Below are 55352 nucleotides of genomic sequence, written 5' to 3'. Positions count from 1 at the left end.
GGCCAGGTGCCGGCCTCCGCCCGAGCCGGGCACCACTCGTTTCGTTTTGCTGTAGACCAGCCGGTAGCGGCTGCTGTCCAGGCAGTCCTGGATGTCGACGGTGGCGGGGACGGTGTCCAGGCTCACCGAGATGACGGTCGGATCGGAAACGAGCGTTCCGGTACGCACGGCACCGTGCTCCTTCGCGTCGCGAATTGCCAGTCGGACTCGGGTCAGCAATGGATCTGCCAGGAATTTGACCAGTTCCGGATGGCGAGGGTCGCTGCGCTGGCTCGCCGCCCGGGACGCCTTGAGATATCCGGAATAGGCGGCGAGCGCCGCCTCCCGGGCCGCCTTCTCGTCGGCCTCGGAATGGGCCGGGGGTTTCGTCCCCGCCGCGACGGGCCGCCCGCCGGCCTCGGGCTCCGTGCCGCAAGCGGTGACCGGGGCGACGGTCAGGGCCGCGACCAGGAAGATCCTCCATCGGCCGGGATGCCGTGTTCGCAACGCCGCGCCTCCTCGCTGGCGGCCCGGTGGGCGGCGCACCGACCGCCTCCGGGCACGCGGTGGTGCGCCCGGATCATCCCGTCCGGGCCTGTCGTGCCACCGCCGCATTTACCTGTGCTGATCATCAAAGTGCCGTGAGTCGATCTTCCCGGGTGATCTCGGTGCCTCACGCCGAGGGTTGTGTCGTGCTCACGGGGCGAGCATAGGCTGACGTCTGCCGATGCGACAGGGGCAATTGACGTGAATACGCTGGGTGATGAGGGGTGGTGATCGGAATTGGCCCGTCTCGACTCGCGCCCTCGCCGACCCGGGCGGTATGGTGACGCCCGTCACATCGCCGGTCGATTCACGCCGACTGGGCCCTTCGGCCCCGACGGCCGTCCGCTTCGAGGTGGTGGGTCCGAAGTGCCCCCGGGTCGGGGCGGCGCGGGAGCCCGTCGACCTCCCCGCCGGGGCGGCCGTCCGGCCACCGGCGGAGCGGTCGGATTCGGCACCATGCGCCACACGGCCGCCGCCCGGGCATCACTCACCGTGTCGCCCCGTTCTGGATTGAGTGCCGGGCGCACCGGTCGGTCCCGTCAGGTGGCGTCCCGAACCCGGGCGGCACACTCCCGCCCGGCTTCCGGTGCCCGCCTGGCGCTCACCCGGTCGGCGCACTCCTGCCCGGCGGTCCCCCGGAGCCGCGCGTGACCGCCGACCGCGTCCAGCCGTCGCCCGCCCCCGGCGCGCGGGGCCGGCGCCCTCCGCCCCGGCTTTCCGCCCTGCTGACCGTGACCCCGCCGATCCGCCTCGCCATCGCCCGCTACGCCGTACCGCCGGGAGAGCCGGACCGGGACGCCTGCGCGCGCTGCGGCAGCACCTTCGGGCTCGACCGGCCCTGGCCGGCGCTCGGTCCGGCGGCGCGCTGCCTCGGCTGTCGGGCCCGGGTCGGGGCTCCGCCCGGCACGGTGGAGCTGGCCGTTCTCGCGGCGCTCGCGGTGCTCGCGGCGGTGGGCGGGTCGCCCGCCGAGCGGTCGGCGCTCGTCTGGTGGCTCAGCCTGGCGGTGCCGCTGGTCTTCGTCGACGTCGCCGTCCACCGGCTGCCCGACCGGCTCACCTGGGCGGCGGCGGCCGGCGTACACGCGCTGCTCGCGATGGCGGCGCTGACCTCGGCCGGGCCGGGTCCGTGGCTGCGCGCGGCGGCGGCCGGCGCCGGCCTGGGGCTCTGCTTCGCCGCCACGACCCTGCTGCTCGGCCGGCGGGGGTTCGGCCTGGGCGACGCCAAGCTGGCGCTGAGCGCGGGCGCGCTGCTCGGCTGGTACGGCTGGCCGGTCCTGGTGCTCGGGCTGCTGCTCACCTTCGCGCTCTCCGCGTTGACCAGCGTGGCGCTGCTGCTGGCCCGCCGCGTCCGCTGGTCCAGCCACCTGCCCTTCGGCCCGTTCCTGGTGCTCGGAACGGTCGCCGCCCTCCTCCTCACCCGGTAGTCCGCCGCCCGCTGCGCCGCCCACCGCACCGCCCACCCCGCCGCAGCCGCCCACCCCGCCGCAGCCGCCTGCCGCGCCGTCGCCGTCCACCGCAGTCGCCCGCAGCTCCGTCCCGCCGCAGCCCTGCGGTGAGAAGGGTGCCCTTCTCTACCGCAGGCGTTAACGAGGTGCCCTTCCTTTCACCGGCCCCGGGTGGCGTCGGCGATCGGGCGCTCGGAGCGGCGGTCGCGGCGGCGCAGCAGTCCGGCGGCGGGCCGGGCCACCAGCGGGGCGACGACGCCGACGAACAGCGCGCCGAAGAGCAGGCCGGCGATCACGTCGTGCGGGTAGTGCACCCCGACGAAGACGCGGGAGAAGCCGGAGAGCACGGCCAGCGGGATCGCGTACCAGGCGAGGCGGGGTGCGAGCAGCAGGATCGCCGTCGCCAGCGCACCGGCGATCGTGGAGTGGTTGCTCGGGAAGGACCAGTCGCCGAGGGGCGGACACTCCTCGATGATCACGATCTCGGTCGGGACGCGGCACGGGCGGTCCTGGTCGATGACCGTCTTGATCAGTTCACTGCTGCCGTACGCGAGGACGACGGTGGCCGGCGCGATCAGGGCGAGGGCGAGGTTGCGCGGGCCGGCGCCCAGCTTCGGCAGAGCCGCCGCGATGAGGAGCAGCCCGAGCAGGATGATCGACCAGTCGGTGAAGTGCCCGACGAACCACTGCACCGCCTCGGGTGTGCCGTCCGCGAACTCCACGACGTCGTCGTACAAATCCTCGCTCAGCGACGGTATCCCTGACAAAGCGGCGTTGATCATGATTCACCCTACCAAATGTCCATTGCCCGTTTACCGAACCGCAGCCTAGGAAAATGACCGGGATCATCGCAGTGGACGAAGGTCGGGTCGGCCCTCGGACCTGGGTCGGACGAGTCGCGGCGGCGGAACGGCTGCCATGGTCGGGCGGGCACGGATCGGGGCCGGCCGGCCGGGGACGGGCGTGCCGTCGAACGGCCCCAGGAGGTTCACAGCCGAGTCTGCTTCGCTGGAGCATGACCGTTCGATCCCGGGAGGCCCCGTGCACAGCGACCCGACCGCCGACCCGCAGCAGGACGGGCCCGCAGCGGCCGACGACGGCTGGCGGATCAGGCGGATCGAGACGGACCTGGACCGCCTCGGCGAGACCGAGTCGATCTTCGCGCTGAGCAACGGCTGGGTCGGCTGGCGCGGCAACCTCGACGAGGGCGCGCCGTACGGGATGCCGGGCAGCTACCTCAACGGCTTCCACGAGCAGCGCGACCTGACCTACCCCGAGGACGGGTACGCGTTCCCCCAGCGCTCCGACACCGTGGTGAGCGCGCAGAACGCGGCGCTGGTCCGGCTCTGGGTCGACGGGCCGGCAACGGGCGAGGGCCCGGGCGACGCCCCCGCCGGGCCGGGCGACACCTCGGTCGTCGGCGCGGTCGTCGGCGAGCCGCTGGACGTGCGCACCGGCACCGTGCACCACCACGAGCGGGCGCTCGACCTCAGGGCCGGCGTGGTGGAGCGGCACACCGACTGGACCTCCCCCTCCGGGCACCGGGTGCGGATCAGCAGCACCCGGCTCGTCTCCCTGCCCCGCCGGCCGGTCGCCGCCGTCCGCTACCGCGTCGAGGCGGTGGACGCCCCGGTCGACGTGCGGATCGCCGCCGACCTGCTGGCCAACGAGCGGGTTCCCCAGAAGTCCGACGACCCCCGGGCCGCCTCGGTGATCCACGACCCGCTGACCGCCGAGACCGGCCGGGCCGGCGACCTCGACGGGGCGCTCGTGCACCGCACGGAGGACAGCGCGCAGCGGGTCGCCGTCGCGGTGGCCCACGACGTCGTCGCCCCGGACGGGTTCGCCACCGGGACCGACCGCACCGCCGACCGGTTCCGGCTGGTGGTGAGCGGCCGGCTGCGCCCCGGCGAGCGGCTGGAGCTGACCAAGTACGCCGCGTACGAGTGCGCGCCGACCGACGGCACCTCCCCGGAGGAGCTGGCCGACCTGGTCGCCGACGAGGCGGACGCCGCCCGCGCGGAGGGCTTCGCCGGGCTCCTCGCCGCCCAGCGGGCCGCCCTCGACGAGGCGTGGCGGACCGCCGACGTGGTCCTCGACGGCGACCCGGAACTCCAGCAGGCGGTCCGGTTCGCCGTCTTCCACCTGCTCCAGGCCGGCCGCTCGGACGCCGACCGGACCATCCCCGCCAAGGGGCTGACCGGCAACGGGTACGACGGGCACGTGCTCTGGGACACCGAGGGCTTCGTGCTGCCGGTGCTGACGTACCTGAGCCCGGAGGTGGCCCGCGCGGCGCTGCGCTGGCGGCACGCGCACCTGCCCGAGGCCCGGGAGCGGGCCGCCGAGCTGCGGCTGGCCGGGGCGACCTTCCCGTGGCGCACCATCGGCGGCCGGGAGTGCTCCGGCTACTGGCCCGCCGGCACCGCCGGGCTGCACGTCAACGCCGACATCGCCGACGCGGTGCTGCGGTACGTCGCGGCCACCGGCGACGAGGAGTTCCTCGCCGGCCCCGGCACCGACCTGCTGGTGGAGACCGCCCGGCTCTGGCACCGGTTCGGCCACTGGTCCGACACCGGAACGTTCCACCTGTACGGCGTCACCGGCCCCGACGAGTACGCCGCCCTCGTCGACGACAACCTCTTCACCAACCTGATGGCCCGGCGGAACCTGCGCGGCGCGGCCGACGCCGCCGAGCGGCACCCGGACGCCGCCGGGCGGCTCGGCGTCGACACCGCCGAGATCGCCGCCTGGCGGGCCGCCGCCGACGCCGTCTTCGTCCCGTACGACGGCAAGCGCGGCGTGCACCAGCAGGCGGCCGGGTTCACCGAGCAGCCGGAGTGGGACTTCGCGAACACCGGCGACGACGACTATCCCCTGCTGCTGCACTTCCCGTACCTGGAGCTGTACCGGCGGCAGGTGGTGAAGCAGGCCGACCTGGTGCTGGCCATGCTGCGCTGCCCGGGGGAGTTCACCGCCGAGGAGAAGGCCCGCAACTTCGCCTACTACGAGGCCCGTACGGTGCGCGACTCGTCGCTGAGCGCCCCCGTGCAGGCGGTGCTCGCCGCCGAGGTGGGCCACCTCGACCTGGCGTACGACCTGTTCGCCGAGACGGCGATGCAGGACCTCGCCGACCTGGGCGACAAGACCGCCGACGGGCTGCACCTCGCCGCGCTGGCCGGGGCGTGGCTGGTGGTCGCGCAGGGCTTCGGCGGGCTGCGCGACGACCGGGGCGTGCTCTCGTTCGACCCCCGGCTGCCCCGCAAGCTGCGCCGGGTGGTGTTCAGCCTGCTCTGGCGCGGTCACCGGCTGCGGGTCACCCTCACCGCCGACGGGGCCCGCTACGAGCTGCCCGACGCCGCCCCGGACGTCGCCGTCGAGCTGTGGCACCACGGCGAGCGGCTCCGGGTGACCGGCGACGGGCCGGTGAGCCGCCCGCTGCCCCCGGTGCCAGACCCGGGCCCGGAGCCCCCGTCCCCACCCGGCCGCCGCCCCGCCCGCCGGTAAGGAAGGGCACCTTGTTAACCCCTACGGTAGGGAAAGGGTCCCCTCCTAACGCCCCCAGCCGTGCCGGGCCGCGCCGGGCTGCGCGGAGGACGGGCCGCGTCGCGCGGGGAGGGCCGGGCGGCAGAAGGGGAGGCGGAACGGATCGGGGAGGTTCAGGGGGTGCGGGGGCGGGGGCCGGTCGGTTCGTGCACCATGCCGGACATCCGCTCGACGACAGTCTCCAGCGCCTCGAAGGCGTACGCCCAGTTGTGGCACTTGAAGCTGCGTAGCCCCGCGATCGGGGTCCGGCAGTCGACGCAGTGCACCCCGGGTATCGCGTCCGGCACCTCCGTGTTGACGTACCTGCGGTCGCCGAGGATCACCCGGGCGATCATCGCGGGCTCGTGCACGCCGTGCAGGGCCGACGAGACGATGTCCAGCCAGGTCATCCGTCGGCCGCACTTCGGGCAGTCCGGCTCGTCGCCGCTGACCCACAGTGGCGCCCCGATGCTGCGCGCCGGCATCCCGAGCAGCTTCTCGATGCGGCGCACGTCGTGCTCCGGGGTGACCCAGCGCTCCCGGCCGGGCAGCGAGGCCGGCGAGTCGTACACGGCGCGGAACAGGACCGGATCGACCTCGACGGTCTCCCGCTGACGGGTCATGGCGGCCTCCTCGACCTGGCGGCACCGACCCGGCGGCGCCCGAACCCCACCGTCGTCCCGGTCGGACGACGCACACAACCGGATCAACGACACGGCGGGGTCGGTGGGCGTTCGCGCCGGGCATTCGGGGCGCCGGCAGACCCCGGCCCGTGACGCCTGGCGTCGAAAGGGTGGGTCCGCGGGTGGCGGCGCGGCGGGTGGGGCCCGGTCCGTGGCCGGTCCCCACCCCGTCGGCTACGGCAGGTCGCGGGGGCAGGCGGTCCGGCTCCAGGTGGAGTACGAAGTGCGGATGCCGTACTGGAAGTCCTCCAGGCAGTTGCCGTAGACGTGCATTCCGACCTGCACGGTCCTCGTGGCGTCGGAGTAGTAGATGATCGTGATGCTCTCGTTGTCGTTGGGGTACGGGAGGGCCTGCGCCGGGCTGGCCACGACCGCCGTGGTGCCGGCCACGGTCAGCAGGGCGGCCACGACGGCGTTACGGACGCGCTTCTTCACCTGACACGCCTCTCGATCGAGTGGGCTGGATGCGCAGATGATAGTCGTACATCGATCTGTGGCCCAGGATTCGCGTGCGGCGGGAATCCCCCCGGGCCGGGCGGCTACGGCACCCAGATGCTGTTCGCCTGGAACCCGCCGAAGTTGGGAATGCCGCTCTTGCCCGCAAGCTGGTACGGGCCGCCGATGCAGTCGTCGTTGGCGAAGAGCGCGGCGGAGGAGGAGTTGGTGTTGAGCCCCGAGAGCACCCTGCCGCCGCCCCAGCCGTGGTCCACCAGGCTGACGCACGTCCCGTTCGGCACCAGCGAGGACACGGTGAAGCGCGCGCCGTTGTAGCCGGTCTGGTCGAACAGGCACACGGTGCCCGAGAACGGGCAGGGGCTCGTCGCCGCGTCGGCGCGCGTCGCCGCCACGCCCGGCGTGGCGGCCGAGACCACGGTCGCGGCGCTCAGCGCCGCCGCGGCGAGGGCGTACCTGACTCCTCGGTGCATCGACATGCTCATCCCCTCACTGGCTGACCGGCGGACCGGAACGGGCATGATATTAGCATCTATCGATTGATCCAGGTGGCGGGCTTGTCGCCACCCCTGGTCGCGCCGACCCGTGGACCCGGCAGACTGGGTGGCCGGTGCCGCGCGGCGCGGCGGCGGTGGGGTGGCCCTGTCGGTCCGGCCCGCCGCCGGGCCACGGCCCAGGCGCCACGGACGGGAGGGAGGAGCCGGTCACCGTGACCGAACCAGACGACGGGGCGCGGCTGGCCGCGGCCCTGTCCGGCCGGCTCTCCCGGCTGACCTTCGTCGACCTCACCACCGAGCAGGTCACCGCGCTGGTCGTCGACACCGTCGCCGACTGGGGCGCGGCACAGGGCTGGCGGGTCTACCGGCGGGCGGCCAGCGTCGTGCCGCTGCCGCCGCCGATGTCCGGCCGGCACTCCGTGGTGGACGTCGCCTGCGCCCGGCCCGCCGCGCCGCCCGTGGTGATCGAGGTCGACCACACCGACCGGCGGCGCACCGTCGAGAAGCTCCTCGCCGAGGCGGGCGCGGGGCGCGTGCCGCTCTGGGTCCGGTGGGGCGTGCGTGGCTTCGTCGCGCCGCCCGAGCCCGTACGGATGGTCACCCTCGCCGTCACCGCGCAGCGCGGCGAGGCGGGCGCGCGCCTGCACTCCCGCCGGCCCGCCCGCCAGCTCCCGCCGCCCGAGCATCGCGCCGGGCCGGTCGCCGCCGGCCCGCCGGACTCCCTCTTCGACCCTGCGGGCGAGGGCTGAGCCCGGCCGTACGGCCGACGGTCCGGGTCGATGCGTCGGGTCGGCGAGCCGGGCCGGTGAGACGAAGCCGACACGCGGACACGACATCTGGTGTTACTTGCCGGCAACGGCGGCATATATGGTGTCCGCGTAGCTGGTTCGGCCGCTCCGCGCGGAGCGGCCGAGGCAAGAGGGAACCCGGTGGAAGTCCGGGACTGCCCCGCAGCGGTTAGTGGGAACGACCGCCGTCAACGAGCACTGGGCCCCCGGGCCTGGGAAGCGACGGCCAGTAGGAGCGAGCACGGCGCCCACGAGTCCGAAGACCTGCCAGCGCGCCGCCCACACCCGTGGGCGGCGGTCCGAGGTCGCGAGGGACGACCGACGCCGGCAGCCGGATCTCGCCCGTCACCGGGCCCGTTGGCGTCCTCCTCGCGTCCGAGGGCTGTCGGAGACAGCGCGAGGAGAGGTCGATGACGGTCGTGCGGGAGAGGCCCGTGCCCGGCTCCGGTGGTCCGGAGCAGCGCCGGCAGGTGATGCGGGTCCGCAAGCGCAACGGCGACACCGAGCCGGTGGACGTCAACAAGATCGTCAGGGCGGTCGAGCGGTGCGTCGCCGGCCTGGACGAGGTCGATCCGCTGCGGGTCGCGACGAAGACGATCAGCGGCCTGTACGACGGGGCGAGCACGGCGGAGCTGGACAAGCTGTCGATCGCCACGGCCGCGGAGCTGATCGGCGAGGAGCCGCAGTACTCCAGGCTGGCGGCGCGGCTGCTGGCCGCGTACCTGGACCGGGAGGTGAGCGGGCAGGGCGTGGCGAGCTTCAGCCAGTCCATCCGGTACGCCCACGGGCTGGGCCTGATCGGCGACGACACCGCCGCGTTCGTGGCCCGTCACGCCGGTGAGCTGGACGACGCCGTGGACCCGGCCGGCGACCTGCGGTTCGAGTACTTCGGCCTGCGTACCGTCGCCGACCGGTACCTGCTGCGCCACCCCGAGTCGCGGCTCGTGGTCGAGACGCCGCAGCACTGGCTGCTGCGGGTGGCCTGCGGGCTGTCCGGGACGCCGGCCGAGGCCGTCGACTTCTACCGGCTGATGTCGTCGCTGGCGTACCTGCCCAGCTCGCCGACGCTGTTCAACTCCGGCACCCGGCACACGCAGATGTCGTCGTGCTTCCTGGTCGACTCGCCCCGCGACGAGCTGGACTCGATCTACGAGCGGTACCACCAGGTGGCGCGGCTGTCCAAGTTCTCCGGCGGCATCGGCATCTCCTGGTCGCGGGTGCGGGGCAGGGGAGCGCTGATCCGGGGCACGAACGGGCGGTCGAACGGGATCGTGCCGTTCCTCAAGACCCTCGACGCCGGCGTGGCGGCGGTGAACCAGGGCGGCCGGCGCAAGGGCGCGGCCTGCGTCTACCTGGAGCCGTGGCACCCGGACGTCGAGGAGTTCCTGGAGCTGCGGGACAACACCGGCGAGGAGTCCCGGCGCACGCACAACCTGAACCTGGCCAACTGGGTGCCGGACGAGTTCATGCGCCGGGTCGAGGCCGACGGCGACTGGTCGCTGATCGACCCGTCCGACGCGCCGGAGCTGCCCGACCTCTACGGCGAGGAGTTCGACGCCGCGTACCGGGTGGCGGAGAAGAAGGCCGTGCGGACCGTGAAGGCCCGCGACCTGTACGGGCGGATGATGCGCACCCTCGCGCAGACCGGCAACGGGTGGATGACGTTCAAGGACCGGGCCAACCGGCTGTCCAACCAGACCGGCGTCGCGGGGAACACGATCCACCTGTCCAACCTGTGCACCGAGATCCTGGAGGTGAACAGCGACACCGAGACCGCCGTGTGCAACCTGGGCTCGGTCAACCTCGGCGCGCACGTCACCGCCGAGGGGGTCGACTGGGAGCGGCTGCGGGCCACCGTCCGCACGGCCGTCGTGTTCCTCGACCGGGTGATCGACATCAACTACTACCCGGCCCCGCAGGCGGCGGCGTCGAACCCGCGCTGGCGGCCCGTCGGGCTGGGGCTGATGGGCCTCCAGGACGCGTTCTTCACCCTGCGCCTGCCATTCGACTCGGCGCAGGCCCGGGAGCTCTCCACCCGGGTGCAGGAGGAGATCCTGCTGACCGCGCTGGAGACCTCGGCCGGGCTCGCCGAGCGGTTCGGCCCGCATCCCGCGTACGCCGAGACCCGCGCCGCCCGGGGCGAGCTGCACCCGGACCTGTGGGGCGTCGAACCGGGGCAGGCGCAGCGGTGGGCCGCGCTGCGGTCGCGGATCGCCGCGCACGGCCTGCGCAACTCGCTGCTCGTCGCGATCGCCCCGACCGCGACGATCGCCTCGATCGCCGGCTGCTACGAGTGCGTCGAGCCGCAGGTGTCCAACCTGTTCAAGCGCGAGACCATGTCCGGCGAGTTCCTCCAGGTCAACACGTACCTGGTCGCCGAGCTGAAGGCGCGCGGGCTGTGGACGCCGGAGATTCGGGAGCGGATCAAGCGCGCCGAGGGGTCGGTGCGGGACATCGGCGAGCTGCCCGCAGACGTACGGGAGCTGTTCCGCACTGCCTGGGAGCTGCCGCAGCGGGCGCTGATCGACCTCGCCGCCGCCCGCGCCCCCTACATCGACCAGTCGCAGTCGCTGAACCTGTTCCTCAGCGCGCCGACCATCGGCAAGCTGTCGTCGATGTACCTCTACGCCTGGAAGGCCGGGCTGAAGACCACGTACTACCTGCGGTCGCGCCCCGCGACCCGCATCCAGCAGGCCACCGTCGCCGTCGAGCCGCTGGTCGCACCGCTTGTCGCGACCGGCGACGCCGAGGCGCTGGCCTGCTCCCTGGAGAACCCCGAGAGCTGCGAGGCATGCCAGTGACCACCGTTTCCCAACCCCGGCCCCTGCTGCTCGACCCCGGCATGGACCTGACGCTGCGGCCGATGCGCTACCCGCACTTCTTCGACCGCTTCAAGGACGCCATCAAGAACACGTGGACCGTCGAGGAGGTCGACCTGCACTCCGACCTCGCCGACCTGGCCCGGCTCTCGCCCGCCGAGCGGCACCTGGTGTCCCGGCTGGTCGCGTTCTTCGCCACCGGCGACACGATCGTCGCCAACAACCTGGTGCTCAACCTCTACCAGCACGTCAACTCGCCCGAGGGCCGGCTCTACCTCTCCCGGCAGCTCTTCGAGGAGGCCGTGCACGTCCAGTTCTACCTGAACCTGCTCGACACGTACGTGCCCGACGAGGACGAGCGGTTCGCGGCGTTCGCCGCCGTCGAGAACATCCCGTCGATCCGGCGCAAGGCGGAGTTCTGCTTCCGCTGGATCGACTCCCTCCACGAGCTGCGCGAGCTGCGGACCCGCGAGGACCGGCGGGCGTTCCTGCTCAACCTGATCTGCTTCGCCGCGTGCATCGAGGGACTGTTCTTCTACGGCGCCTTCGCCTACGTCTACTTCCTGCGCTCCCGGGGCCTGCTCAACGGGCTCGCCTCCGGCACCAATTGGGTGTTCCGGGACGAGTCCATGCACATGGCCTTCGCCTTCGACGTGGTCGACACCGTACGGCGCGAGGAACCGGAGCTGTTCGACGACGAGCTGGTCCGGCAGGTCCGCCGGATGCTGGCCGAGGCGGTCGAGTGCGAGGTCCAGTTCGCCGAGGACCTGCTCGGGCAGGGCGTCCCCGGGATGTCCCTGCCCGACATGCGGGAGTACCTGCAGAACGTGGCCGACCGTCGGCTCGCCCAGCTCGGCATCGCGCCGCTCTACGGCTCGACGAACCCCTTCGCCTTCATGGACCTTCAGGACGTGCAGGAGTTGTCGAACTTCTTCGAGCGGCGGGTGTCGGCGTACCAGGTGGGTGTCACCGGGAGCGTCACCTTCGACGACGACTTCTGACCGGCCGGTGGCCGGCGCGGGTGGTCGCACCCGCGCCGGCCCGGTCGGCTTAGGCGGACCCCCCGTTTTGCAGCTCCGCTTACCGAGATCACGTTGAACGCCCGAGAAACGCTGTCAGCGGGCTCGGTGGCAACGACCGGCCCTTGCTCCTCCCTGGAGGTGCACCGGTCTTCGTCTTTTCGGCCCTGGTGAATGCCATCGGCCTCGGATAGCGTCCAACGTCCTGGTCCTGGCTGCCTCACGATCGTGAGCCGAGTGGAGCCTGAAGGAAACGCATCGTGCCACGCTTGAAAACAGCCTTCACCACCCTGAGCGACCGTGATCTTCGTGATGTTCTCGTCGCCAGCCCGTCCCTCGCTTCGGCCGTCGCGCCGGTGGCACGGGTCCAGGTCACGGACCTGAGGCTGGGAAGGCCGCGTGCGCTGCGGTCACTCCGCTCGGCGGCGATGGCGGCCGATGGCAAACGCCTGAGGTCGTGGCTGCTTCCGCTCCTTGCGGACGTCGAAGGTCGGTGCCCGAAACATCTGCGGATAAATCAGGTGGGCTCCGAAGAAGATCTGAATGCGCTGGTCGACCATCTCCGTCGACATGAACCGTATGCGGCCACCCTGCTCTTCCTGGCTGCGATGGCCGATCAGAGTTCGCCGGGCGACACCTTCATCGAGGACCGTTGGGACGGCGTTGTGGCACGCCTGACCGACGAGATCGGCGTCGCCGCCGATCCCGTCGGAGCTGATTCCAGGCTTCCTGAGTGCGATCCCACGTCGTCCGGTCTCGACGGGGGCCTCCACGACCTCGTGGCGAGGGTGGCCGAGATCCGCACCGAGGGGATCGAGGTTGCCGAGGCTCTGCGAGCCGAGGCGGACAACATCGATTCCGTGCGACCGTCGGCGGACTCGCTCGCCGACCTCACGAGCTGGTTCGAGCGCGCCGACGAGATCGTCACGGTCGTCGGCGAACTGCTCGGGACGGAACCGGCGTCGTTGGCTGATGCGGCAGCGGCGCTGGAGGACCGGCAGAGGGCGATCCGTGAGGAGGAGGACCGCGCGCGCCGGGCCGAGGAGGAGCGCCGTAGGCGGGAGGAGGGCCGGCGCATCCTCGCGGAGGCCGCAGCCCGGTTACGCGAGCTCGGCCTCCACGACCAGGCCGAGAAGATCCTGCCGAAGCCGGAGGGCACCGAGACTCCGGTGCCCGGAGACGGCAGCGCGGCCGCCGTGCCTGGGCACGTGCCGGGCGGTGCTTCGGCCGCCCCGGTCGTTGGGGCCGATTCCGAGCGGCCGTCGACTCCGACGCTCCCCGCCGGACGTGACCGACAGCCTGCCCCGGGGCAGACCGACGGCGAGGGCACCGGGCAGCCCGGGGTCGAAGGCGCGACGGAGCCGCCGACGCAGTCGGCCGAAGTCGCGGTCGAGGTGCCGGAGCCGGCCGAAGTCACGGCCGTGGCGTGGGAGCCGGCCGAAGCCGTGGTCGAGGTGCCGGAGCGGACGCCGGTCGTGGTGGTCGTGCCGGAGCAGACGCCGGTCGTGGTGGAGGTGCCGGAGCCGGCCGAGGCCGTCGTGGAGGGGCCCGCACCGCTCGCGCCCGAACCCGTGAAGGTCGGTGCGACGGCGTCGCCCTGGAGCGAGGGCGAGCCGCCGCGGGTCGTCTCGCTGCTCCTCGACGGGGAGTACGGCCTGGCCTGGCTGCTTACCAGGGCGGCGGGCGAGTCGAAGGTGCGGCGACAGGCGATGCGCTTCTTCGCGGCCGCGATGAGCTGCGATCCCGCCGACCTGGCGGCAAAGCAGGCGGCCTTCGCCCCGGACGAGGAAGACCTGGGCTCCGTGAGCGCCGACGAGGCCCGCGTGCTGCTCGCGGCATGCCTGCGTTTCGGGCTGACCACCGGCTACTCCCCGCTGGGGCTTCAGCAACTGGTGGATCGGGCCAGCATCGAGTCTGCTCCCTGGCACGGCCTGGTGGCGGCAGCGGTGCAGGCGGTGCACCGCGCGCAGATCCGGCCGGCGGGTGAGGACGCCAGCTTTCCGCTGCTCGAGCAGTGGGACGGCCTCGCCGAGGCGGCGGAACAGTTGCGGCGGACGCTGCTGCTCCGCAACATCAAGCTCCCCCGGGCGTCGCGCATCCTCCACTACCTGGTGAAGGACGGCAACGAGCTCGGTTCCGCCCTCACCCACATCCAGCAGCTCGTGACCGCCGGCCCCCCGGTGAGCGGCAGTCCGGACGCGCGGGTCAGGGAACTCCAGCGGCTCGCCGCCCAGCTCCAGGACCGGTCGAAGCTGCGCACGCTGATCGACAAGGCCGACTCCCGGGTGAGCACCAGCGCCCAGCTCCGCAGCGAGATCGTGGCGAACGCGCGGACCCGCCTGGAGGAGTCGATCGACGAGGTCCGCGGGTTCATCGACCAGACCCTGGGGCTGTACGCGGCGATCCGGCAGACCGTGCAGACGGCGGACATCACCCAGATCGACGCGCTGCGGCGCGCCGCGGGCCAGTACCAGCAGCCGGCCGCGATCCGCACGGTCGGCACCGCCGCGCTGCACCAGTTGGCCTGCTGGCTCGCCGAGGAGCCGGCGCCGGTCGGCGTGCACACGGTCGAGGCATTCGAACAGCACGCCGCCCGGTTCGTGTTCGAGGTGGACCGGGACGAGAGGGGCCGCCCGGACGAGCGGCTGACGCTGGCCCAGTTGCAGGGCGTGCTCGAAGGACGGACCGTCGCCGAGGCGGTGCGCGGGCATCTCGGTCGGGGGAACGTCGCGATGGCCCTCCGACTGCTGGAGGGCGCGCCGGAATCGGAGCAGACCAACCTGCTCCGGGACGAGTGCCAGCAGGCCAGGCGCGACCTCACGCAGCAGCACGGCAAGAAGGTCGCCAAGGTCGAGGCCGCCATCGCCAAACTCCGTTCGGTGGGGCGGGACGAGCCCGCGCACCGGATCGAGGAGAAACTGGAGGAGCTGCACGAGACGTACGTCGACCGGTTCGACCTGACCCGGGAGCGGCTCGACGGGGTGCTCGAAGAGGCCCGGTCGAGTCTCGAGCAGCACCGCGAGGAGCTACGCGAGCGAATCGCCCGGCACTCCCCCTCGGACAGCGACAGCGCCCGGATCACCGCACTGCTGGACAACGGTGACGAGGTCACCGCCGAGGAGTTCCTCACCCTGCTGGACTCCGGTCAGCGCCTGCCCGAGGACGATGCCGAGCCGGCCGACGACGACTTCACGGCGTTCTTCCCCCGGGTCGTCGACTGGGCCACCACGGCAGCGGCCGAGGCCAGCGACCCGAAGGACGACGTGATCGCGCAACTGCGGCGCAGGCTGGGCACGGGCGACTCGATGTCCGCAATCATCAGGGACGGCATCGCCTCGTGGCGGACACTGCGCCAGCACCGGGTCGCGAGCATGCAGACCCCGCACCTGCGTCGCTCGATCGCCGACGTCCTGCGCATGCTGGGCCTCGTGCCGGCCGAGGGGAGTTACCTCAACATTCTCTCCGACGCGCCCCGTACCCGGTCGGCGCTCTTCCAGGTGCGCGCGAAGCCTGCCGGTCCCTCCTACGTGCCGCAGTTCGGCACGCAGGCCAACGGCCGTTACAACGTGGCGGTCATGTGGGAGCGGGCGACCCCCGGCCGGCTGCTGGGCCTGCTTCCGGACCGCCTCCGCACCGGTCCCAACATCATCCTGTACTTCGGCACCCTCCCGGCTCAGCAGCGCCTCCAGCTACGGAGCCTGAGCGGCCCCGGCCGGGACACGAGCGGCATGGTGCTGCTCGTCGACGAGGCGGTCATCGGCTGGCTGGCCTCCCGCGAGGAGCCCGACTTCCGCCTCACCCAGCGCATCACGCTGCCCTTCAGCTCGATCAACCCCTACACGCCGTTCGCCGGTGGTGACGTGCCGGACGAGGTCTTCGTCGGCCGGGACCGGGAGCGGGCCGAGCTGGAGTCGCCCACCGGCTCGATGTTCGTCTACGGCGGCCGGCAACTGGGCAAGTCGGCGCTGCTCCGCCGCGTCCAGAAGCTCTTCACCGAGGGCACGGGCCGGGCGTCCACCGGCCGCCGGGTGGCCCTCTACCTGGACCTGAAGTCCGAGGGCATCGGCGAGTCGCACGAGCCCAAGGAGCTCTGGTCCCTGCTCAACCGCCACCTCAAGGCGCTGGACGTGCTCCCGTCCGGGATGGCCGTCAACGCGGGCCCGCAGGTCGTCTCCGACGGCATCAAGCGGTGGCTGGGCAAGGACGAGGCCAACCGCCTGCTGTTGCTGCTGGACGAGGCCGACCTGTTCCTCACCGCCGACTCCGCTCCGAAGGAGTCGGAGTCCGGGGCCCGGTTCCAGACCCTCCAGGGGTTGAAGAACCTCATGGAGTCCTCGGGGCGTCGGTTCAAGCCGGTGTTCGCCGGTCTGCACCAGGTCCAGCGCTTCCACGACTCGGCCAACACGCCGGTGGCGCACGGGGGCACCGACATCCTCATCGGGCCGCTGCGGGCCGCCGAGGTGCGCAAGCTGGTCGCGGAGCCGCTCCGGGCGATCGGGTACGAGTTCGAACGCAGCGAGCTCGTCTGGCGCGTCGCCGCCTTCACCAACTACCAGGCCAGCCTGGTGCAGATCTTCTGCGAGGCACTGGTCAACCACCTCCGCGAACGCTCGCTCCCGTCCTCGGGCGGGCGGATCACGATCACCAGCCACGACGTCGACGCGGTCTACACCAACCGCGACGTGCGGAACCTCATCGGGCAGCGCTTCCGCTGGACGATCAACCTGGACAACCGGTACCGGGTCATCGCCATCGTGGTCGCCCTGCTCAGCAACGACGCGCCGGCCAGCGCCCGGTTCAACCCGGAGGACCTGCGGGTGTACTGCGAGGCGTACTGGCCGGAGGCGTTCTCCGGCGACGTCCTCACCCGCAAGGAGTTCATCCGCTACCTCGACGAGATGGTCGGGCTGGGTGTGCTGCGCCGCACCGGCGAGTCCTACGGCATGCGGTCGCCGAACGTGGTCGCCATGCTCGGCACGCCCAGCGCTCTCGAACACGAGCTGGGCGAGGCGAAGGGGCACTTCGAGCTGCCCTACGAGTACAACCCGACGATGAGCCGCGCCACGATGCCGGCCGCCAGCCGCCGGTCCGCCCCGCGACGGTCCCCGCTGACCGACGCCGACATCGCCGACCTGGTCGGCGAACGCAACCACAACAGCGGAAGCACCTCGCGCGTCCTGCGCGCCGGCAGCCGGTACTCGACGGCCGTGGTGACCGGCTCACCCGCGCTGGGCGTCGACCGGGTGGTGGAGGCCCTCACCACCGGCGCGGATTCCCGGGAGCGGCTCGAATTCGAGCACGCGACGCTGCCGGAGGTGCCTCGGCTGCTCTCCGGCACCGGCCGCGAGCGCCACCGGTTCCTCCTGGTGGAGTGCCCACCGGGACGACGTCAACAGTTCGAGGCCGAGTACGCGCGTGCGTTGCAGGCCGTCGGCGCGCTGCGCACCGCCCGCGCGATCGTGGTCGTCGACGCGACCGAGTACCTCGTGCCGGCGGAGGATCCCGAGGGCGCGGGCGAGGTGCTGCGGCTGACCCTGCGCCGCTGGTCGGTCGAGGGCCTGCGGGCCTGGCACGACTTCCCGTTCGACAACCCCCAGGAACGGGGTCGGCTGCACGAGTCGACCTCCGGCTGGCCGGCCCTCGTCGAGAACGCCGTCCTGCTGGTCTCGGAGGGGCGTTCGACCGAGGACGTGCTGGGCAGCCTCGCCGTCCCCTTCCCCGATCCGCAGCGGGCCGCGGCCTTCCTGTCCGACGTCGGCCTCGGCGAGCACCTCGACGACGTGAACCTGTGGGCACAGTACTGCGCCACCATCGACCCGCAGACCCACCGGATCGCCGTCGAGCCGGTCACCCACGACGACCTGGAAGCCATCTGGAACCACGACGCGCGGCACGTGGTCGACCGCATGGTCGCCCTGGACACCGTCGAACAGGACGCCACGGGCGGGGGCTGGGTCCTGGACCGGCTCGTGGCGGCCGCTCTGCTGCGCAACGCCGGGTGACCCGATGGACGAGGACATCTGGCGGCTGCCCGGACCGGCACGCCTGATCGCCGAAACCGTCCGGGAGGTGGGTCGCGGCCGCCATGCCGCCGTGGTCCTCCCCACGGTCCTCGGCGACGACCGGGACTTCGTGGCCGGCCTGACCGGCGCGCTGAGTTCCGCGCTGTGGGCGGCCAACGAGTACCCGCAGCAGGTCGCCACGGACGGGGAGGACGGCGGGCCGCTGGATTGGCTCGCCCAGGCGCTCAACGTCGGGGAGGGGCCGCTCAGCACGGCCCGCATCCTCGACGATCCCGAGGCGGCGGGACGGACGGCCGTCCTCGACTGCACCACGTTGCCGCCGGGGCACCGCCGGGAGGTCTCGGGCACCGTCACCCGCCTGGTGGCCGAGTCCCGACCACGCCGGGCGGAGAACCGGCCCCGGGTGCTGCTGGTCTGCACCCGCGACGCGCTGCCACAGCTCGGCGCCGACCACACGGATGTGACGTTCGAGCCGCTCTGGTGGTGGGGCCGGTTGAGCAGGTGGGACGTCGCGGCGCGGATACAGCCGGCGGTCGAGGCGCGGTCCGCGCCCGGGGTGCTGCGTGACGTACGCCTGGAGACCCTGATCGAGGTGTGCCGGTGGGACATCCACCTGGCTGCGCGCCTGGCCGACTGCTGGGACGGGGACCCGGACTCCCTGCCGGTCCTGATCGACGGGGCCGGTGTGCCCGTCGCGAAGTGTCCGCCCGCCTCGCTGCCGCGTAACCCCGGCCGGTGGCCCACGAGCGACGTGGTGGACCACTGGGACGCCGGCGCCGTGGACCTGTGGCATGACGAGTGTGTGGCGGCGGTCCGGGCGACCACCACCCAGCCGGAGGTGGTCCGGCACGCCGTCTGGGCGGCCCAGGCCCGGGTCCTGCTGCCCTGGATCGAGACGCGTCGCCAGTCGATCGCCGCGACGCTCCTCCAGAGACACGGAAAGTCGGCGGTGCAGGATGCTCTCGGGGGCGCGCCCGACGTCCTCGAAGTGGGCCCGCTCTTCGTGGCGGTGAAGGCGTTGTCCGGGCGGGCCCGGCCGGCGCTGCGCGACGCGGTCTACCTGCTGTGGCAGGCGCGGAACAAGCTGGCCCATCTGCAGGCCCTCACCACCCGTGAGCAGCGCGATCTCGTTGCCGCGTTCGCGGGGCTCAATCTCAGGGATCGCGGCTGACGTCCGCTCCCACCGATTCTTCCGGCCCCGAGAACTGTTTCGATGGGGATCGATTGAAGGTAGCTTGGGGCTGCCTCAGGTTGCGCCCGCCGGGCTTCGGCACGTGGCCGGTCCTGGGCGCCGGAGCGGACAGGGGAGGCCCTTCGATGAAGGTCGTTGCGTTGTCCTGCACGCAGAGGCGTCTCCCGTCGCTGACCGACGCGCTGCTCGATGCGGCGATCACCGGCGTCGTGCGGGAGGTCGGCGACGCGGAGATCCAGCGGATCCGGTTGATCGACCACCGCATCGAGATGTGCGAGGGCGAGGACACCTGCCTCGATCCCGAGGTGGGCCGGTGCACGCTCGACGACGACTTCGCGCAGGTCGTCGGCCTGGCCGAGGGCGCCCAGGCGATGCTGCTCGCCATGCCGGTGTACGCGGGGAACGTGCCCGCGGTGCTGAAGATCTTCCAGGAACGCCTGAAGAGCTTCATGAACGCCGGCCGACGCCCGTTCGGCAACCTGCTGGTGGGGACGATCGTGCATTCGCGCACGATGCTGACCGAGCCCGCGCTGGCCTCGCTGTTCCCGTGGTACCTGCGCCTACGGAACAGGAACGTGGCGTCGGCGTGCTTCACCCAGAACGATCATGAGGACCTGACCCGCACGGCGGCGGTCGACCTCTGCGTGGCCGTGGGCCGGCAACTCGGCATGACGCTCGACGTCGGCCGGTCGCGGGCCCTCGACCGTACGGCGCTGCCGCTGGTTCAGTCACCGCCTCGCCCACGGTGCGGCGGCCCGGCCGCGTCCTCCCCCGGAGCGTGAGGGGACTCCGCGCGCCAGGTGCACCCGTCGCCCGCCTGTTCGCACGACACCGTGACGTCCGGTTCCACGTAGCGGGCGGCGATGGCGGTGTTGAGTTCCTGGCAGTACGGGCACGGTGACGGGAACGTCAGCACGACGCCGGCGCGGGCGGCTCGCCTGCGGTACCGGAGGATCCCGCAGTCGGCGTTGCGCAGGACGGTGCCCGAGGGCCGGGGCTCGCTGGTCACCGCCGAGTCGTACAGCAGGAGCTGACGCCGCAGCCGGGTCATGAAGTGGTCGGTGGCGGAGACCCCGGCGGGCCGTTGCGCCTCCATCAGCTCGGCGGTGATGCGGGAGTTCGCCTGGATCCACGCGGCCACGCCCTCCTCGCCGTGCGCTCCCAGGATGAATTCCTCCGCCGCCGCCTGGGCCTCGAAGAACCGCTGACGCCACAGGTCGACCTTCTCGGCCGGGTCGAGGGGAGGCGGTTCACCGCTCATGGCCCGCGTCCCCGCCGGTGGCGTCGTCCAGCTCGGCGAAGACCTCCTGGGCGACGCGCAGCCCGTTGTTGGCGACCGGCCAGCCACCGTAGTAGGCGAGCTGGATGATGACCTCGACGATCTTCTCCCGCGACATGCCGAGGTGCAGGGCGGCACCGATGTGGCCGCGCAGCTCCCAGTCGGTCCGCGCCAGGGCGACCGCCGTCAGGGCAACCAGTTCGCGCTCCTCGACGCTCAGGTGCGGGCGGGTCCAGATCTCGCCGAACAGGTGGTCGACGGTGATCCGCAGGAACTCGGGGTAGGAGCCCGGGCGCGGTTCGCGGCCGAAGACCTGCTGGAACATGGCCTCACCCCGCTCGTGTCGGGCAGCCGGCTGGTTCATCGATCAACTCCTTCGGGTTGGCCGAGCGGTTGTCAACGTCCACGACGCCACGTAGGCGACGGCCAGCAGCGCGGCGCCGCTGCCGAAGGCGGCCGGAACACCCACCCGCTCGGCGATGAGCCCCACCACGACCGGCCCGACCACGGCGCCGACATCGGTACACATCGAGAAGACGGCGACGCCGCTGCCGGCCCGCCCGGCGACGACGTCACCGACCAGCGCGGCCGGCGCGGCGTTGAGCAGCGCTGATCCCGCCGCGTACACGCAGAGCAGGACGACGAGCCAGGCGTAGGTGCCCACGAACACCAGGGCGGTGACCGCCGCCGCAGCCACACCGGTGCCGGCGATCATGGCGGGCCGGCGGCCGGCCCGGTCGACGACCCGGCCGGCCGGCATGATCAGCAGCGCCTGGACGACGGCGGAGACCGTGAACGCCCACCCGACCCACGTCACGTCGTGTCGCCACGCCACGACCACCGTGGGGACCAGCGCGCTGCGCAGCCCGAACAGGACCCATCCCTGCGCCAACGCCGCGAGGCAGGCCACCAGGTAGCGCCGGTCCCGCAGCAGGACCGGCAGCCGGGCCACGTCGCGGCCGGGCCCCGCGCCGGCGGTTCGGCCGGGGCGGAGCACCGCCAGCGTCAGCACCGCGGCGGCGAGCAACAGCACGGCGTACGCCACGAACGGCGCGGGCAGGGCGACGAGAGCGAGGAGCCCGCCCAGGGCCGGTCCGCAGATCCCGCCGAGCAGGAAGCCCGCTTCGAACACGGCGCTGGCCCGGCCCCGCTGGCCGGCCGGCGCGATCGCCAGGAGTGTCGCCAGCGCGGACACCGAGAACAGCACCGAGCCGATGCCGCCGAGGCTGCGGAAGACGAGCAACTGCCCGTAGGACCCGGCGAACGCCGTCAGGGCCGAGGAGACCGCGCACAGCAGCAGGCCGGCGACCAGGACCCGCCGCTCCCCGAAGCGAACTCCGAGCCGGCCGCAGAACGGGCTGGCCGCCAGCCGCATCAACGCGAACAGGGCGACGAGCACTCCGATCCGGGTGGGCCCGGCCCCGAACGTCGCCGCGTACACCGGGAGCACCGGGAGCACCAGTCCGAGGCCCAGCATGACGCAGCCGCCGACGACACTGAGGACGTGGACCTCGCGGGGGAGGCCCGGCCGGGGGGCGGTGGCAACGGGTGGGGCGCTGCCGGTGCCGGCCGCCGTCACTGCCCGGTCACAGGATGATGCTGAGCTTTCCGTGCTCGTACAACGTCTCGTGGTCGAGCACCACGACCCGCCTCCGAACCCGGAACGACTCACCGTCGACGACCAGCTCCAACCGGCACTTCCCGACGTACGCGTCGGAGCGCCCGTGCCCGAACCGGTGCACGACGACGTTCGCCGCCACGTCGAGGTGCGTGCCCCGGTCGGTCAGGATCTCCACGTTGCTGACCATCCGGTTCGTCCGCGACCGGGGGTTCTCGCACCACACCTCGCCGTTGAGGAGTTGTTCGATCCGCTGGCGCAGCCGGGCGGCGTCGTCGTCGACGAGCCCGAGCGCGTCGGCCGTCCCGCCCCGGACGTCGGTGGCCGGCACCGAGTAGCGGATGTCCTCGGTCAGCATCTCGTCGTACCACTCGCGCAGCCGCCACTCGTCGAGCAGCCGCGCCTCGCGGAAGAGGAACTGGTTCACCCGGTGCCACAACCGCACCCGGGCCGCCTCGTCGATCGCCAGCTCGGTGGTCATCGCGGCTCCGCCCCCTGCGTCCCGGCCCGGTGGGCGGCCTCGACGTGGCCGTCGTCGTCGTGCATCAGCCGGTCCCACTGCCGCCAGAACTCGCGGGCGGGAAGCTCGTCGGTCGTCTCCGGGACCTCCTTGTCCATCCCGCGCGACAGGTCCGAGTAGCGGACCGTGCGGTTGAGATAGCCCCGCTGGCACGACTCGATGATCTCGATGTCGTCGGGGGTGGCGAAGCCGGCGGGGCCGAGGAAGGTCAGGTAGTGACTCTTGCGGAGTTCCCGGATGTCCGGGTCCTCGTCCCTGGGGGCCAGGGCGACCGAGGTGATGGCCATCTGGCCGGCGCCGATCGGGTCGATCTTGCGGATCGTGATCGCGATCGCGTCGATGATCATCAGGTTGGGGAAGATCAGCAGCGCGCGGTTGGTGCCGGTGATCCGCTGGGCGCGTTCGGTGCCGAACCGGTCGACGAACCGCGCGGCCGTCGCCTCGATCCGTGGCCGGACCCCGGCGCCGAACATCGGCGTCCAGTAGGCGAGCGGGCGGGCCGCCGCCGGTGGCAGCTCGTTGGCCCCGTGCCCCAGCCCGAGGGCCCGGCCGAAGCCGCCTCGTCGCCGTGGCGGCACCGACCCCAGCGACTCCATGTAGCCGACGTACCGCTTGTGCAGGGCCCGGAAGTGGTAGATGTCGACGCTGTTCTCCATCATGAGCTTCCAGTTGGCCCGGGCCCCGTGGAGCTGCGCGCCCTGGATCACCTCCATCCCGACCTCGGACTGGTCGTCGACGAGGTCGAGGTACTCCGTCGCGCCCGCCAGGTACTCGGTCAGGGTGCGCGGCTGCTCCGGGTCGAAGGTGACGAAGACGAAACCCCGGTAGCCGTCGCTGCGGTGCCGCGCCAGGCCGAAGTCGGCCTTCCGGAAGCCCGGCCCGTACCCGTCCGGGATCGGCACCCCGACCAGGTCGCCCCGGTTGGAGAACGTCCAGTCGTGGTACGGGCACCGGAACGATCTGGCCTGCCCGGCCGGCTGCGAGCAGATCAGGGCTCCCCGGTGGGGGCAACTGTTCGCGAAGACCCGGATCACCCCGTCGGACCCGCGCGCCATGACCACCGGACGCCCGCCGACGTCGCGTGCCACGTAGGAGCCCGGCCGGGGAACCTCCGACTCGTGCCCGACGTACAACCAGCAGCGGTCGAAGATCCTGGTCGTCTCCTGCGCGGCCAGGTCGTCGTCGGTGTAGGCGCGGCGGTCCACCCGGAACGAGAGGCGCTCGAGGTCGTCGATCACGATCGGGTCGTCCACCGGCCGTTGCAGTTCGATCGTCACCGCTCCCCCTCTCGCGCCAGCGCCTCGATCGCGCCGACGACCAGCTCGGCCGTGCGCCCGGCGGAATCGCCGCACTCCGGCTGCGCGGCGCGCAGCCGGGCCCGGTAGTCCCGGGCGGGATCGAGCAGATCGGTGACGGCGGCGGCGACCGCCTGCCCGGTGACGCGGGCCGGCTCCAGCGCCGTCCCGAAGCCCGCCCTGCCCACGAAGTACGCCTGGACGGGCTGGTCCACCGCCAGCGGGATCACCAGCATCGGTGTCGCCGCCCGGATCGACTCCGCCACGGAGTTGTAGCCGCCGTGGGTGATGAAGACGTCGGCGCGCTCGAGCACCTCACGTTGCGGCAGGTACGGGGCGGTGAGCACCTCGTCGGGCAGCGCGAGTTCCTCGGCGAGGTCTCCCACCGCGGCGATCACCTGCGCACCGGTCGCCGCCGCCCCGATGATCACCGTGCGCAGCAGGTCCGGCCGCCGGTAGAAGATCGTGCCGAAGGAGACGTACACCAGTGGGCGGTCGGGGTCGATCCGGTCCAGGGCCGGGAAGGCGACCTCGTCGCCGCGGGGCCCCGCCGCACCCGGCAGCCCGACGAGCCGCACACCGTCGTCGGTGACCGCGTCGTCCCCGACGAGAGCGGGAATCGTCGGCATGACATTGAGAATCGGCGAACGCGCCGAATGGGTCCGGGTGGACCACGACACCCCGTTCCTGGTCAGATAGTCGCCGACCTGTTCGTCGTACGGCCAGCGGCCTCGTCGGTGCTCGCGCGGGCAGACGCCACCCAGGTTGGCCCAGATCATCCCGTACGGCAGGCCGGACGCCCGTGCGCCGACCATGGCCGCCGCCGTGACCGGCAGCGAGTCGACGAGCACGAAGTCCGGCGCCGTCGCACGGAGCGCGGCTGCCGTCTGGTCCGCCACCGGCGACGACTGGAGCATCGGGCCGATCTTCGCCGGGTCGCCGCTCCACGGCGCCATCTCGACCTGCCCGATCGCGTGGACCTGCGCCTTGCCCAGGGCCTGACGACGCTGCTCGTCGAGCGCGCCACCGTCGGCGGACAACAGCAGCAGGTCGACCTCACTGCCGGCGGCCTGGAGCGCGTTGACCACCGGAACGTAGGGGTTCAGGTGCCCGTGCTGGGTCGTGGTGAGGAGGGCGACGCGCATCAGATCTCCGATCCGTCGAAAGAATGCGAAGAAAGCATCGATCAACGCCAATGAAAACAAACTCGGAAATTCGGGCCCGTCACCGGTCCGAGAGGGTTTCGCAAAGCCTGACTGGAGATTTGATCGATGTCAATGCCTTGAAACTTTCAGCGCACTCGGCCCCGCCTTCCTCCGGCCGGTCGGGTGTCATCGGCGGACGGAGGGGTAGGACGTGTGGATGATGCCGACCAGCAGAACCCTCGTCGCCACCGACCTCGTTCCGCACCCGGCCTGCGGCGCGGTCACCGCCGTCGCCCCGAGGGCGTCGCGGTGACGGGCCCGGTGGGTGACGAGCCCGTCGGGGAGCTGGAGGTGGTGCACACCTTCACCGGGCCGATGCCGACCGGCGTGAGCGTGTCCCACACGGGCCGGATCTTCGTCAACTTCCCGAAGTGGGGCGACGAGGTGCCGGCCACGGTGGTCGAGCTGCGCGACGGCGTCGAGGTGCCGTTCCCGGACCGGGAGTGGAACAGCCCGTCGGGCGACGACGACGCGCGGGCGTTCGTGTCGGTGCAGAGCATCGTGGTCGACCCGGCCGACCGCCTGTGGGTGCTCGACACCGGCAGCCCGATGTTCCAACCGACCCGCCCGGGCGGGCCGAAGCTGGTCCGGGTGGACCTGGACACCGACACCGTCGCCCAGGTGATCACCTTCCCGGCCGACGTGGCGCTGCCCAGCACCTACCTCAACGACGTCCGCTTCGACCTGCGCCGCGGCGAAGCCGGCACCGCCTACATCACCGACTCCTCCGACTCCGGCCCGAACGGCATCGTCGTGGTCGACCTGGCCTCGGGCGCGTCGTGGCGGCGGTTGCACGAGCACCCGTCGACGAAGGCGGAGCCGCTGGAGACGTTCCGGCCGGTGGTCGAGGGCCGGCCGTTCCTCGAACGCCCCGCCGACGGCGGCCCGAAGCCGGTGCGCATGGGGTGTGACGGCATCGCCATCGCCGCCGACGGCTCCCGCCTCCACTACTGCCCGTTGGCGTCGCGCCGCTGGTACAGCGTCGCCACCGACGCCCTCGCCGACCGCGCGCTCGGCGACGACGAGGTGGCCGCGACGGTGCGCGACGAGGGCGACAAGGGCGGCGGCGCCGACGGCCTGGAGACCGACGACGCCGGCCGGCTCTACCTCACCTCCTACGAGCACGACGCCGTGCTGCGCCGCCGCACCGACGGCGAGTACGAGACCGTGGTCCACGACCCCCGGCTGCTGTGGCCGGACACCATGTCGGTGGCGGCCGACGGGCACCTGTACGTGACCGCCAACCAGTTGCACCGCCAGTCGAAGTACCAGGGCGGGCAGGATCTGCGGCGCAAGCCGTACGCCCTGTTCCGCACCCGGATCGACGCGGGCCCGGTGCTGCTGCGCTGACCCCGCCGCCGGTCAGTCGGCGACGACGAGCGCCTGGGGCGCGGCGGCCTTCATGCGCGTCCGCAGCCACTTGAGCTGGATCGCCGTCTCCCCCTCGCAGCGCCGCACGACCGCGAGCAGGTCCTCGTCGCGGACGCCGTAGGCGGCCTGGCCGACGACGGTCCAGGCGATGTCGCACTCGGCGGCCATCAGGTAGAGGTCCTGAAGGTCCCGCAGGAGGCCGATGCCTCCGGTGCGGGCGCCCGAGAAGAGCTGGGAGTGCAGCCGGTCGGGTTCGGCCGGGGCGTCCTCGGAGTAGCGGGCGGCGAACGGCCGTAGCTGCTCGGCGTGCGCGTCGCAGCGTTTCGCCGCCGTCACCGGGGGTCGTCGAAGCCCTCGGTGGCCCGCTCCCGGCGCAGGTGCGCCAGCGCCCGCCGGCCCAGCTCGGTCTCCTCCGCGCCGAGCGCGGCGTACATCGTGGCGACCTTCTCGTACGGCTGGGCGGGCGGCAGCAGCGGAACCGCCGGGTCGACGATCGCCTCGATCAGCATCGGCCGGTCCGCCGACAACGCCTCCTCCCACGCGCCGTCGACCTCGGCCGGCGTGGTGACCCGCACGCCGCGCAGGCCCAGCAGCTCGGCCCAGCGGGCGTACGGGGCGTCGGGCAGCCGCTGGGAGTCGACGAACCGGGGATCCCCCTCCATCTCCCGCTGCTCCCAGCTCACCTCCGCGAGGTCGCGGTTGTGCAGCACGAGCACCACGAACCGTGGGTCGGCCCAGTCCCGCCACCGGTGCGCGACGGTGAGCAGCTCGGCCAGCCCGCTCATCTGCATCGCCCCGTCCCCGGCGAGGGCCACGACCGGGCGGTGCGGGGCGGCGAGCTTCGCGGCCAGGCCGTACGGCATCGCCGAACCCATCGAGGCCAGGGTGCTCGACAGGTGCGCGTCGACGCCGACGGGCAGCCGCAGGTGCCGCGCGTACCAGTAGGTCACCGATCCGACGTCCACGGAGACCTGCGCGTCGCCGGGCAGGTGATCGGTGAGGGCGTGCACCACGTACTGCGGGTTGAGCGGCTCGGCCTCGGCGGTGGCCCGCCGCCGGGCGATGTCCCGCCAGCGGGTCACCTCGCCCTCGACGCGCTGCCGCCAGCTCCGGTCCGAACGGGCCCCGAGCAGCGGCAGCAGGGCCCGGATGGTCGCGGCGGCGTCGCCGAGCAGCGGAACCTCCACCGGATAGCGGGTGCCCAGGCGTCGGCCGTCGATGTCGATCTGCACCGCCCGGGCCTGCCCCGGCGCGGGATAGAACTCCGACCAGGGATCGTTGCTGCCGACGATGAGCAGCGTGTCGCACTCGTCCATCAGCGCGCTGCTGGCGGTGCTGCCCAGGTGGCCCATCACCCCCGTGTGGAAGGGCAGGGCCTCGTCCAGCACCGGCTTGCCCAGCAGCGAGGCCGTCACCCCCGCGCCCAGCGCCTCGGCGATGTCGACCACCTCGCCGGCGGCGGCGCGGGCCCCCTGCCCCACCAGGATCGCCACCCGCTGCCCCGCGTCGAGCAGGTCCGCGGCGGCCCGCAGGTCGTCGGCGGAGGGCCGCAGCTCGGGCACCGGCAGCCCCGGGTTGGTCACCATGACCCCGTGCTTCCGCTCGCCCAGGTCGGGGGCCGGGGCGGTCTGCACGTCGTGCGGCAGGATCACGCAGGTGGGGCTGCGGGTCGCCAGCGCCGTGCGGATGGCCCGGTCGAGCAGCATCGGCAGTTGCTCGGGCGTGTACGCGGTCTGCACGAACTGCGCGCAGACGTCCCCGTAGAGGCGCACCAGGTCGATCTCCTGCTGGTAGCCGCTGCCCAGCACCGACGTCATCTGCTGGCCGACGAGGGCGAGCACGGGCTGGGAGTCCAGCCGGGCGTCGTAGAGCCCGTTGAGCAGGTGCACCGCCCCCGGCCCCTGGGTGGCCAGGCAGACCCCGAGCCTGCCGGTGTACTTGGCGTGACCGCAGGCCATGAACGCGGCCGTCTCCTCGTGCCGGGCCTGCACGAACTCCGGCCGACCGGCGCGGCGCAACGCGCCCATGACTCCGTCGATGCCGTCACCCGAGTAGCCGAAGACGCGCTCGACACCCCAGTCCGCCAGTCGGCCCACCACCAGGTCCGACACCGTCGCGTCCGCCATCGCCGCCCCCTCGCCCGCACCCGCCCTTACAGCATGGGGCCGTACCCCGATCAGGCAGGCCGAACCCGAAGATCGCAACGAACAACTCGCCGCGTGGCGGCGGAACGGGAGGCGTGGACGCCGTCAGGCGTCAGACGTCGCGGCGTCACGGCCTTGCGGCGGCAGCGTCACAGCGTCAGGCGTGGCGGTGTCAGGCGTCAGGCGTCGCGGCGAGTTGCCGGAGCCGGCGGTGGGCGTCGCCGTACACCTCGCCGAGCCGGGGCAGCAGGGCCTTGTCGACGGCGGCGAGGACGGTGTAGTTGGGGTCGCACACGTTGCCGATCGGCGCCCGCCCGGCCTGGGAGACGAGCTGGTAGGCGTCGAGCGCGTCCAGGCCGGTCAGCTCCTGGGTCCAGCCGACGAGGTCGTGGTGGGCGATGCGGTAGGCGTCCTCCAGGGGGCGGGCGCAGCCGATCGACATGACCGCCGCGTCGGTCTCCAGCCTCGGCCACGCCGTCGACACACCCTTGATCAGCTCGACGGCGAACGTGGTGACGGTGGCGATCTCCACACCGACGCCGCACGCCTCGCCCTCGCCCTGCCGGGCGTGGCCGTCGCCCAGCGCCAGCAGCGCCCCGGGCTGGTTGACCCCGAGGTAGAGGGTGGTGCCGGGGCGCAGTTCCGGGGTGTCGAGGTTGCCGCCGTGGGTGTCGGGCACGAGCGTGGAACGCGCCTCGAACCCGGGCGGGGCGACCCCGATCGTGCCGATCATCGGGTCCAGGGGCAGGTCCACCGTGTGGTCGCTGGCGGTGGCGTGGAACCGCACCGTGCCCGCCTGCCGGTCGATCCCGTACACCCACACCCGCTCGGGCAGGGGCGGCTGGAGCGTCGCCGTGTGCGTGGTGGAGGTCAGCGCCCCGAAGTGCGGGAACGTCGACGACACACCCCAGTCCCGGGCGGGCGTGATGTCGAGGATGTGGACGGCGAGGGTGTCCCCGGGCTCGGCGTCGGCGACGAAGAACGGCCCCGACACCGGGTTCAGGAACGGCATCCGGCACACCCGCGACGGCAGGTCCTCCGGGCCGCGCACCAGGCCGCCGAAGCAGTCCTCGGTGAACACCTCCACGACGTCGCCCGAGCGCAGGTGCGCCACCGGCGGTCGGCCCCCGAAGACGTAGGCGAACTCGTCGCCCCCCGGACGGTAGGTGATCTTCTCCATGCCGGTCACACCTCCTGCTTCGCGTGCTGGGCGGGCTCGGCCGGCGTCAGGCCGGACAACACCGGCCGCCGGCCGGCGGCGTAGAGACCGGCCAGGACCAGGACACCGACGGCCAGCCACACTACCCCCAGGCGCTGCGCGGCGATGTCCGCGTGGACCACCACCCAGGCGAGGATCGCGAACCCGACGGCGGGCATGACCAGGTGCCCCCACCAGTTACGGCTGCGCCGGCGGATGACGTGGTGCACGACCACCGTGACGTGCAGGACGAGGAACGCCACCATCGCCCCGAAGTTGATCATCGACGACAGCAGGCTGATCCCGTCCGAACGGGCGGCCATCGCCCATCCCAGGGCCAGGGACACGGCGGCGATGAGCAGGATGGCGTTGACCGGCACGCTCCGCCGCGACGACACCCTCGCCAGGAACGCCGGCAGTTGCCGGTCGCGGGCCATCGCGTACAGCAGGCGACTGGTGGCCACCTGCGCCACCATCGAGTTCGGCAACCCCCACGCGATGGCCGTCGCCACCGCGCACGTCGTCGCCAGCCACCCGCCGCCCGCCACCGCCGCGGCGTCGTAGAACGCCACGCCCTCCGGGTCCCCGCTCCGCAGGAGGGCGTCCGGGTCGGGCACGAGCATCGCCGCCAACCACGTCTGCGCGATGAACAACACCCCGGCCACCACCAGTACGGCGACCATCGCCCGGCCCACCTGCCGCGCCCCGTCCCGCGTCTCCTCGGCGAGCATGCTGATGCCGTCGAAGCCGAGGAACGACAGCACCGCCACCGACACCGCCCCCGCCACCACCGACCAGCCGAACGTGTCCGGGTTGTAGAACGCCTCCCAGCTCAGCCGCCCCTTCCCGGACGCCAACGCCCCCACGGCGACGACCAGGAACACCCCCAGCACCAGCAGCTCGCCGACGAGCATGACCCGGGTGACCAGCGCCGTCACCCGGATGCCCAGCGCGTTCACCACCGTGTTGACCGCGACGAAACCCAGCAGCCACAGCCACACCGGCACCTGCGGCACCGAGGCGTGCATCGCCACCGACGCCACCAGGTACAGCAACCCCGGCACGAGCACGTAGTCCAGCAGGATCACCCAGCCGGCCAGGAACCCCACCGGCGGGCTGATGCCACGCCCGGCGTAGTTGTAGACGCTGCCCGACATCGGAAACGCCCGCACCATCTGCGCGTACGACCACGCCGTGAACACCAACGCGACCACGCCGACCGCGTACGCCAGCGCCACCATCCCACCCGACCCCGCGTACACGCTGCCGAAGATCGCCATCGGGGCGATCGGCGCCATGTACACCAGCCCGTACGCCGTCAGGTCCCGGAACCGCAACCGACGGCTCAACTCCTGCCGGTAGCCGTAACCGGCCAACTCGTCCTGCTCGTGCATCAGCGAGCCTCTCTGGATAGGTCGACTACACGTGCCTCGGTTGGTGTGGCGGTCAGCCTGTGTGCGTCGCCGTCGGCACCTGCCACGGGAGGGGTGCGGGAGGGCGTACCGGGAAGGGGCCCGCGAGCAGGCGCGCCGCGTCGTACCGAGGGTCCCGCATGCGGCGCAGAAAATCGACCCCGGTTGATGGATCATTGGCCTGCCGTTGCCCCACTAGCGGCGGAGAGTGCCTGCGTGGACGGCTTCCGTCGCGGCGAGGGTGATCGCTGACGCGAAGATCCAGAGGCGCGACGAGCGACGCACCGCGAGCCCTGCTCGTCGGGTAGCCTGTGCCCCTAGGGCCGTTAGCTCAATGGCAGAGCTGAGGACTTTTAATCCTTAGGTTCTGGGTTCGAGTCCCAGGCGGCCCACCCCAACCGCCCTGACCTGCGAAAACGTCAGACGAAGATCATCGGGCACAGCCAGGGCACAACTTAACCCTGATCTTGGTGGTTGCCCGTGTGTGTGCCCGCCGGATGTCTTCTTGCCGGCGGGCACTTTGGGGTCGGGGCTTTCGTTGGGATGGTGCCGGGCCGTCGCGGGGGCGGGTGTCCTAGACGAGTAAGTCCGAAGTCGGTTTAGTGGTCGTAGGCGATCAGGGACCTGGTTACGGGTTGGTCGGTGTTCCGGTTGTGCCAGATCGCGGCGGTCATGGCGAGGAGTCGTTGGGCGACTCGGGCGGTGACTCCTTCGATGCTGCGGCCGCCGTGGAGTTCGAGGTCGAGTTGGCCCTTCAACGTGTCGTTGACCGACTCGATGAGTTGGCGGACCGGTTTGAGTAGGTGCTCGTCGCGGCGTGGGACGCGGTTGCGGTACGACGGTCGCAGCAGCCGCACTCCACGCTCGGCCAGCCACCGGTCCAACTCGGCGGAGACGTACCCCTTGTCCGCCACGATCAGCAGGCCCGGACGGTCAGCGACGAGGTCGGGGTCGTGATCGAGGATGGCGGTCAGGACCTGCCGCTCGTCGAGCTTCGGGGTGGCGAGCGCCCAGGTGACCGGTAGGCCGGACGGGGTGCAGACCAGATGCAGGCGAAGGCCCCAGAAGAACCTGGAGTGTGAGGCGCAGTAGCCGTAGCCGGCCCACCCGGCCAGGTTGGAGCGTTTCACTGTCGGCCTCGACCGGCCGCACTTCACCGGGGTGGAGTCCACCACCCAGGTCGTGTCGGTCCACAGGTCGGTGTCGGCGGCGACCGCCCGGATGGCGCGTTTGAGCAGTGGCACCGCCGCACGCAGGCGCTTGTTGTAGCCGGACTGCCTGGGCAGGTACGGAAACGCCCCGGGCAGATGCCCGGGGACGAACCGCAGCCAGCGCGCCTCGGAACGCACCCCGAGCAGCACCTGCGCCACCGCCAGGGTCAACAGTTCAGCGTCGGACAACTTCGGTGGCCGACCGGTCCTGGGTGGCCGTCCGAGCCAGTCGTCGATCTTCACGTACAGTGCGGTCAGAAGGGTGTTGAGGTCTGTCGTCACAAACGGATCTTCAACACCCTTCGCCTATGCCGCAGCCCCAGGGGCCGTTAGGACTTACTCGTCTAGGGCGGATCAGGCTGTGTCTGCCGACTCTCGACCGGTAATCGGTCACCTTCCCGGTATCCTCGTCGCCCCACGACCCGGACTGAGCCGGATTCGGCAGGATCAAAGACAACGGCCCCCCGATCAGCATTCCTGCTGGTCGGGGGGCCGCAGTCGCACCCGGTGGCGGGTAGAGGACTCGAACCTCTGTAGCTTTCACGGCGGATTTACAGATCAGGCGTCAACGTGGCCTTGAGCGAGGGCGGCTGATCGGACAGCCCATCGGGGTACCCGGCGCTAGCTAATGGCACTTCGGTGAGAGCTTCGCTACCCGGTGGCAGGCCGGTAGCGGCGCGGCAGCGATCGCCCCGCCCTAGCGGGCGGCCTTGTCACGGATGAGCCGCGCGTACTGGAAGACGAACAGTAGGGCGGTGACGAGGCAAGCTACCAGCAGGATCTGTATCGCGATGAACAGCACCGTGTCGCCCGTGGAGCGGGGCGGGAAGATGTCCTTGACGAGCCAGCCCACGCCTATCCCCAGCCCCAGGCAGGCGTGCATCGCGGCCCGCAGGCGCGGGAAGGGCTGTGGGCGGCCGAAGATCCGGGGCGCCGCCGTGCCGCCACGGCTCCTGGCGAGCAGCACGGCGGCGACGGCCAAGTTGCCCGCGGCGGCCACGACGGCCAAGACCAGGTCCACGGATCCCATGGGGCGACACGCTATAGCGAATCCGGGGTGTCGCACTACTAGAACGGACGCCGGAGTATGGCTCCGAGAATGCCGCGCAGGGTTGAGCCGGCAAGCCCCAAGCATAGGGGCGGTGCCCGCGGTGCCCGAGTGGGTGACCCCCTCGTGCCAGCTCCTGTCGATTCCAGGTCAGGTCAAACCCTGCGCCTGGAAAGGGGGTGGGGGCCGTCGTGGTCGGGGTCGTCGTCCAGGAGCCGATTCCGTGTTCGGTCCCGGTCAGGTCAAGAGCGCTGCTGTGGCGGTGTCCGCCGGGCACCGGGCCGCGACACGAGAGCCGAGCCCGACCCCGGCCCATCAGCACGATGCACGCGTTTGAGGCCCGCCAGCCGTACGTAGATCTCTCGCTTGGCGACGGCGTTGCCCGGGCCGTCGAGCTGGTAGCCGGTCACCCACAGCCAGCCGGCGTAGGTGGGCTTCGGGCACACCGAGATCACTCGGAAGACGAAGGCCGGCTGTCCCGCGAACTGCACCGACGCCTCTCGGCTGATCAGCACCTCTTCTTCGGGTGTCGGGGGCCGAAGGTGGGCGAGCGCCCGTGCGTCAGGAGACACGATCTTCCTCCTCGGCGGGGTCACCCTGCCCGGCCGGTTCGGAGGGAGCCCGGCCGGGCAGGGGTTACCGCCGTACCGGGGCGGGTTCGGGTCCTCCACGACCAGCGCAGCGGGTTGGGTGCACCGTACCAACACTGGTCTACCTACGTCTAGGTACGTAGAAGGTCGAGGGCGGTCGTGTCGGGACTTCTAACGTCAGGCGCATGGAGCCCGACCCGGACGGCCGCATCGACCCAGGCGCACCGCTGGCGCCCTACCGGCAACTGGCCGGCATCCTCGCGGCCCGGATTCGTCGCGGTGACTGGCAGCCCAACCGGGCTATCCCGTCCGAGGCGCAGCTCGTTCAGGAGTACGGCATTGCCCGCGCGACCGTTCGACGCGCGATCGCCGTGCTGGTCGACCAGGACGTGCTCTTCGTGGTGCCGCAGCGCGGGACGTTCGTCAAGCCGTAGCGGCAACAGCCTTCGATGCCCTCCGCATGATCATCGGGCACAGATCCGGCACAACCGAGCCCGAAAACGGGTGTCAAACGTCGTGAAGCGCTGAGGGCTCACGCCCTGCTCAGCGGCCGGATCTGCCCGATTGCGGATGATCCTTGCCCGACTGCCGACGTTATGGGTACGAGGCCCAGGCGGCCCACCCCAACCGCCCTGACCTGCGAAAAAGTCAGACGAAGATCATCGGGTACGGCCAGGGCGCAACTCGGTCCGGATCTTGCATCGAGCTTCCGTCGCGCGCTGCCCACGTCCCGCAGGAGGCCGCCGACCAGGCCGCGCGGCCGTCCTTCTGCACCTCCTGGGGTGCAGGATGCTTGGCGCTTGGGCTTTCGATCGGGTTCAGGACTGTGGGCGATGCACCGAATGCCACCAGGCGGTGTCAATGACGATCTGCTCCGTGTCGAAGAGATCACGCTCGAACGCTTCCACGTCGACCGGCGCCGGCGGTTGATTCATCAGATCGGTGATCTCATCGGGTAGTCGCACGTTGTGCGCGTCGACGTAGTGCGCGAGCCCTTCCGGCCACACGAAGTACTTGCCGTCGGTCAGCTCGGCCGATCCGTTGCTGGTGCCACAGAACCGACACAGTGAGTGGCCCGCTGCAGCCACGAAGCACGTACCACCACGCAGGTAGTCGCCCACCCGTCGCTGGCTCGCCGCATCGGCCTTGCGGTCCACGAACAGCGCGGGGTCTGGCCACTGCTCTTCGCCTGGCCGACACCAGTAGCCGATCAGTCGCAAAGTCCGAGTGTTGTCCGCCTCGCTGCCCGACACGGAAGTCATCTTGGCGGGGGTGGGAGATCTCCGCTCTGCCAGCCGGCCTCCTGCGTGCGGTGCCGCCTGGATCGGCGATGGGGCGCGCCCAGACGCGCAGAACCGGCGCTGTCCCCACGACGCGGCGCTCTTGTTGCAAGATAGTGGCAACAGCAAGAGCTTGGCGAAACTCGGAGGAGAGCACATGGCGGTATACAACCTGCCCGACATGCCCTACGACTACGGCGCCCTAGAGCCGGCCATGTCCGGGCAGATCCTGGAGCTGCACCACAGCAAGCACCACGCCGCCTACGTCAAGGGCGCCAACGACGGCCTGGAGCAGCTCGCCGAGGCGCGCGCCAAGGGCGACTTCACGACGCTGGTCGGCCTGGAGAAGACCTTCGCGTTCAACCTGTCCGGGCACGTACTGCACTCGATCTTCTGGGGCAACCTCTCGCCCGACGGCGGCGACCGGCCCGACGGCGAGCTGGCGGCGGCGATCGACGAGTACTTCGGCTCCTTTGACGCCTTCGCCGGACAGTTGTCGGCGGCGACGAAGAGCGTGCAGGGCTCCGGCTGGGGTGTGCTGGCGTGGGAGCCGCTCGGGCAGCGGCTCATCGTCGAGCAGGTCTACGACCACCACGGCAACGTCGGTCAGGGCAGCACGCCGCTGCTGGTGTTCGACGCCTGGGAGCACGCCTACTACCTGCAGTACAAGAACGTGCGCCCGGACTACGTCGACCGCCTGTGGAACCTGGTCAACTGGTCCGACGTGATCGCCCGCTTCGACGCCGCCCGCGCCGCGAACCCGAAGATCTGATTCGGATGACCGCAGCCACCCCCGCTGCGGCTGAGCTGGTCCAACGTGCCGCCGGGGTCATCGCCGCCAAGCATCGCGGTGACCTCGCCGGTGCGGAGGAACTCCTCGCCGCCTTCGCCAACGAGCAGGCCCGGACTCTGGGCTTCTACCTGCTCGCCGACCTCGCACTCGGCCTGGTCCGGGCCGGAAGCGGACAGTCCATGGAAGACCTCGTGCGTGAGCTGTCCCTGCTGGTCGCGGCCACGGCGGGCATTCGGCCACCTGACGGAAGCTGAGACAGGCTGGAGGTGCTGTACCCGGAGCCTGCGCGAGCGAGTATTAGGGTGTGCCGCTCACCCGTGCTGTCAGACCGCCGGGTGTAGCCGGCCCGTCTCCCTGCCCTGAGCGTCGAGCAGCACCAGGGCCTCGCCGTCGAAGCCGGCTCGCCGGGCCGTCCAGAGCCAGTGCTCGACCGGAACGCTGGCGGCGCAGGCCACCAGCGTGACTGCTCCCGCGAGGGCGAACAGGGTGCCCCCGTCCGCGGTGATCCACCGCCCGTCCGAGTCGTTGCATCCGTCGGACCCGCGCCACTCGCCGTTCGCGTCGAACTCCACGTACGCCGCCCGGTGCCCGCTGCCCGGCACCCACCGGCCGACCAGGCGGCGCTGGTCGGCAGGGCTCAGCGTCGCCGGCAGCGGGGCGGCCGGGGCGAGATCCCGGCGCGCCTCGTCGGTCACCGTCGGCGGATCCAGCGCGGAGTCCAGCATGTTGGGCCCCGGCGTCGGGGTCGCACCGGGGATGAGTCGGGCGACCGGCCGCGACCGGCCGTCCAGGAGCGTGGGCCGGCCCGCGCCGTCGAACCGGTACGCCGTCACGCGCCGCAGCCATTCGGGAGTGTCCTGAGCGGCTCTCTCGCAGCCCGGAACGCCCTCGGTGGAGTCGACGTAGGCGGAGTCGATGTCCGCGAGGAAGACGCCGTCGGTGTCGGCCCGCCAGGAACCGCCCAGGATGCCGCAGCGGGTGCCCACGAGCTGCACCTCGCGATGCGCCAGGTGCAGGACGGTGCCGCCGCCGGGGTCGTCGAGGCCGCTGATCGTCCAGGCACCGATCAGTTTCTCCGGTGCCAGGGGCCCGGAAGCCTCGATCCCGTCCGGCCCCGAATCGGCGGCCCACGGACCGGTCTGCCCGTCGCAGCCGGCGAGCAGCACACCGAGGGCGGCCAGCACCGCGAGACAACTCCGACGCTCCATGCCAGCCCTCCGTCAGCTTCTCCCGCTTCGCCCGCCATCACCGTCCCCGTGCGCGGGCACGCGATGAAGGACGGCACCCCCGGCTCTACCAACGATCGGCCCGGCGAGCACGGTGCGGCCGTGTCCCCCGTTCGGGCTCCGTGCCTGCCGCTCCGGCGTACGTGACCATCGGCGCTTTTCCGCCGTTGACAGTGCAGCGTGCTCCAGCCGGTTCTGCCGAATGACTATCAATCACGATAAATGCATACCGCCTCCTCGAGTCGGCTCTCCGACCTGAAAAAACGCTGTCGCAGCGTGGCTACACTGCGGCCGTCGACGTCAGGTCGCAGCGGGGAGGGCGCGGGTGCTGGGAACTGCGAGGAAAGTCGTGACGACGATGAGCATCTGGCGTCGAAGTTTATGGCGCTATCGAGTCACCACCGCAGGGATCACACTGACCCTCTTCGGGGCCGCAACGGCCCTGGACAACCCGCCCACGGCGGTCAGCGTCCTGGCCGCAGTCTGCGGCTGCGCCGTGTCGCTGCTGGAGATCCGAGCCAACCGCCGCCGGGCCCGGCTGGTGCGGTTCCAGTCGCGCGACGGCGACAACTACCGCGACCTGTCGACCCGGCTGGGCAGCCTGGGGCCGGTCGTGGAGAGCGCACACGACGTCGGCGTGGTGATGACGAGGGAGAGCGCGCGACTTCGGGACCAGCCCGTCCGAGTCGAGCTGGAAGGCACGCCGTACCGCCTGCCTCGCGAACTCAGGGCCTGGTCCTTCGACTTCCTCGCGCGCCGGGCCCGGGTTGCCGCCATGTACAACGGCGACATACTCGGCCTGGCCTCCGACCTGCCCTCTGACGACGAGGACGTGGCCGTGAAGCTCCGGCCCGGCCGCTACTTCGACTTCTTCTGCAGCAACCTGCTGGCCCCCTTCGACGTGTGGCAGACGGGTCGCAAGCTGCCGCTCCTCCAGGGAAGGGAGCTCATCCTCGATCAGCGCGGGCAACTGCTGCCCTTCGGGCGCAGCCGACTCGCCAACACGGTCGGCGTATCGTCCCTGGCCTTCACCACCGACGGCCAACTGATCCTCGTCGCCCAGGCCAGGGACAACGTGGGGAGCCCCGGCCTCATCGCCCCCTCCGGCTCCGGCGCTCTGGAACCCCGCGACGTGCCGCAGGCCGGTGCGGCGCTGACGATCGGAGACGTCGTCCGCCGCGGTGCCGAGCGGGAGCTGCGGGAGGAATGCCACATCGGCGCGCACGAGATCGGGACCAGCTCGATCGTGGGGCACGGCCGGTGGGTCAGTCGGGGTGCCATGCCGGAGTTCTGCGTGGTCACCCTCCTCGACCTCACCAGCGACCAGGTGCTCGATCGGGCGATCCGGCTCGTCGAGCGCGCCTACGTCTCCGAGGTGCTGGCGGTCGACCTGACGCCGACGAGCGGGTGGAACCCTCGAAAGCCGCTGGCCATGCTGCCGGAGGAGATTAGAGGCTCGGCGTCGTGGCCCCTGGCCTTCGGCCTGGCCTGCCTGGCCCAGTCCGTCGCCGACGAGTCGTGGCCCCTGCGACAGGAGCTGACGAGGCGGCTGACCCAGGAGGAGACACTTCCCGCATCCGGTAAGCCATCGAGGAGCCCTACTGCCGGGTGAGGCCGATGGTGGCGGCGAGGCGGGCCACGTCGGCGGCGGTGGGTCCGGCGCGGAGCACGGCGGTCAGCGCGGCGTGGGCGGCGGGGCGGAGGCGGGCCTCGGCGGGGGCGATGCCGTCGGCGGTGACCAGGGCGCGGCCTGCGGCCTGGTGGTCGCCGAGGTCGAGGTGGGCGCGGGTGATGTCGATGAGGTGGGCGGCGCGGTGCTCGGCGGGGAGCAGGTGCCAGGCGTCGTCGCCGGTGGCCCACCGGTGGGCGGCGACGGCCCGATGGTGGTCGCCGAGGCGCATGGCGGTCAGGGCGCGGGCCAGCTCCACGGTGGTGGGGCCGAACCCGATGCCGTCGTGGTCGTCGTGGTGCCGCCCGTCGTGGGTGGTGGCGAGGTGGGCCGCGCGCTCGGTGAACTCGGCGCTGGCGGCGACGGCCCCGCAAGCGGCGGCGGCGAGGGCGGCCTCGGTCAGCAGGGTTCCCGTCAGCGCGGGCTCCTCCGGCAGGAAGGCCCGGGACGGCGCGAGGTCGAGCCGGTGCAGGGCGGCTGCGGCTGCGGCCATCGCCAGCCTGCCCCGCCGCAGTGCCCGGAGTGCCTGGGCGAGGGAGACCGCCGCAAGCCCGGCCCGCCGTGGGTCGGCGGCGGCGGCGCTCATCGCCCGGTCGGCCGCCAGCCAGGACAGGTCCGGCTCGCCGAGCTTGATCAGCACCTGGGCGGCGAGCCGGTACACCCGCACCGGCAGGTCGGGGGTCGAGTCGCCGGCGGTGCGGGCGTCGCCGAGCAGGTCGGGCAGCATCCGCAACACCTGGGCGTGGTGGCCGTTGCGGTACGCCGTCCAGGCGTACCCGATCTGGCCGTCACGCTGCCGCAGCGACGACGCCGGCGGGCCGTCGCCGCCGATTCGGGGTACGTCGTAGCGCGCCAACGCCTCGCGCACCCGCTCCACGGCGCTGCCGGTGTCGGGGCCGGCGACCGCTCCCCGCCGGACCTTGCCACCGAGCAGGACGGTCGGGGTGACCCCGAGGGTCGCGGCGACCGTCTCGATCACCGAAAACCGATCGAGGGTACGGACGCCGCGCTCGACCTTGTCCACCCAGCTCTTCGACTTGCCGATCCGATCGGCGAAGACCTGCTGGCTCATGCCCCTATTGGTCCGTAACTCCGCCACCCGCCGCCCGATCGGCGGCTCGTTGCCGTTGCGCCGGTCGAAGCGGCTCATCGCTCCCGCTCCGTCGGCGGCATGGCCAACGTGGACTCCCCGCAGCGCGGACACCACCGCGACTTGACCCGGAACGCGAGCAGCCCGAGCAGAAACCCCGGGACCAAGCCCCCGAACACGATCGGCACGATCTCGACAAGCACGAGCAGCCTCACCTTCTGGCGGGGCCGGAGAACGGGGCGTTGCCGCGCCCCGAGCCCGGCCGTGCAGTTGAGGTGGCTTCGCAGCTCCACACGCTGCGCAGTCACCCATGCGCTCAGCGCTCCTAGAGTTGCGCATCAAGTGATGCGACACAAGTAGTTGTGTTAGATCAACATTAGCGGCGCACACGATTCGGGGCAGACGCGCGAGCGGGTGTGGGGCAGAATCGCGACATGCCTCGATTCACGCCAGCGACACCGCGCTCCCGTCGGCTCGGCCGGGAGCTGCGCAAGCTCCGCGATGCCAAGGGCCTGACCGGCGAGGACGCGGCGAAGCTCGTCCGCTGCTCGTCGTCACGGATCAGCCGGATCGAGTCCGGCGAGATCAAGCCCCGCGCGGGCGACGTCATGGAACTGCTGGTCGCGTACGGCATGAGGATCGACGAAGAGCCCGCCACGTCGTTGCTCGAACAGGCGCGCGACCTGCGCGAGGAAGGGTGGTGGCAGCGCCTCGGCGGCCGGTACGCCACCTACATCGCCTACGAGGAAGAGGCCGCCGAGATGAAGAACTTCGAGCCGATGCTGGTGCCAGGGCTGTTGCAGACGGAGCAGTACGCCCGCGAGGTCAACATGATTGGCCGGGAGTCCGACAAGGAAACCATCAACCAGCGGGTTGCCGCCCGGATGACCCGGCAGGAGGTGCTGCGCCGCGAGCCTGCGCCGCTGCGGCTGCACGCCATCCTGTCCGAGGCTGCTGTGCGGACGGAGGTCGGCGGCCCGGACGTCCTGCGCGAGCAGCTCGACCACCTGGTCACGATGAGCCGGCTGCCCAACGTCACCATCCAGGTGCTGCGCTTCGAGGCCGGCGCTCACTTGGCTGACAGCAGTGGCTTCGTCCTGCTCGCCTTCGAGCAGGACGATCCGCCGCTGGGTTACGTCGAGACTCTGGCCGGCGAGCTGTTCCTCGAATCCGCTCGTGACCTGGTGCGGCTGAACGACGCGTACGACAATCTGAAGACGTTGGCACGTTCGCCAGCCGAGTCCGTCAAGTTCATCAAGGAGCTGAGCAGACATGGAGCGTAACGTCTGGCGGAAGTCGAGCCGGTCCGGCAGCAACGGCCAGTGCGTCGAGGTGCGGGACCGGGGCGCCCAGGTCGACGTGCGCGACTCCAAGGCCCTGGCCGCCGGGATGCTGAGCTTCGACCCGGCCGCGTGGGCGACCTTCACCGCCAGCCTCCAAGTCGACGGAATCCGCGCGTAACTGATCTACCCCAACGGTCTTGTCGGAAGCAGGTGCGTCAACCCGGAGGGCCATCCGTGACCGGCAAGGAACCGCCCAACTACCAGCGCGTCGTTGACGACCTGCGTCGGCGGATCCTCTCTGGCGAACTGGCTCCCGGCGACAAACTGCCCACCGAGAAGGAACTCCAGCAGTGCTGGGGCTTCTCCACCACGATCATCAAGCACGCCCTCACGCTGCTTCGAAGCGAAGGGCTCATTGAGGGTCGACGCGGCTCCGGCAACTACGTCCGCAACCGTACGAAGCTCGTGCGTCGCGCTCACTCCCGAGACATGCGCAAGCGCATCGGCAGCACGTCACCGTTCGCTCGGGACAGCGAAGCCGCAGGTAGGCAGCCGAGCTGGGAATCCCACAGCGAGAAGATCCCTGCAACACCTCACACCGCCGAAAGGCTCGGCATCCAGCCCGACGACCTGGTCATGTTCACCAAGTACCGCTACCTGGCCGACGGGTTCCCCATCCAACTCGCCTACTCGTACGAGCCTTTGGCCCTCACCGGCGGCACGCCGGTCGAGTACCCGGAGCAAGGACCGATCATCGGCGTCATCGCCCGCATGGACTCCATCGGCGTGGCCATCGACCGGTTCGTGGAAGAGGTCACCACGCGGCCCGCGATGCCCGAAGAGGCTGACGCCCTCGAACTCGACCGGCGCGGCGGCAGGTGGGTGATCGCGGTGGAGCGCACCTACTATGCCGGGCAGACCGCAGTGGAAACCGCCGACATCGTCTTCCCCGGTGACCGTTACCGGCTCGTGTACGAGGTGCCCGTCGACCCTTGGTCACCACCCGGCGATTCCAAGATGCCCTGACAGCCAGGGCTCAGCGCGGCACACGATGAGGGGCCGCGCCCCCGGCTCTACCAACGATCGGCCCAGGGAACGCGGTGTGCTCCTCCGGAAGGATCAAGGTTTGCGCAGCTTGCTGGCGTGGGCGTTTCGCCGCTGCGTAGGCAGGCCCTTACCCGCCCGCCCCCTGCCTGGCCAGTACGGGGGCGGGCTGAGCCGGGGGTCGACTATCTCAAACTGCTTCTTGTCGCTGCGCACAGGCTTGAGCAGGACCAGGCGTTGGCTGGCGGCGTTTTCGAGCTCGGGCATGACCGCTGGCAGGCCCGCCACGATGGTGGCTATCGCGCTCGCCATCGCGTTGACGCCCGAGCCGAGCTGCTGGAACCGTACGTGATGGAAACCATGCTTACGGATCAGCTTGCATTCGTCCTCGTGGTAGAGCTGATTGAGGTCGGCGGTGACCAGCACCTCGTATCCCCGGGCGGCCAGGTCGGGGAGCAGGTGAATGTCCTTCTTGCGCTTCCAGTTGATCGTCTGGACGTGATCCACGGTATGACGGTTCCGAAACATGTGACCCAGCGGGACGATCACAGGTTCTGGAACCTGCTCGTCGAGGAGAATCTTCAATCTTCATGCCGTCCGCTTGTGGGCGTCCCGTCTGTTGTACGTCCTGACGTATCGGTCGAACTCCACCGCGCCGGTCACCCCGGCTTCGTTCACCGATGGATAGAAGTAGCGAATGTCCGCCACGCCCAGGCCATCTGCGACGAGACCTGACACCGTGTCGTAGGGGATGCGGGTGTGCTCGATGACCGGGAAGCCCTGCAACACGTCGGGGTCGATCTCGATGCCGGCCTTGGGCCGTTGAAGCGGAACGATGGTCGCGCCGGTCCAGCCCTCAAACTCCCCGAGTACGTCCTGCATCGTCACCAGCAGCCTCTGCCCAGGCCGCCGGAGGATGTCCACCTGCTCGCCCTCGGTGGCCCAGACGATGGTGTCGCGTCCGTCACCGATCAGGCGATGGTGGGCGAGGTGTTCGACATCGGTGAGGTCTTGCAGGTTGGCCAGTGCCCTACGGATCTTCTGTAGGGAGAAATCGGTGCGGAGCTTGGCGACGGTGCGAATCGCGATGAGGTCTCTGAAGCTGTAGAGGATTGGCCTGGTTGCGCTTGTCTCGGGGGCTAGCAACGGTGTCGGCCCCGACCGCCAGCGGCGAAGTTGGTGAACCGTCACGCCGCCCAGCGCCGCCGTCAGCGCCTCGGGGTATGCCACGGTCCCACGCCTCTCTGAAGTAAGGCCCAGCCAGGCCAATGTAGTCGATATCACGGGTTGGGGTGGCACCGAGACGCAGCGTGTTGCCGCTTGATCAGGTCGAAGATGGCGGTGAGGCGACCACGTTGCGGCGGTGCTGGGCCGCCAGGAGAGCACCGACGCCGGCCACGAGCAGCAGGCCGCCGACACCCGCGATCAGGCCGGTGGAGGTGCCGGTGATCGGCAGGGTGCCGCCGTCACCGCCCTGGCCGCCCCCGTCCGTCGGCGCGGGCCGGACGGTGATCGCCGCCTTGTCGTTGCCCGGGTTCGGGTCGCCGTCGAGGCGCGCCCGCACGACTCCCGAGGTCTCGGTGGCGAGCCTGTCGATGCGGAGCGTGAACTCGTACTCGGACGCGTCGCCCTTGGCGAGGTCCTTTGTGAGCAGGCAGCCGTACTGCTTCTCGCCCGGCACGCCCCAGAAGTCCGACGGGTTCCACACGTCGCCCCCGGAGTACGGGGCGCACTTTCTCGGCACGGTCAGCGCCGTGGTTCCGGCCGGTACCTCGATCCGTACGACCGGCAGTGTCACCGGCCCGGCCTCGACGAACGCCGGGCCCAGGTTCTTCACGCCGGCCCGCACCCTGACCCGGTCGCCGACCCCGCCGGTTGCCGTCGAGCCCGCCACGGCCAGGTCGGCGGTGCTGTGGCCGGTGACCTTGAGGTGGAACGCGGTGACGCTGTTCGCCGTCGTGTCGGTCTGCGGCACCGCCGCGCGCCGCGCGCCGACCTCGACCAGGCGCAGCTCCTCGCCGGTCCCCGGCCTCCCCGGGGGCACCGGCGAGTCCGGGTTCTTCTCGATCAGCGCCCAGTCGTCCTTCGTCCGCCAGTCGAGGTGGCTGGTGACCCGGGAACCGGTCCGGGCGGAGTCGTCGAGGCGGACGGGTAGCGGGTCGGAGAGGCGGTAGCTCCTGCCGGGCTCCAGTTCGGTGTCGAACCGGCAGACGGCGGGCTGCCCGTCCCGGTACGCGCAGTTGCGGAAGTTGCCGACGTACGGGCTCAACCGGTGGGGCCGCAGCACCAGCACCGCGCCGTGCACGGTCTTCTGACCACGGTTGCGGACGCCGCCGGGTAGGCCCACCCGGCTGCCGGGCTCGGCCTCGGCGCTCTCCTCGGGCTCGGACTCCAGGTCCACCCCCTCGCCGACGGTGACCGTGATGGTCCGGCTGGCCTTCCGGCCGGCGTACGTGGCGGTGATCGGCAGGTCGCCCGTGTCGCCCGGGGCGGCCTCCGCCCGGACCGCGACCCAGTAGGGGAAGGTCGGGGACGGCAGGTCCTCCCACGCCTCGCAGCGCAGCTTCTTGCCGGTCCGGGCGCAGTCCCACCCGTCGGAGGGCGGCTCCAGGGTGATCAGCGAGTCGACCTCGGACAGGTCGAAGTCGAGGCGGAGCGACGCGTCCTCGGGCTCGTCGCCGCCTAGGGCGACGCCGACCTCCTGGTACGAGCTGGAGCCCTTGGCGACCAGCACGTCGGCGGCGAGCACCCGGAGCGGGCCAGCCGCTGCGGCGGGGGTGGCGGAGGCGGCGAGGAGCGCGCCCGCGACGCCGAGCAAGGCCAGTCGTCGCCGAGCGGAGTAGGTGAGCATCAAGGACCTCCCGTGGGGGATCGGGTGGGAACCGTGGACTTGGGCGCCTTCACACGGAGGACCGGCGTCTCCACGGATTGTGCCGGACGCGACCGCCCGTGCACCGCCGCCGAGCCGGACCCACCTCGGTCAGCTAATGCCAAGTATTGGCAACTGCGATTTGTAGGCGTTAAATCGATTGCTGGGACGGCGGGGTGGGAGGGCGCGATGCGTACGATCAGGCTGTTCCGGTCCATGTCAGGCCCGGTGCAACTGCTGCTGGTCAATCAGTGCGGCATGGCTCTCGGGTTCTACCTACTGGTGCCTTATCTCGCCACCTACCTGGCGAACGAGCTTGAGATGGCTGCGGCGGTCGTGGGTGCCGTGCTCGGGATCCGGACCTTCGCCCAACAGGGTCTGACCATCGTGGGGGGTGCCGCAGCGGACCGCTTCGGCTGCCGTCCGGTCATCATCGCCGGATGCGCGCTACGGGTCGTGGCCTTTGCGATCTTCGCCTTCTCCAGCAGCGCCCTCGGGCTCATGAGTGCCGCGATCCTGACAGGCGTGGCCGGCGCGCTGTTCTCTCCCGCGGTCCGTACCTACCTGGCCCTTGAGGCCGCCGACCGGCGCGTCGACGCGTTCACCCTCTACAGCCTTACGAACACCGTGGGCGCGCTGGCCGGCCCGTTGCTCGGTAGCGTGCTCATCCTGGCCGGGTTCGGGCCGATGGCCCTCACCTCGGCGATCATCTTCGCCTTCCTCACGATCGCGCAAGCGCTCTGGCTCCCGTCCCGGCCCCAGAAAGCCCCGGCCGGACCTGTCTGGGCAAGCTGGCGCCAGGTGGCCACCGATCGCCGCTTCATGGTCTTCACGATCGCCTGTGCCGGGATGTTGACGCTCTACAACCAGTTCTACCTGCTACTCCCGTTGGAGGCGGCGCGGGTCACAGGGTGGGCCGGCGCGACCGGTGCCGTCTTCCTCATCTCGACCATGACGACGCTGCTGCTCCAGGTGCGAGTCACCCAGGTGCTGAAACGTCGGATGACCCCGTACCGTGCGATCATCGTCGGCTTGTTGGTCGCCGCCGTGTCCTTCATCGCCGGGGCGTGCAGCGCGACCTGGCTGTCCAATGGTGGTCGAAACACCGCGATCCTGGTCGTCCTGGCCTCGTCGATACCAGTGGCCCTGGCTACCGGCTTCCTAGCGATCGGCCTGAACATCGCACAACCATTCGCACTGGACCGCGCCGCAGACTTCGCCCGTCCGGGCCTGACCGGCACGTACCTCGGGCTCTACGCCTCCGCAGGAGGGCTTGTCGCTGCCGGCGGCAACACGGTCATCGGCTATCTCGCCGATGTCGGTCAACGCGGGCACCTGCCAGCTCTGCCCTGGTTGGCACTCGCTCTCCTCGCCGTGCTTTCCGCGACGGCGATCACGGCGACCAGGCCCTCCGATGCCCGGGAGGGTCCAGCCACTGAGAACGAGGGCATCGCCGCTACGGGCGCGGAGACGCCGACTCCGGCCCGCACGTGACCCGTCGGTCGCAGTGGCCCTTCTGCTACGACGTGACGGAGATTGTCGGCGGGGATAGATCGGCCCCGACGGGGAACCGATGACGGCATGAGGAGCAGCAGCGCCCCGGCCGTGGCGGCGTCGAGCGAGGAGACCGGCCCCGACGGGGTGCGCCAACCCGGCGGCGAGGTGCACGCCTGGCTGCCCGGCCAGAACCAGACGCTGTGCGGGGTGCCGCTGAGCCGGGCCCGGCTGCGCCGCTTCCCGCACGTCCGGTTCGACTACTCCTCGACCGACGTGCTCACCGAGGCTGACGCGGTCGGCCACGTCTGCCCGCGCTGCCTGGCCGCAACCGGGGGCAACCGGGACCGCCGGCAGCGGCAGAGCTGGGTCCGCACCTCGCCCCGCCCCTGACGGCCCCGCTGGCGGGGCTCCCGGCTCAACCGATGCATGCATAATGAATGCATGGTTGCCCTTCAGATCCGTGACGTGCCGGAAGATGTGCGGGATGTCCTCGCGGCCCAGGCCAAGGCGCGCGGGATGTCGCTCCAGGCGTACCTGCTCGACTTGGTCGAGACGCAGGCCCGACGCCTGCGCAACACGGCGTTACTCGACCGTTTCGCGGGTAGGTCGGACGGCACCCGGTCGCTTCCCGGAGAGAGCGCGTCCGAACTGAACGACCAGCGGGAGCGGCGAGCACCCTGGGGAGATGCCGCGTGATAGTCGTGGACGCGTCCGTCCTGGTCGACGCCCTGGTCGACGACGGGCCGGTGGGTGACGCGGCCCGGGCCGAGCTGAGTCGGGACCCGCACTGGGCGGCGCCCGGCCACCTGCTGATCGAGGTCATGTCCGTCATCAGGGGCAAGGTGCTCGCGGGGAAGCTCGACCTGCCTCGTGCCCAGGAGGCGATCGAGGTGCTGCCCTCGCTGGTCATCGACGAGCTCAACGCCACCATGCTGCTCGATCGGATGTGGCGACTGCGGGGCAACGTCTCGGCGTACGACGCGGCGTACGTGGCAGCGGCCGAGCTGCTCGCCTGCCCGCTCGTGACCGGCGACGGTCGGCTCGCCAAGGCGAGTGGTGTTCGTTGCGAGATCCGACTGGTCGCCGCCTGCTGAGAGCAGGACGGGGCTCGTGCCCGACTCCCTGACCGGGGATTCGGGCACGCCGCAGCGGGTACCGGCCCGGTATGCGGATCGTGGTGGTGGGGGCGAGCGGGAACGCCGGTACCGCGCTGGTGCGCCGGCTGCGCCGGGAGCGGGACGTGGAGCTGGTCGGGGTGGCCCGGCGGCTGCCCGGCCCGGACGCGGGCGAGCCGTACGACGCGGTGCGGTGGCACTCCTGCGACGTCGGCGCGCCGGGGGCGGCCGAGAAGCTGGCGACGATCTTCGCCGGGGCGGACGCGGTGGTGCACCTGGCCTGGCAGATCCAGCCCAGCCACGACCAGCGGGTGCTGCGCCGCACCAACGTCGGCGGCAGCCGCGCGGTGGTCGACGCGGTGCTCCGGGCGAAGGTGCCCGCCCTCGTGTACGCCTCGTCGGTCGGCGTCTACGCCCCAGGGCCGAAGGACCACCCGGTCAGCGAGCGGTGGCCGGCGACCGGGGTGCACGGCTCGTCGTACAGCCGGGACAAGGCGGACGTGGAGGCGCTGCTCGACGACGCCGAGCGGGCGCACCCGGGGCTGCGGGTGGTGCGGCTGCGGCCCGGCCTGAACTTCCAGCGGGACGCCGGCACCGAGATCACCCGCTACTTCCTCGGGCCGCTGGCCCCGGTCCGGTTGCTCCGCTACGGCCGCATCCCGCTGGTGCCCGCCCACCGTCGGCTGCGGATGCAGGCGGTGCACACCGACGACGTGGCCGACGCGTACGCGCGGGCGGTGCTGGGCGATGCGCGGGGCGCGTTCAACCTGGCGGCCGACCCGGTGCTCACCCCGGAGCTGGTGGCCCGGCACTTCCACGGCTGGACGGTGCCGGTCGCGGCCCCGGTGCTGCGCGGCGCGGCGGCGCTGACCTGGCGGGCCCGGCTGCAACCGATCGACGCCGGGTGGGTGGAGCTGGCCCTGAACGCCCCGCTGATGTCCAGCGAGCGGGCCGAGGCCGAGCTGGGCTGGCGGCCGAGGGTGGACGCGCTGACCGCCCTGCGTGACCTGTTCGCCGGCATGGCCCACGGCGGCCACACGCACAGCCCGCCGTTGTCCGCCGCCCCGGGCCTGCCGGGCCGCCCGGGTGGCCTGGTGAGGGCGCGACCCGCCGGGCACGGCAACCCGTACTGACGACGGGGGCCGTCAGGCGTGCGAGAGGGCGAAGGCGGTGAGGAAACCGGCGACGGTGATCAGGCCGACGAGGAGGTGGGCGTCCTCGAACGCCTCGGGGATCATGGTGTCGGTGATCATGGCGAGGATCGCCCCGGCCGCCAGCGCCGTGATCGCGGCGAGCACCTCCGGCGGCGCGTCGCCCAGCAGGGCGTACCCGGCCAGCGCCGCGAGGCCGCTGACCAGTGCGATCCCGGCCCACAGCGCGAAGACGTACCCCCGGGACCGGCCGGCCTGGCGCATCCCGGTCGCGCTGGACAGGCCCTCCGGCACGTTGCTGAGGAAGACCGCGGCGACCGTGACCAGGCTGACCGTGCCGCCGGTGAGCAGGCTCGCGCCGATCACCACCGACTCGGGTACGCCGTCGAGCAGCGCGCCGACCGCGATCGCCGAGCCCGAGCCCGGCTGCTCCCGCTCCGAGGGCTGCTGGTCGCCGGAGCGCTTGCGGTGCCGCGCGCCCCGCCGGGCCAGCAGCACGTTCGCCCCGGTGTAGGCCAGCGCGCCGCCGGCCGTCCCGAGCGCGGTCGGCAGCAGCCCGCCCCGCTCGTGGGCGTCGGCGACCAGCTCGAAGGAGACGGCGGAGATGAGCACCCCGGCCCCGAAGGCCATGATCGACGCGCTGAGGCGGCGGGGGACCGGCGCGAACCAGCCCAGCGCCGCCCCGAGCAGCAGGGCCGACCCGGCCAGCAGCCCCCAGCCTCCCGCCTGCAACCATTCCGGCATTCGGCGGACGGTACCCGGGGCCTGCGGCGGCGAAACAAGATCATCCGACGGGCAGGTGCCGCAGGTGCCGGCGGCGGCGCAGCCGGATGCTGGACACGGCGGCGACCGCGATGATCATGCCGACGGTGACCACGAGGCCGTGCGCCACGCCCCGGGTGAGGTACCCGTCGTCGGTGTGGTCCACGGCCCAGGTGCCGATCTCCCGGCTCGACCAGAACGGGGTGAGCTTCGCGCCGGTGCCGGCCGGGTCGATCAGCATCTGCACGGTCACGATGACGAGCAGCAGCAGGGTGCCCTCCAGCTCGCGCGGGAGCAGGGCCCCGATCAGGATGCCCAGCGGCGGGGCGATGGCGACGCAGCAGAGCATCGCGGCGGCCACCCCGCCGTGCCGCAGGCCGGGGGCGTCGAACACGACGATCAGGAAGAACGGGAGGGCGATGGCCAGCCCCGCCGCCCACAGTCCGAGCATCCGGCCGAGGTAGAGGTGGTGCGGGCGGTAGCCGGCCAGGCGGAGCCTCGGCTCCAGCTCCCGGGCGGCGCCGGTGGCGAAGAGGGCGGCCGTGCTCACCGCCCAACTGATGCCGAGCATCAGCGAGCGCACCGACTGCCCGACGTAGGCGTCCCGCCGGATCAGGTAGAAGGTGAGCGGGAGCAGCAGCATGAGCGCCAGCACGCCCCGGCGGCGCAGCAGCTCCCGCAGGGTCATCTCGGCGACGGTCAGCAGTCGGTTCACGCCCGTCCTCCCCACCCGGCGTCCCCGTTGCGATCCGTCCCGCCCGCCGGGGTGAGGTCGAGGACGAGGTCCACCCGGTCGAGCCGGTCGAGCAGGTGGGTCACCACCACGATGGCCCGGCCGGCGTCGCGCAGCCGGCCGAGCTGATCCCAGAAGTCGACGTACGTGCCCCGGTCGAAGCCCTGGTAGGGCTCGTCGAGCAGCAGCACGTCCGGCTCGGTGAGGGTGGACATGGTCAGGTTGAGCTTCTGCCGGGTGCCGCCGGAGAGATGCCGGGTCAGCACGTCGCCGGGGGTGTCCCAGCCGAGCTGCCGGGCCGCCGCCCGGCCCGCCCGGCGGGCGGGGCCCCGGGCCAGGCCGAGCCCGGCCCCGACCAGCACGAAGTGCTCGTCGGGGAGGAGGAAGTCGGCCGTGCCGCCCTGCTGCGGGCAGTAGCCCAGCCGGCTGCCGACGGTCACCTCGCCCGCGTCGGGGGAGACCAGGCCGGCGCAGATCCGCAGGAAGGTGCTCTTGCCGCAGCCGTTCGCGCCGACGACCGCCGCGATCTGTCCGGCCCGGACGGTCAGCCCGGCGTCGCGGAGCACGGTGCGTCGGCCGTACCGCTTGGTGATGCCCCTCGCGTGCAGCCGGACCGGGCCGGGCGCCGACGGCGCGGGCGGCGGTGCCGCGCCGACGCTCTCGGCGATGGCGGCGGCGTACCGGCCGGGAGGTCCGAACACGACGGTCGGGTCGCCGCCGCCGTCGCGCAGGTGGGTGGCGGCCTCCGCGACGACGTGCCGGGCGTCGTCGGGCCGCACCCGCCGGTGGTGCAGCTCGGCCGCGAACGCGCGCAGCCAATCGTCGGCGTTCATTCGTCGACCCCTTCCGCGACGAGCCCGGTCACCGGCCGGACGAAGGTGACCCAGTCCCGCCCGCCCTGGCGCAGCGCCGCCCGCCCGTCCTCGGTGATCCGGTAGTACTTGCGGGCCGGCCCGGCCGCGCCCTCCCGCCACTGCGCGGTGACCAGCCCGGTGCGTTGCAGGCGCAGCAGCACGGGGTAGAGCGTGCCGCCCTGGATCGGCCCGATCCCGGCCGCGTCGAGTGCCTGGGCGAGCTGGTAGCCGTAGGACTCCCGGTCGCGGAGCAGGCCGAGCACGCAGAGGTCGAGCACGCCGCGCAGCCACTGGCCCCGACGCTCGATGTCCATGGTGGAGACACTAGCGGCGCTATCTAGCTTGCACAACCACCTACCGGGGCGCGGGTGCCCGCCCGCAGGGGTCCGGCGGCGATCGCGCGGGTCAGGCGGCGGTCGCGCCGGTCAGGCCGCCGTGACGTCCGAGACGACGACGGTCACGTTGTCCGGCGCGCCGGCCTGGTGGGCGAGCTTCACCAACTGCTCGCCGCACTGCTGCCGGTCGCCGTACGTGGCCAGGGCGGCGGCGATCGCGGCATCGTCCACGTAGTCCGACAGGCCGTCGCTGCACAGCAGCAGCCGGTCACCGGCGAAGACGGTGAGCGAGCCGACCGCCGGGGGCGCGTCGGCGCCCTGCACCGCCCGCGTCACCAGCGACCGCTGCGGGTGGTGCCGCGCCTGGTCGGGGGAGAGCGCGCCTTGGTCGACCAGCGCCTGCACGAACGTGTCGTCGCGGGTGAGCTGGGCCAGCTCGTTGTTCCGCAGCAGGTAACAGCGGGAGTCCCCGACCTGGGCGAGGACCAGGACGTCGCCGGCGAGCAGGCCGGCGGTGAGCGTCGTACCCATGCCCTCGCGGGCCGGATCGACGGTGATGGCGGCGCGGATGCGCTGGTTTGCAGTGCTCACCACGGCCCGCAGCGCGTCGGCGGCGCCCTCGGTGGTGGTCGGCGGGTCCAGCTCGTCGAGGATGCGGATGACGATCTCACTCGCCACCTCACCGGCCGGCAGGCCACCCATCCCGTCGGCGACCGCGACCAGACGGTCACCGGCGAGGGCGGAATCCTCGTTGTTGTTCCTGACGAGGCCGACGTCGTTGAGGATGGCCGAGCGGAGGATCAGCGTCATGGGACAAGCTTGCCAAGAAGAACCGGCCGCCGTCTCTACGCACTGCTGCGTGGGGTGAAAAGAATGACGCGTCCGGCAGCCCTGACCCCGGCCCCGGGCAGGGGCCCGACCCGGAGCGGCGGGCGGTCAGTGGTTCCACCCCGCTATGGTGCTACACGCTTCCGTTCCGTACACGGAACAGTGGAGGGGAGACGTGGCCGGCCTGCTGCAACCGGTGCTCGCCGGGCTGGTGACCGCGCTCGTCGGCTTCGCCAGCTCGTTCACCGTGGTGCTCGCCGGGCTGCGCGCCGTCGGTGCCGACGAGAGCCAGGCCGCCTCCGGGCTGCTCGCGGTCAGCGTCGCCTCCGGTGTCTGCGCGGTGTGGCTGGGGCTGCGGCACCGGCTGCCGATGGCGATCGCCTGGTCCACCCCCGGCGCGGCGCTGCTGGCGGCCACCGGTCCGGTCCCCGGCGGCTGGCCGGCGGCGGTCGGCGCGTTCGTCGTGTGCGGGCTGCTGATCGTCGCCGCCGGGCTCTTCCCGGCGCTGGGCCGGGCGGTGGCCGCCATCCCCGGCCCGATCGCCGGCGCGATGCTGGCCGGCGTGCTCCTGCCGCTGTGCACCGCGCCGGTCCGCGCCCTGGTCGAGGTGCCGGCGCTGGCCGCGCCGGTGGTCGTCACCTGGCTGGTCCTGCACCGGTTCGCCCGCCGCTGGGCGGTGCCCGCCGCGCTGGTGGCGGCCGGGGTCGCCATCGCGCTGACCACGCCGGGCGGGCTCGGCGCGTCCGGCCTGAAGCCGGTGTTCACCCTCACCGCGCCCGAGTGGACGGTTCCGGCGGTGGTCGGGCTGGCGCTCCCGCTCTTCCTGGTCACCATGGCCGCGCAGAACGTCCCCGGGATCGCGGTGCTGCGCGGCTACGGCTACCGGCCGCCGCTCGGCGCCGCGCTGCGCGTCACCGGCCTGGCCAGCGCCCTCGGCGCTCCGGTCGGCGGGCACGCGGTCAATCTGGCCGCGATCACCGCCGCGCTGGCCGCCGGCCCGGACGCCCACCCGGACCCGGAGCGCCGCTGGGTCGCCTCGGTCACCGCCGGGCTGGGGCTGGCCCTGCTCGGCCTCGGCGCGGGCGTCGCCACCGCCCTGGTGCTGCTCTCCCCGCCGGTGCTGATCGAGGCGGTCGCCGGGCTCGCGCTGCTCGCCGCGCTGGCCGGCGCGGTGTCGGCGGCGGTCGCCGACCCGCAGGCGCGGGAGGCCGCAGTGGTGACCTTCGTGGTGACCGCCTCCGGGGTGAGCCTGCTCGGCGTCGGCGGCGCGTTCTGGGGGCTGCTCGCCGGCTGGCTGATGCTGCTCCTCTTCCGCCGCCGCCCGACCCCGGACGCCGAGGGCCCGGACGCCGAGGCCCAGCGTGGCGCGCCCCCGATCCCGGACGCCCCGACCCCGCCCGTACCGACCCCGGCTGCCCGAGCGAGCGAGTAGGCCGGCTCCACGTCGGAGAGACGGTGGATGTACCCCCGTCCACCGTAGGGGCTGGCCTATTCCTCCGGGGGGAGGCTCGTGGCGGGGACGTCGAGGCGTACCCGGCCGTCGGCGACGCCGGCGATCTGGTCGGCCAGCACGTAGACGGCGCCGGTCGGAGCGAGGTCGGTGGAGACCTTCAGGTAGCCGGTACGCAGCAGGCGGGCGGCCAGGTCGGCCGGCACGTCCGGCTCCTCGACAGCCGCCGACTCGATCAACTCGTCCAGGCTGCCGCCCGGGTCGGCGGCGGGTGCCTGCACGGTCACCGCGTTCGGGTCGCCCCGCTGGACGAGATCGACGGTGCCGACCTCCGCGCCGGTCACGTCCACCACGGCCATGCCGGTGGTGACGCGGGAGATGGTCGCCTGCTGGTCGGTGCCCTGCTGCTCCATCCTGGCGCGGTTCCCGGGCCGCCCGCCGGCTAAACACCGCCCCGGTCAGGGGCGGGCGTCGGGCGTCGGGTGCCACGCGTCCGGTGGGCGGGGCGACAGCTCCCGCCAGCCGTCGGCGCCGGCGAGCAGCGCGCGGACGGTCTCCTCCGCCTCCTCGACGCTCGGGTGCTCGTAGAACCGGGAGACGCCCTCGGCCCCGCCGGCCCGCTGCTCGACGTGCCACCGGTCGCCGTCCGCGCGGAGGAAGACGTCCCGCCGCGCCAGCCGCCCCCACTTGCCGTTCCACCAGTGCTTACGCTGCTCCATGACCGGACCCTATCGAACACGTGTACGACGTGGGTCGGCCCCCACGGGAATCCCGTGGGGGCCGGTGTGCCGGGTCGGGTCAGCGGTGCGCGGGGGGCTCCGGCCGGCGGCCGAGCACGTCGTCCAGGGCGCCCCGCTGCTGGCCGGGGGTGGTGTGGCCGGCGGCCACCAGGGCGTCGCGGATCTCGGTGAGCAGCTTGACCTCCTCGCTCGGCGCCTTCGGCGGCGGCTCCTCGCCCCGGTGCCGCCGCTCGGCCAGCTTGTTCATCGGGAAGACGACCAGGAAGTACAGCGCCGCCGCCGTCAGCAGGAAGGTGATCAGGGCGTTGACGAACGCCACCCAGTCGAACGGGATGTCCCGGAACTTCGGCGTCGAGCCGCTGAGCCCCTTCGGGTTGCCCGTGATCAGCACGATCAGCACCCTGACCAGGGGTTCCAGGAACGACTTGGTGAGCTGGGTGACCACGCCCGTGAAGGCGGCGCCGATGACGACGCCGACCGCGAGGTCGACGACGTTGCCGCGCATGATGAAGTCTTTGAAGCCCTTGAGCATCCGTACTCCCGTGGTGTCCGGTTCATCGTTCCCGGCAACCTATTCCCCTGGGCGGCGCTCCAGAAAAGCACCGGCCTCGCGCGCCGCCAGGGCCGGGTCGCCGGCGCGGATCGCGGCCACCAGCCGGGCATGGTCGACGTACCGCTCCGGCGCCAGCGCGTCGCCCATCGCCTGCGTGATCGTGCTGCGCAGCGCCGCGCCGACCGACGCGTACAGCTCGGCGAGCATGGCGTTGTGGGCGGCG

At 72.0% G+C, this 55352-nt stretch carries 56 protein-coding genes, 1 tRNA gene and 1 riboswitch (1 of these 58 cut by a window edge); of the genes, 23 read left to right on the top strand and 34 right to left on the bottom strand.

Going from position 1 to position 55352, the window contains the following annotated elements; genetic code table 11:
- Positions 1-486, bottom strand: the 5' portion of a protein-coding gene (locus LPU43_RS04175; protein WP_229399318.1) for a hypothetical protein. It extends 78 nt beyond the left edge of the window; the window shows 486 of its 564 coding nt (coding positions 1-486); it begins with the start codon at positions 484-486; its stop codon lies off the left edge, out of view.
- 686 nt (positions 487-1172) lie between these two features.
- On the opposite strand from LPU43_RS04175, the gene LPU43_RS04170 reads away from it, so the two are divergent.
- Complete coding sequence (locus tag LPU43_RS04170) at positions 1173-1949, top strand: prepilin peptidase (protein WP_229398876.1); 777 nt, start codon at positions 1173-1175, stop codon at positions 1947-1949.
- Positions 1950-2128: 179 nt separating this feature from the next.
- Here LPU43_RS04170 and LPU43_RS04165 read toward each other — a convergent pair whose 3' ends face one another.
- Positions 2129-2752: a phosphatase PAP2 family protein gene (locus LPU43_RS04165; RefSeq protein ID WP_229398875.1), complete on the bottom strand. Its 624-nt coding sequence runs from the start codon at positions 2750-2752 to the stop codon at positions 2129-2131.
- Positions 2753-3011: 259 nt separating this feature from the next.
- Here LPU43_RS04165 and LPU43_RS04160 point away from each other — a divergent pair, with 259 nt between their 5' ends.
- Complete coding sequence (locus LPU43_RS04160; protein ID WP_229398874.1) at positions 3012-5474, top strand: glycoside hydrolase family 65 protein; 2463 nt, start codon at positions 3012-3014, stop codon at positions 5472-5474.
- Positions 5475-5626: 152 nt separating this feature from the next.
- Here the strand turns inward: LPU43_RS04160 and LPU43_RS04155 are convergent, their stop codons facing one another.
- The 3 genes from LPU43_RS04155 to LPU43_RS04145 all read right to left on the bottom strand — a co-directional run bounded on the left by LPU43_RS04155 (position 5627) and on the right by LPU43_RS04145 (position 7107).
- On the bottom strand, positions 5627-6115 hold the full coding sequence (locus LPU43_RS04155) for a DUF8243 domain-containing protein (protein WP_229398873.1): 489 nt from the start codon (positions 6113-6115) through the stop codon (positions 5627-5629).
- 234 nt (positions 6116-6349) lie between these two features.
- Entirely contained in the window at positions 6350-6610 is a 261-nt protein-coding gene (locus LPU43_RS04150) for a DUF6289 family protein (protein WP_229398872.1), read from the bottom strand.
- A gap of 104 nt (positions 6611-6714) precedes the next feature.
- Entirely contained in the window at positions 6715-7107 is a 393-nt protein-coding gene (locus LPU43_RS04145) for a peptidase inhibitor family I36 protein (protein ID WP_229398871.1), read from the bottom strand.
- Between the two features lie 230 nt (positions 7108-7337).
- Here LPU43_RS04145 and LPU43_RS04140 point away from each other — a divergent pair, with 230 nt between their 5' ends.
- From LPU43_RS04140 to LPU43_RS04130, 3 genes are all read left to right on the top strand, one after another.
- Positions 7338-7874, top strand: coding sequence for a hypothetical protein (locus LPU43_RS04140; protein WP_229398870.1), 537 nt, complete (start codon positions 7338-7340; stop codon positions 7872-7874).
- 117 nt (positions 7875-7991) lie between these two features.
- Positions 7992-8199, top strand: a riboswitch (cobalamin riboswitch).
- A gap of 124 nt (positions 8200-8323) precedes the next feature.
- A complete protein-coding gene (locus tag LPU43_RS04135; protein ID WP_229398869.1) occupies positions 8324-10714 on the top strand; it encodes a ribonucleoside-diphosphate reductase subunit alpha in 2391 nt (796 codons plus the stop codon).
- Positions 10705-11733, top strand: a complete 1029-nt coding sequence (locus LPU43_RS04130; protein ID WP_229398868.1) for a ribonucleotide-diphosphate reductase subunit beta — start codon at positions 10705-10707, stop codon at positions 11731-11733. The genes LPU43_RS04135 and LPU43_RS04130 overlap by 10 nt, the downstream gene beginning before the upstream one ends.
- 428 nt (positions 11734-12161) lie before the next feature.
- Here LPU43_RS04130 and LPU43_RS04125 read toward each other — a convergent pair whose 3' ends face one another.
- Positions 12162-12524 (bottom strand): hypothetical protein, encoded by a 363-nt coding sequence (locus tag LPU43_RS04125; protein WP_229398867.1) that lies wholly within the window; start codon positions 12522-12524, stop codon positions 12162-12164.
- A gap of 87 nt (positions 12525-12611) precedes the next feature.
- Between LPU43_RS04125 and LPU43_RS04120 the strand changes: the two genes are divergently transcribed.
- The 3 genes from LPU43_RS04120 to LPU43_RS04110 all read left to right on the top strand — a co-directional run bounded on the left by LPU43_RS04120 (position 12612) and on the right by LPU43_RS04110 (position 19748).
- The gene (locus LPU43_RS04120) at positions 12612-17753 is read left to right on the top strand and encodes a hypothetical protein (protein ID WP_229398866.1); all 5142 of its coding nucleotides are present in this window, start codon (positions 12612-12614) and stop codon (positions 17751-17753) included.
- Between the two features lie 4 nt (positions 17754-17757).
- Positions 17758-18945, top strand: a complete 1188-nt coding sequence (locus tag LPU43_RS04115; protein ID WP_229398865.1) for a hypothetical protein — start codon at positions 17758-17760, stop codon at positions 18943-18945.
- 146 nt (positions 18946-19091) lie between these two features.
- On the top strand, positions 19092-19748 hold the full coding sequence (locus tag LPU43_RS04110; RefSeq protein ID WP_229398864.1) for a flavodoxin family protein: 657 nt from the start codon (positions 19092-19094) through the stop codon (positions 19746-19748).
- Here LPU43_RS04110 and LPU43_RS04105 read toward each other — a convergent pair.
- The 6 genes from LPU43_RS04105 to LPU43_RS04080 are packed head-to-tail and all read right to left on the bottom strand — an operon-like array spanning position 19691 to position 24823.
- Positions 19691-20227 (bottom strand): hypothetical protein, encoded by a 537-nt coding sequence (locus LPU43_RS04105; protein WP_229398863.1) that lies wholly within the window; start codon positions 20225-20227, stop codon positions 19691-19693. The genes LPU43_RS04110 and LPU43_RS04105 overlap by 58 nt on opposite strands.
- Positions 20217-20609 carry a carboxymuconolactone decarboxylase family protein gene (locus LPU43_RS04100; protein ID WP_229398862.1) on the bottom strand — a complete coding sequence of 131 codons (393 nt, stop codon included), beginning with the start codon at positions 20607-20609 and terminating at the stop codon, positions 20217-20219. The genes LPU43_RS04105 and LPU43_RS04100 overlap by 11 nt, the downstream gene beginning before the upstream one ends.
- A 3-nt stretch (positions 20610-20612) precedes the next feature.
- Positions 20613-21824: an MFS transporter gene (locus LPU43_RS04095; RefSeq protein ID WP_255684271.1), complete on the bottom strand. Its 1212-nt coding sequence runs from the start codon at positions 21822-21824 to the stop codon at positions 20613-20615.
- A gap of 7 nt (positions 21825-21831) precedes the next feature.
- A complete protein-coding gene (locus LPU43_RS04090; RefSeq protein ID WP_229398860.1) occupies positions 21832-22344 on the bottom strand; it encodes an aromatic-ring-hydroxylating dioxygenase subunit beta in 513 nt (170 codons plus the stop codon).
- Complete coding sequence (locus LPU43_RS04085) at positions 22341-23660, bottom strand: aromatic ring-hydroxylating oxygenase subunit alpha (RefSeq protein ID WP_229398859.1); 1320 nt, start codon at positions 23658-23660, stop codon at positions 22341-22343. The genes LPU43_RS04090 and LPU43_RS04085 overlap by 4 nt, the downstream gene beginning before the upstream one ends.
- Positions 23657-24823 carry a glycosyltransferase gene (locus tag LPU43_RS04080; RefSeq protein WP_229398858.1) on the bottom strand — a complete coding sequence of 389 codons (1167 nt, stop codon included), beginning with the start codon at positions 24821-24823 and terminating at the stop codon, positions 23657-23659. Before LPU43_RS04080 ends, LPU43_RS04085 begins: the two co-directional genes overlap by 4 nt.
- A 321-nt stretch (positions 24824-25144) precedes the next feature.
- Between LPU43_RS04080 and LPU43_RS04075 the strand changes: the two genes are divergently transcribed.
- Entirely contained in the window at positions 25145-26233 is a 1089-nt protein-coding gene (locus tag LPU43_RS04075) for an L-dopachrome tautomerase-related protein (RefSeq protein WP_229398857.1), read from the top strand.
- A 12-nt stretch (positions 26234-26245) separates the two neighbouring features.
- Here LPU43_RS04075 and LPU43_RS04070 read toward each other — a convergent pair whose 3' ends face one another.
- The 4 genes from LPU43_RS04070 to LPU43_RS04055 all read right to left on the bottom strand — a co-directional run bounded on the left by LPU43_RS04070 (position 26246) and on the right by LPU43_RS04055 (position 30990).
- Positions 26246-26590: a hypothetical protein gene (locus LPU43_RS04070; RefSeq protein ID WP_229398856.1), complete on the bottom strand. Its 345-nt coding sequence runs from the start codon at positions 26588-26590 to the stop codon at positions 26246-26248.
- Positions 26587-28380, bottom strand: a complete 1794-nt coding sequence (locus LPU43_RS04065) for a thiamine pyrophosphate-requiring protein (RefSeq protein WP_229398855.1) — start codon at positions 28378-28380, stop codon at positions 26587-26589. Before LPU43_RS04065 ends, LPU43_RS04070 begins: the two co-directional genes overlap by 4 nt.
- 190 nt (positions 28381-28570) lie before the next feature.
- Positions 28571-29587: an acetamidase/formamidase family protein gene (locus tag LPU43_RS04060; RefSeq protein WP_229398854.1), complete on the bottom strand. Its 1017-nt coding sequence runs from the start codon at positions 29585-29587 to the stop codon at positions 28571-28573.
- A complete protein-coding gene (locus tag LPU43_RS04055; protein ID WP_229398853.1) occupies positions 29584-30990 on the bottom strand; it encodes an APC family permease in 1407 nt (468 codons plus the stop codon). The genes LPU43_RS04060 and LPU43_RS04055 overlap by 4 nt, the downstream gene beginning before the upstream one ends.
- A 338-nt stretch (positions 30991-31328) precedes the next feature.
- Here LPU43_RS04055 and LPU43_RS04050 point away from each other — a divergent pair.
- Positions 31329-31400, top strand: a tRNA-Lys gene (locus LPU43_RS04050).
- A gap of 207 nt (positions 31401-31607) precedes the next feature.
- On the opposite strand, the gene LPU43_RS04045 is transcribed toward LPU43_RS04050, so the two are convergent.
- The 3 genes from LPU43_RS04045 to LPU43_RS04035 form a co-directional block, all read right to left on the bottom strand.
- The gene (locus tag LPU43_RS04045; RefSeq protein ID WP_229398852.1) at positions 31608-32501 is read right to left on the bottom strand and encodes an IS982 family transposase; all 894 of its coding nucleotides are present in this window, start codon (positions 32499-32501) and stop codon (positions 31608-31610) included.
- 415 nt (positions 32502-32916) lie between these two features.
- On the bottom strand, positions 32917-33249 hold the full coding sequence (locus tag LPU43_RS04040) for a hypothetical protein (RefSeq protein WP_229398851.1): 333 nt from the start codon (positions 33247-33249) through the stop codon (positions 32917-32919).
- 260 nt (positions 33250-33509) lie between these two features.
- Positions 33510-33839 (bottom strand): hypothetical protein, encoded by a 330-nt coding sequence (locus LPU43_RS04035; RefSeq protein WP_229398850.1) that lies wholly within the window; start codon positions 33837-33839, stop codon positions 33510-33512.
- 203 nt (positions 33840-34042) lie between these two features.
- Here LPU43_RS04035 and LPU43_RS04030 point away from each other — a divergent pair, with 203 nt between their 5' ends.
- Positions 34043-34291, top strand: coding sequence for a GntR family transcriptional regulator (locus LPU43_RS04030; protein WP_229398849.1), 249 nt, complete (start codon positions 34043-34045; stop codon positions 34289-34291).
- Positions 34292-34675: 384 nt separating this feature from the next.
- On the opposite strand, the gene LPU43_RS04025 is transcribed toward LPU43_RS04030, so the two are convergent.
- Complete coding sequence (locus LPU43_RS04025) at positions 34676-35110, bottom strand: hypothetical protein (protein ID WP_229398848.1); 435 nt, start codon at positions 35108-35110, stop codon at positions 34676-34678.
- 184 nt (positions 35111-35294) lie between these two features.
- Between LPU43_RS04025 and LPU43_RS04020 the strand changes: the two genes are divergently transcribed.
- Both LPU43_RS04020 and LPU43_RS04015 read left to right on the top strand, forming a co-directional pair.
- Positions 35295-35909, top strand: a complete 615-nt coding sequence (locus LPU43_RS04020; RefSeq protein ID WP_229398847.1) for a superoxide dismutase — start codon at positions 35295-35297, stop codon at positions 35907-35909.
- A 5-nt stretch (positions 35910-35914) separates the two neighbouring features.
- Positions 35915-36184 (top strand): superoxide dismutase, encoded by a 270-nt coding sequence (locus LPU43_RS04015; RefSeq protein ID WP_229398846.1) that lies wholly within the window; start codon positions 35915-35917, stop codon positions 36182-36184.
- A 69-nt stretch (positions 36185-36253) separates the two neighbouring features.
- Here LPU43_RS04015 and LPU43_RS04010 read toward each other — a convergent pair whose 3' ends face one another.
- On the bottom strand, positions 36254-37138 hold the full coding sequence (locus tag LPU43_RS04010; RefSeq protein WP_229398845.1) for an META domain-containing protein: 885 nt from the start codon (positions 37136-37138) through the stop codon (positions 36254-36256).
- A gap of 367 nt (positions 37139-37505) precedes the next feature.
- Between LPU43_RS04010 and LPU43_RS04005 the strand changes: the two genes are divergently transcribed.
- On the top strand, positions 37506-38768 hold the full coding sequence (locus LPU43_RS04005) for a hypothetical protein (RefSeq protein WP_229398844.1): 1263 nt from the start codon (positions 37506-37508) through the stop codon (positions 38766-38768).
- On the opposite strand, the gene LPU43_RS04000 is transcribed toward LPU43_RS04005, so the two are convergent.
- Positions 38755-39975 (bottom strand): helix-turn-helix domain-containing protein, encoded by a 1221-nt coding sequence (locus LPU43_RS04000; RefSeq protein ID WP_229398843.1) that lies wholly within the window; start codon positions 39973-39975, stop codon positions 38755-38757. The genes LPU43_RS04005 and LPU43_RS04000 overlap by 14 nt on opposite strands.
- A 374-nt stretch (positions 39976-40349) precedes the next feature.
- On the opposite strand from LPU43_RS04000, the gene LPU43_RS03995 reads away from it, so the two are divergent.
- Genes LPU43_RS03995 through LPU43_RS03985 form a run of 3 tightly spaced genes read left to right on the top strand, consistent with a single transcriptional unit; the run spans position 40350 to position 42224 of the window.
- Entirely contained in the window at positions 40350-41198 is an 849-nt protein-coding gene (locus LPU43_RS03995) for a DUF5753 domain-containing protein (RefSeq protein WP_229398842.1), read from the top strand.
- Positions 41188-41376 carry a DUF397 domain-containing protein gene (locus LPU43_RS03990; RefSeq protein ID WP_229398841.1) on the top strand — a complete coding sequence of 63 codons (189 nt, stop codon included), beginning with the start codon at positions 41188-41190 and terminating at the stop codon, positions 41374-41376. The genes LPU43_RS03995 and LPU43_RS03990 overlap by 11 nt, the downstream gene beginning before the upstream one ends.
- 56 nt (positions 41377-41432) lie before the next feature.
- Positions 41433-42224 (top strand): GntR family transcriptional regulator, encoded by a 792-nt coding sequence (locus LPU43_RS03985; RefSeq protein ID WP_229398840.1) that lies wholly within the window; start codon positions 41433-41435, stop codon positions 42222-42224.
- 93 nt (positions 42225-42317) lie between these two features.
- Here LPU43_RS03985 and LPU43_RS03980 read toward each other — a convergent pair whose 3' ends face one another.
- From LPU43_RS03980 to LPU43_RS03970, 3 genes are all read right to left on the bottom strand, one after another.
- Positions 42318-42827 (bottom strand): PIN-like domain-containing protein, encoded by a 510-nt coding sequence (locus LPU43_RS03980; protein ID WP_229398839.1) that lies wholly within the window; start codon positions 42825-42827, stop codon positions 42318-42320.
- 3 nt (positions 42828-42830) lie between these two features.
- The gene (locus LPU43_RS03975) at positions 42831-43472 is read right to left on the bottom strand and encodes a DUF433 domain-containing protein (protein ID WP_229398838.1); all 642 of its coding nucleotides are present in this window, start codon (positions 43470-43472) and stop codon (positions 42831-42833) included.
- A gap of 94 nt (positions 43473-43566) precedes the next feature.
- The gene (locus LPU43_RS03970; RefSeq protein ID WP_229398837.1) at positions 43567-45093 is read right to left on the bottom strand and encodes a hypothetical protein; all 1527 of its coding nucleotides are present in this window, start codon (positions 45091-45093) and stop codon (positions 43567-43569) included.
- A gap of 207 nt (positions 45094-45300) precedes the next feature.
- Here LPU43_RS03970 and LPU43_RS03965 point away from each other — a divergent pair, with 207 nt between their 5' ends.
- From LPU43_RS03965 to LPU43_RS03945, 5 genes are all read left to right on the top strand, one after another.
- Positions 45301-46605, top strand: a complete 1305-nt coding sequence (locus LPU43_RS03965) for an MFS transporter (RefSeq protein WP_229398836.1) — start codon at positions 45301-45303, stop codon at positions 46603-46605.
- Positions 46606-46692: 87 nt separating this feature from the next.
- The gene (locus LPU43_RS03960) at positions 46693-46998 is read left to right on the top strand and encodes a hypothetical protein (RefSeq protein ID WP_229398835.1); all 306 of its coding nucleotides are present in this window, start codon (positions 46693-46695) and stop codon (positions 46996-46998) included.
- A gap of 51 nt (positions 46999-47049) precedes the next feature.
- The gene (locus LPU43_RS03955; RefSeq protein WP_229398834.1) at positions 47050-47304 is read left to right on the top strand and encodes a FitA-like ribbon-helix-helix domain-containing protein; all 255 of its coding nucleotides are present in this window, start codon (positions 47050-47052) and stop codon (positions 47302-47304) included.
- Positions 47286-47702 carry a type II toxin-antitoxin system VapC family toxin gene (locus LPU43_RS03950; protein ID WP_306416113.1) on the top strand — a complete coding sequence of 139 codons (417 nt, stop codon included), beginning with the start codon at positions 47286-47288 and terminating at the stop codon, positions 47700-47702. The genes LPU43_RS03955 and LPU43_RS03950 overlap by 19 nt, the downstream gene beginning before the upstream one ends.
- A gap of 71 nt (positions 47703-47773) precedes the next feature.
- Positions 47774-48856 (top strand): NAD-dependent epimerase/dehydratase family protein, encoded by a 1083-nt coding sequence (locus tag LPU43_RS03945; RefSeq protein WP_229398832.1) that lies wholly within the window; start codon positions 47774-47776, stop codon positions 48854-48856.
- 12 nt (positions 48857-48868) lie between these two features.
- On the opposite strand, the gene LPU43_RS03940 is transcribed toward LPU43_RS03945, so the two are convergent.
- The 5 genes from LPU43_RS03940 to LPU43_RS03920 all read right to left on the bottom strand — a co-directional run bounded on the left by LPU43_RS03940 (position 48869) and on the right by LPU43_RS03920 (position 52368).
- A complete protein-coding gene (locus tag LPU43_RS03940; protein ID WP_229398831.1) occupies positions 48869-49618 on the bottom strand; it encodes a ZIP family metal transporter in 750 nt (249 codons plus the stop codon).
- A 40-nt stretch (positions 49619-49658) separates the two neighbouring features.
- Positions 49659-50351: an ABC transporter permease gene (locus tag LPU43_RS03935; protein WP_229398830.1), complete on the bottom strand. Its 693-nt coding sequence runs from the start codon at positions 50349-50351 to the stop codon at positions 49659-49661.
- Positions 50348-51202: an ATP-binding cassette domain-containing protein gene (locus LPU43_RS03930; protein ID WP_229398829.1), complete on the bottom strand. Its 855-nt coding sequence runs from the start codon at positions 51200-51202 to the stop codon at positions 50348-50350. The genes LPU43_RS03935 and LPU43_RS03930 overlap by 4 nt, the downstream gene beginning before the upstream one ends.
- The gene (locus LPU43_RS03925; protein ID WP_229398828.1) at positions 51199-51537 is read right to left on the bottom strand and encodes a PadR family transcriptional regulator; all 339 of its coding nucleotides are present in this window, start codon (positions 51535-51537) and stop codon (positions 51199-51201) included. The genes LPU43_RS03930 and LPU43_RS03925 overlap by 4 nt, the downstream gene beginning before the upstream one ends.
- A gap of 111 nt (positions 51538-51648) precedes the next feature.
- Complete coding sequence (locus LPU43_RS03920; protein ID WP_229398827.1) at positions 51649-52368, bottom strand: PP2C family protein-serine/threonine phosphatase; 720 nt, start codon at positions 52366-52368, stop codon at positions 51649-51651.
- Between the two features lie 193 nt (positions 52369-52561).
- On the opposite strand from LPU43_RS03920, the gene LPU43_RS03915 reads away from it, so the two are divergent.
- Positions 52562-53818, top strand: coding sequence for a benzoate/H(+) symporter BenE family transporter (locus tag LPU43_RS03915; RefSeq protein ID WP_229398826.1), 1257 nt, complete (start codon positions 52562-52564; stop codon positions 53816-53818).
- 56 nt (positions 53819-53874) lie between these two features.
- On the opposite strand, the gene LPU43_RS03910 is transcribed toward LPU43_RS03915, so the two are convergent.
- From LPU43_RS03910 to LPU43_RS03895, 4 genes are all read right to left on the bottom strand, one after another.
- Positions 53875-54249 (bottom strand): hypothetical protein, encoded by a 375-nt coding sequence (locus tag LPU43_RS03910; RefSeq protein WP_229398825.1) that lies wholly within the window; start codon positions 54247-54249, stop codon positions 53875-53877.
- A 45-nt stretch (positions 54250-54294) separates the two neighbouring features.
- Positions 54295-54555: a hypothetical protein gene (locus LPU43_RS03905; RefSeq protein WP_229398824.1), complete on the bottom strand. Its 261-nt coding sequence runs from the start codon at positions 54553-54555 to the stop codon at positions 54295-54297.
- Positions 54556-54634: 79 nt separating this feature from the next.
- Positions 54635-55108, bottom strand: coding sequence for a large conductance mechanosensitive channel protein MscL (mscL, locus tag LPU43_RS03900; RefSeq protein WP_229398823.1), 474 nt, complete (start codon positions 55106-55108; stop codon positions 54635-54637).
- Positions 55109-55147: 39 nt separating this feature from the next.
- On the bottom strand, positions 55148-55352 hold a 205-nt coding region (locus LPU43_RS03895), incomplete at its 5' end, for an FCD domain-containing protein (protein WP_229398822.1).

The sequence above is a fragment of the Micromonospora okii genome, assembly GCF_020884795.1.
Classification (GTDB): Bacteria; Actinomycetota; Actinomycetes; order Mycobacteriales; family Micromonosporaceae; genus Micromonospora; species Micromonospora okii.
Note: the sequence above shows the minus strand (reverse complement) of the source record. Positions and strands in the feature narration are given on the sequence as shown.

Coding starts and splice junctions, on each gene's coding strand:
- LPU43_RS04165 (WP_229398875.1), bottom strand. CDS start 2,752: ATGATCAACGCCGCTTTGTCAGGGATACCGTCGCTGAGCGAGGATTTG.
- LPU43_RS04155 (WP_229398873.1), bottom strand. CDS start 6,115: ATGACCCGTCAGCGGGAGACCGTCGAGGTCGATCCGGTCCTGTTCCGC.
- LPU43_RS04145 (WP_229398871.1), bottom strand. CDS start 7,107: ATGTCGATGCACCGAGGAGTCAGGTACGCCCTCGCCGCGGCGGCGCTG.
- LPU43_RS04135 (WP_229398869.1), top strand. CDS start 8,324: ATGACGGTCGTGCGGGAGAGGCCCGTGCCCGGCTCCGGTGGTCCGGAG.
- LPU43_RS04130 (WP_229398868.1), top strand. CDS start 10,705: ATGCCAGTGACCACCGTTTCCCAACCCCGGCCCCTGCTGCTCGACCCC.
- LPU43_RS04115 (WP_229398865.1), top strand. CDS start 17,758: ATGGACGAGGACATCTGGCGGCTGCCCGGACCGGCACGCCTGATCGCC.
- LPU43_RS04110 (WP_229398864.1), top strand. CDS start 19,092: ATGAAGGTCGTTGCGTTGTCCTGCACGCAGAGGCGTCTCCCGTCGCTG.
- LPU43_RS04105 (WP_229398863.1), bottom strand. CDS start 20,227: ATGAGCGGTGAACCGCCTCCCCTCGACCCGGCCGAGAAGGTCGACCTG.
- LPU43_RS04100 (WP_229398862.1), bottom strand. CDS start 20,609: ATGAACCAGCCGGCTGCCCGACACGAGCGGGGTGAGGCCATGTTCCAG.
- LPU43_RS04090 (WP_229398860.1), bottom strand. CDS start 22,344: ATGACCACCGAGCTGGCGATCGACGAGGCGGCCCGGGTGCGGTTGTGG.
- LPU43_RS04080 (WP_229398858.1), bottom strand. CDS start 24,823: ATGCGCGTCGCCCTCCTCACCACGACCCAGCACGGGCACCTGAACCCC.
- LPU43_RS04065 (WP_229398855.1), bottom strand. CDS start 28,380: ATGGCGGACGCGACGGTGTCGGACCTGGTGGTGGGCCGACTGGCGGAC.
- LPU43_RS04055 (WP_229398853.1), bottom strand. CDS start 30,990: ATGCACGAGCAGGACGAGTTGGCCGGTTACGGCTACCGGCAGGAGTTG.
- LPU43_RS04040 (WP_229398851.1), bottom strand. CDS start 33,249: ATGGGATCCGTGGACCTGGTCTTGGCCGTCGTGGCCGCCGCGGGCAAC.
- LPU43_RS04030 (WP_229398849.1), top strand. CDS start 34,043: ATGGAGCCCGACCCGGACGGCCGCATCGACCCAGGCGCACCGCTGGCG.
- LPU43_RS04020 (WP_229398847.1), top strand. CDS start 35,295: ATGGCGGTATACAACCTGCCCGACATGCCCTACGACTACGGCGCCCTA.
- LPU43_RS04015 (WP_229398846.1), top strand. CDS start 35,915: ATGACCGCAGCCACCCCCGCTGCGGCTGAGCTGGTCCAACGTGCCGCC.
- LPU43_RS04010 (WP_229398845.1), bottom strand. CDS start 37,138: ATGGAGCGTCGGAGTTGTCTCGCGGTGCTGGCCGCCCTCGGTGTGCTG.
- LPU43_RS04000 (WP_229398843.1), bottom strand. CDS start 39,975: ATGAGCCGCTTCGACCGGCGCAACGGCAACGAGCCGCCGATCGGGCGG.
- LPU43_RS03995 (WP_229398842.1), top strand. CDS start 40,350: ATGCCTCGATTCACGCCAGCGACACCGCGCTCCCGTCGGCTCGGCCGG.
- LPU43_RS03990 (WP_229398841.1), top strand. CDS start 41,188: ATGGAGCGTAACGTCTGGCGGAAGTCGAGCCGGTCCGGCAGCAACGGC.
- LPU43_RS03970 (WP_229398837.1), bottom strand. CDS start 45,093: ATGCTCACCTACTCCGCTCGGCGACGACTGGCCTTGCTCGGCGTCGCG.
- LPU43_RS03965 (WP_229398836.1), top strand. CDS start 45,301: ATGCGTACGATCAGGCTGTTCCGGTCCATGTCAGGCCCGGTGCAACTG.
- LPU43_RS03960 (WP_229398835.1), top strand. CDS start 46,693: ATGAGGAGCAGCAGCGCCCCGGCCGTGGCGGCGTCGAGCGAGGAGACC.
- LPU43_RS03955 (WP_229398834.1), top strand. CDS start 47,050: ATGGTTGCCCTTCAGATCCGTGACGTGCCGGAAGATGTGCGGGATGTC.
- LPU43_RS03945 (WP_229398832.1), top strand. CDS start 47,774: ATGCGGATCGTGGTGGTGGGGGCGAGCGGGAACGCCGGTACCGCGCTG.
- LPU43_RS03940 (WP_229398831.1), bottom strand. CDS start 49,618: ATGCCGGAATGGTTGCAGGCGGGAGGCTGGGGGCTGCTGGCCGGGTCG.
- LPU43_RS03930 (WP_229398829.1), bottom strand. CDS start 51,202: ATGAACGCCGACGATTGGCTGCGCGCGTTCGCGGCCGAGCTGCACCAC.
- LPU43_RS03925 (WP_229398828.1), bottom strand. CDS start 51,537: ATGGACATCGAGCGTCGGGGCCAGTGGCTGCGCGGCGTGCTCGACCTC.
- LPU43_RS03920 (WP_229398827.1), bottom strand. CDS start 52,368: ATGACGCTGATCCTCCGCTCGGCCATCCTCAACGACGTCGGCCTCGTC.
- LPU43_RS03910 (WP_229398825.1), bottom strand. CDS start 54,249: ATGGAGCAGCAGGGCACCGACCAGCAGGCGACCATCTCCCGCGTCACC.
- LPU43_RS03905 (WP_229398824.1), bottom strand. CDS start 54,555: ATGGAGCAGCGTAAGCACTGGTGGAACGGCAAGTGGGGGCGGCTGGCG.
- mscL (WP_229398823.1), bottom strand. CDS start 55,108: ATGCTCAAGGGCTTCAAAGACTTCATCATGCGCGGCAACGTCGTCGAC.